Origin of the sequence: Nocardioides panzhihuensis, from assembly GCF_013408335.1 — a bacterium.
In the GTDB taxonomy this organism is placed as follows: domain Bacteria; phylum Actinomycetota; class Actinomycetes; order Propionibacteriales; family Nocardioidaceae; genus Nocardioides; species Nocardioides panzhihuensis.
This window is the reverse complement of record NZ_JACBZR010000001.1, coordinates 4351556-4407482: the sequence shown is the minus strand read 5'-3', so window position 1 is coordinate 4407482 and position 55927 is coordinate 4351556. Positions and strand designations below refer to the sequence as shown.

Annotated in this window: 56 protein-coding genes and 1 tRNA gene (2 of these 57 cut by a window edge); 24 read left to right on the top strand and 33 right to left on the bottom strand. The window is 68.8% G+C overall.

All coding sequences use genetic code 11. The features are described from left to right. Window positions 1-162 carry the final stretch of a helix-turn-helix domain-containing protein gene (locus BJ988_RS20925; RefSeq protein WP_179659839.1) on the top strand. It extends 276 nt beyond the left edge of the window, so 162 of the gene's 438 nt are visible here — the last part of the coding sequence; the start codon falls outside the window, past its left edge; the stop codon is at window positions 160-162. Continuing rightward, window positions 140-658, top strand: coding sequence for a hypothetical protein (locus BJ988_RS20920; RefSeq protein WP_179659838.1), 519 nt, complete (start codon window positions 140-142; stop codon window positions 656-658). Before BJ988_RS20925 ends, BJ988_RS20920 begins: the two co-directional genes overlap by 23 nt. 67 nt (window positions 659-725) lie before the next feature. Here BJ988_RS20920 and galE read toward each other — a convergent pair whose 3' ends face one another. After that, window positions 726-1703, bottom strand: a complete 978-nt coding sequence (gene galE / locus BJ988_RS20915) for a UDP-glucose 4-epimerase GalE (protein ID WP_179659837.1) — start codon at window positions 1701-1703, stop codon at window positions 726-728. A 60-nt stretch (window positions 1704-1763) separates the two neighbouring features. Between galE and BJ988_RS20910 the strand changes: the two genes are divergently transcribed. The 8 genes from BJ988_RS20910 to BJ988_RS20875 all read left to right on the top strand — a co-directional run bounded on the left by BJ988_RS20910 (window position 1764) and on the right by BJ988_RS20875 (window position 9813). Then, complete coding sequence (locus BJ988_RS20910) at window positions 1764-2432, top strand: dihydrofolate reductase family protein (protein WP_179659836.1); 669 nt, start codon at window positions 1764-1766, stop codon at window positions 2430-2432. Window positions 2433-2560: 128 nt separating this feature from the next. Beyond that, window positions 2561-3475, top strand: a complete 915-nt coding sequence (locus BJ988_RS20905) for a carbohydrate ABC transporter permease (RefSeq protein WP_179659835.1) — start codon at window positions 2561-2563, stop codon at window positions 3473-3475. Next, window positions 3472-4326, top strand: a complete 855-nt coding sequence (locus BJ988_RS20900) for a carbohydrate ABC transporter permease (protein ID WP_179659834.1) — start codon at window positions 3472-3474, stop codon at window positions 4324-4326. The genes BJ988_RS20905 and BJ988_RS20900 overlap by 4 nt, the downstream gene beginning before the upstream one ends. A gap of 29 nt (window positions 4327-4355) precedes the next feature. Then, window positions 4356-5732: an ABC transporter substrate-binding protein gene (locus BJ988_RS20895; RefSeq protein WP_179659833.1), complete on the top strand. Its 1377-nt coding sequence runs from the start codon at window positions 4356-4358 to the stop codon at window positions 5730-5732. 48 nt (window positions 5733-5780) lie between these two features. After that, the gene (locus tag BJ988_RS20890; RefSeq protein ID WP_179659832.1) at window positions 5781-6539 is read left to right on the top strand and encodes an enoyl-CoA hydratase-related protein; all 759 of its coding nucleotides are present in this window, start codon (window positions 5781-5783) and stop codon (window positions 6537-6539) included. A 59-nt stretch (window positions 6540-6598) separates the two neighbouring features. Further along, complete coding sequence (locus BJ988_RS20885) at window positions 6599-7357, top strand: DinB family protein (protein WP_179659831.1); 759 nt, start codon at window positions 6599-6601, stop codon at window positions 7355-7357. A gap of 75 nt (window positions 7358-7432) precedes the next feature. Further along, complete coding sequence (locus BJ988_RS20880; protein ID WP_179659830.1) at window positions 7433-8815, top strand: cytochrome ubiquinol oxidase subunit I; 1383 nt, start codon at window positions 7433-7435, stop codon at window positions 8813-8815. Continuing rightward, window positions 8815-9813: a cytochrome d ubiquinol oxidase subunit II gene (locus BJ988_RS20875; protein WP_179659829.1), complete on the top strand. Its 999-nt coding sequence runs from the start codon at window positions 8815-8817 to the stop codon at window positions 9811-9813. The genes BJ988_RS20880 and BJ988_RS20875 overlap by 1 nt, the downstream gene beginning before the upstream one ends. On the opposite strand, the gene BJ988_RS20870 is transcribed toward BJ988_RS20875, so the two are convergent. From BJ988_RS20870 to typA, 16 genes are all read right to left on the bottom strand, one after another. Further along, a complete protein-coding gene (locus tag BJ988_RS20870) occupies window positions 9789-10541 on the bottom strand; it encodes a helical backbone metal receptor (protein WP_179659828.1) in 753 nt (250 codons plus the stop codon). The two genes, BJ988_RS20875 and BJ988_RS20870, sit on opposite strands and share 25 nt — an antisense overlap. Before the next feature lie 189 nt (window positions 10542-10730). Continuing rightward, complete coding sequence (gene icmF / locus BJ988_RS20865; RefSeq protein WP_179659827.1) at window positions 10731-13847, bottom strand: fused isobutyryl-CoA mutase/GTPase IcmF; 3117 nt, start codon at window positions 13845-13847, stop codon at window positions 10731-10733. Between the two features lie 102 nt (window positions 13848-13949). Continuing rightward, entirely contained in the window at window positions 13950-14444 is a 495-nt protein-coding gene (locus BJ988_RS20860; RefSeq protein ID WP_246321541.1) for a MarR family winged helix-turn-helix transcriptional regulator, read from the bottom strand. A gap of 23 nt (window positions 14445-14467) precedes the next feature. Further along, window positions 14468-14977, bottom strand: a complete 510-nt coding sequence (locus BJ988_RS20855) for a hypothetical protein (protein ID WP_179659826.1) — start codon at window positions 14975-14977, stop codon at window positions 14468-14470. 79 nt (window positions 14978-15056) lie between these two features. Continuing rightward, entirely contained in the window at window positions 15057-15383 is a 327-nt protein-coding gene (locus tag BJ988_RS20850; RefSeq protein ID WP_179659825.1) for a DUF4333 domain-containing protein, read from the bottom strand. A gap of 112 nt (window positions 15384-15495) precedes the next feature. After that, complete coding sequence (thpD, locus tag BJ988_RS20845; protein WP_179659824.1) at window positions 15496-16395, bottom strand: ectoine hydroxylase; 900 nt, start codon at window positions 16393-16395, stop codon at window positions 15496-15498. Next, a complete protein-coding gene (locus BJ988_RS20840; RefSeq protein WP_179659823.1) occupies window positions 16392-16844 on the bottom strand; it encodes an ectoine synthase in 453 nt (150 codons plus the stop codon). The genes thpD and BJ988_RS20840 overlap by 4 nt, the downstream gene beginning before the upstream one ends. A gap of 26 nt (window positions 16845-16870) precedes the next feature. Next, entirely contained in the window at window positions 16871-18184 is a 1314-nt protein-coding gene (gene ectB, locus BJ988_RS20835; RefSeq protein WP_179659822.1) for a diaminobutyrate--2-oxoglutarate transaminase, read from the bottom strand. Window positions 18185-18281: 97 nt separating this feature from the next. Then, window positions 18282-18782: a diaminobutyrate acetyltransferase gene (gene ectA / locus BJ988_RS20830; RefSeq protein WP_218861008.1), complete on the bottom strand. Its 501-nt coding sequence runs from the start codon at window positions 18780-18782 to the stop codon at window positions 18282-18284. Between the two features lie 116 nt (window positions 18783-18898). Beyond that, window positions 18899-19897, bottom strand: coding sequence for a LacI family DNA-binding transcriptional regulator (locus tag BJ988_RS20825; protein WP_179661613.1), 999 nt, complete (start codon window positions 19895-19897; stop codon window positions 18899-18901). Between the two features lie 2 nt (window positions 19898-19899). Continuing rightward, window positions 19900-21357 (bottom strand): glycoside hydrolase family 1 protein, encoded by a 1458-nt coding sequence (locus tag BJ988_RS20820; RefSeq protein WP_179659820.1) that lies wholly within the window; start codon window positions 21355-21357, stop codon window positions 19900-19902. Next, the gene (locus BJ988_RS20815; protein WP_179659819.1) at window positions 21354-22184 is read right to left on the bottom strand and encodes a carbohydrate ABC transporter permease; all 831 of its coding nucleotides are present in this window, start codon (window positions 22182-22184) and stop codon (window positions 21354-21356) included. Before BJ988_RS20815 ends, BJ988_RS20820 begins: the two co-directional genes overlap by 4 nt. Further along, window positions 22181-23173, bottom strand: a complete 993-nt coding sequence (locus BJ988_RS20810) for a carbohydrate ABC transporter permease (RefSeq protein WP_179659818.1) — start codon at window positions 23171-23173, stop codon at window positions 22181-22183. The genes BJ988_RS20815 and BJ988_RS20810 overlap by 4 nt, the downstream gene beginning before the upstream one ends. Before the next feature lie 3 nt (window positions 23174-23176). Next, window positions 23177-24469 carry an extracellular solute-binding protein gene (locus BJ988_RS20805; RefSeq protein ID WP_179659817.1) on the bottom strand — a complete coding sequence of 431 codons (1293 nt, stop codon included), beginning with the start codon at window positions 24467-24469 and terminating at the stop codon, window positions 23177-23179. Between the two features lie 159 nt (window positions 24470-24628). Beyond that, entirely contained in the window at window positions 24629-25486 is an 858-nt protein-coding gene (locus BJ988_RS20800; protein WP_179659816.1) for a class II fructose-bisphosphate aldolase, read from the bottom strand. Between the two features lie 78 nt (window positions 25487-25564). Continuing rightward, window positions 25565-27457 carry a translational GTPase TypA gene (typA, locus tag BJ988_RS20795; protein WP_179659815.1) on the bottom strand — a complete coding sequence of 631 codons (1893 nt, stop codon included), beginning with the start codon at window positions 27455-27457 and terminating at the stop codon, window positions 25565-25567. 99 nt (window positions 27458-27556) lie between these two features. On the opposite strand from typA, the gene BJ988_RS20790 reads away from it, so the two are divergent. Beyond that, on the top strand, window positions 27557-28864 hold the full coding sequence (locus tag BJ988_RS20790) for a M4 family metallopeptidase (protein WP_179659814.1): 1308 nt from the start codon (window positions 27557-27559) through the stop codon (window positions 28862-28864). A 199-nt stretch (window positions 28865-29063) separates the two neighbouring features. On the opposite strand, the gene BJ988_RS20785 is transcribed toward BJ988_RS20790, so the two are convergent. Together BJ988_RS20785 and BJ988_RS20780 are read right to left on the bottom strand one after the other, a co-directional pair. Further along, entirely contained in the window at window positions 29064-29756 is a 693-nt protein-coding gene (locus tag BJ988_RS20785) for an amino acid racemase (protein ID WP_179659813.1), read from the bottom strand. A 70-nt stretch (window positions 29757-29826) separates the two neighbouring features. Further along, window positions 29827-30570 carry an SDR family NAD(P)-dependent oxidoreductase gene (locus tag BJ988_RS20780; RefSeq protein ID WP_179659812.1) on the bottom strand — a complete coding sequence of 248 codons (744 nt, stop codon included), beginning with the start codon at window positions 30568-30570 and terminating at the stop codon, window positions 29827-29829. Window positions 30571-30718: 148 nt separating this feature from the next. On the opposite strand from BJ988_RS20780, the gene mshA reads away from it, so the two are divergent. Next, the gene (gene mshA, locus BJ988_RS20775) at window positions 30719-31975 is read left to right on the top strand and encodes a D-inositol-3-phosphate glycosyltransferase (RefSeq protein ID WP_179659811.1); all 1257 of its coding nucleotides are present in this window, start codon (window positions 30719-30721) and stop codon (window positions 31973-31975) included. Further along, entirely contained in the window at window positions 31972-32487 is a 516-nt protein-coding gene (locus tag BJ988_RS20770) for a type III secretion system chaperone family protein (protein WP_179659810.1), read from the top strand. Before mshA ends, BJ988_RS20770 begins: the two co-directional genes overlap by 4 nt. A 38-nt stretch (window positions 32488-32525) precedes the next feature. On the opposite strand, the gene BJ988_RS20765 is transcribed toward BJ988_RS20770, so the two are convergent. Beyond that, complete coding sequence (locus tag BJ988_RS20765; protein WP_179659809.1) at window positions 32526-33440, bottom strand: EamA family transporter; 915 nt, start codon at window positions 33438-33440, stop codon at window positions 32526-32528. 203 nt (window positions 33441-33643) lie between these two features. After that, complete coding sequence (locus tag BJ988_RS20760) at window positions 33644-34627, bottom strand: GlxA family transcriptional regulator (protein WP_179659808.1); 984 nt, start codon at window positions 34625-34627, stop codon at window positions 33644-33646. Window positions 34628-34698: 71 nt separating this feature from the next. Between BJ988_RS20760 and BJ988_RS20755 the strand changes: the two genes are divergently transcribed. Then, window positions 34699-36003 (top strand): MFS transporter, encoded by a 1305-nt coding sequence (locus tag BJ988_RS20755; RefSeq protein WP_179659807.1) that lies wholly within the window; start codon window positions 34699-34701, stop codon window positions 36001-36003. Window positions 36004-36021: 18 nt separating this feature from the next. On the opposite strand, the gene BJ988_RS20750 is transcribed toward BJ988_RS20755, so the two are convergent. The 3 genes from BJ988_RS20750 to BJ988_RS20740 all read right to left on the bottom strand — a co-directional run bounded on the left by BJ988_RS20750 (window position 36022) and on the right by BJ988_RS20740 (window position 39845). Continuing rightward, window positions 36022-37581, bottom strand: coding sequence for a hypothetical protein (locus BJ988_RS20750; protein WP_179659806.1), 1560 nt, complete (start codon window positions 37579-37581; stop codon window positions 36022-36024). A 432-nt stretch (window positions 37582-38013) separates the two neighbouring features. Beyond that, on the bottom strand, window positions 38014-38691 hold the full coding sequence (locus tag BJ988_RS20745; RefSeq protein WP_008360778.1) for a response regulator transcription factor: 678 nt from the start codon (window positions 38689-38691) through the stop codon (window positions 38014-38016). After that, window positions 38688-39845, bottom strand: coding sequence for an ATP-binding protein (locus tag BJ988_RS20740; protein WP_179659805.1), 1158 nt, complete (start codon window positions 39843-39845; stop codon window positions 38688-38690). The genes BJ988_RS20745 and BJ988_RS20740 overlap by 4 nt, the downstream gene beginning before the upstream one ends. 120 nt (window positions 39846-39965) lie before the next feature. Between BJ988_RS20740 and phoU the strand changes: the two genes are divergently transcribed. Further along, window positions 39966-40616, top strand: a complete 651-nt coding sequence (gene phoU / locus BJ988_RS20735) for a phosphate signaling complex protein PhoU (protein ID WP_179659804.1) — start codon at window positions 39966-39968, stop codon at window positions 40614-40616. A 73-nt stretch (window positions 40617-40689) separates the two neighbouring features. On the opposite strand, the gene BJ988_RS20730 is transcribed toward phoU, so the two are convergent. From BJ988_RS20730 to BJ988_RS20720, 3 genes are all read right to left on the bottom strand, one after another. Then, complete coding sequence (locus BJ988_RS20730; protein ID WP_179659803.1) at window positions 40690-41430, bottom strand: phosphoglyceromutase; 741 nt, start codon at window positions 41428-41430, stop codon at window positions 40690-40692. Next, window positions 41430-42230, bottom strand: a complete 801-nt coding sequence (locus tag BJ988_RS20725) for a hypothetical protein (RefSeq protein WP_179659802.1) — start codon at window positions 42228-42230, stop codon at window positions 41430-41432. Before BJ988_RS20725 ends, BJ988_RS20730 begins: the two co-directional genes overlap by 1 nt. 67 nt (window positions 42231-42297) lie before the next feature. Next, a complete protein-coding gene (locus tag BJ988_RS20720; RefSeq protein WP_179659801.1) occupies window positions 42298-43221 on the bottom strand; it encodes a UbiA family prenyltransferase in 924 nt (307 codons plus the stop codon). Window positions 43222-43456: 235 nt separating this feature from the next. On the opposite strand from BJ988_RS20720, the gene BJ988_RS20715 reads away from it, so the two are divergent. Together BJ988_RS20715 and BJ988_RS20710 are read left to right on the top strand one after the other, a co-directional pair. Further along, window positions 43457-43942, top strand: a complete 486-nt coding sequence (locus tag BJ988_RS20715) for a CarD family transcriptional regulator (RefSeq protein ID WP_179659800.1) — start codon at window positions 43457-43459, stop codon at window positions 43940-43942. A gap of 105 nt (window positions 43943-44047) precedes the next feature. Further along, a complete protein-coding gene (locus BJ988_RS20710; RefSeq protein WP_218861006.1) occupies window positions 44048-44647 on the top strand; it encodes a glycosyltransferase family protein in 600 nt (199 codons plus the stop codon). Here BJ988_RS20710 and BJ988_RS20705 read toward each other — a convergent pair. After that, on the bottom strand, window positions 44640-45332 hold the full coding sequence (locus BJ988_RS20705) for a 2-C-methyl-D-erythritol 4-phosphate cytidylyltransferase (RefSeq protein ID WP_179659798.1): 693 nt from the start codon (window positions 45330-45332) through the stop codon (window positions 44640-44642). The two genes, BJ988_RS20710 and BJ988_RS20705, sit on opposite strands and share 8 nt — an antisense overlap. A 205-nt stretch (window positions 45333-45537) precedes the next feature. Here BJ988_RS20705 and nirD point away from each other — a divergent pair, with 205 nt between their 5' ends. From nirD to BJ988_RS20680, 5 genes are all read left to right on the top strand, one after another. Then, window positions 45538-45900 carry a nitrite reductase small subunit NirD gene (nirD, locus tag BJ988_RS20700; protein ID WP_179659797.1) on the top strand — a complete coding sequence of 121 codons (363 nt, stop codon included), beginning with the start codon at window positions 45538-45540 and terminating at the stop codon, window positions 45898-45900. A 39-nt stretch (window positions 45901-45939) separates the two neighbouring features. Then, window positions 45940-46419 carry a 2-C-methyl-D-erythritol 2,4-cyclodiphosphate synthase gene (gene ispF / locus BJ988_RS20695; protein WP_179659796.1) on the top strand — a complete coding sequence of 160 codons (480 nt, stop codon included), beginning with the start codon at window positions 45940-45942 and terminating at the stop codon, window positions 46417-46419. 116 nt (window positions 46420-46535) lie between these two features. Further along, the gene (cysS, locus tag BJ988_RS20690; protein ID WP_179659795.1) at window positions 46536-47960 is read left to right on the top strand and encodes a cysteine--tRNA ligase; all 1425 of its coding nucleotides are present in this window, start codon (window positions 46536-46538) and stop codon (window positions 47958-47960) included. After that, window positions 47960-48913, top strand: coding sequence for a 23S rRNA (guanosine(2251)-2'-O)-methyltransferase RlmB (gene rlmB / locus BJ988_RS20685; RefSeq protein WP_179659794.1), 954 nt, complete (start codon window positions 47960-47962; stop codon window positions 48911-48913). The genes cysS and rlmB overlap by 1 nt, the downstream gene beginning before the upstream one ends. Window positions 48914-48975: 62 nt before the next feature. After that, window positions 48976-50490, top strand: a complete 1515-nt coding sequence (locus tag BJ988_RS20680; RefSeq protein WP_343051844.1) for a metallophosphoesterase — start codon at window positions 48976-48978, stop codon at window positions 50488-50490. Window positions 50491-50492: 2 nt separating this feature from the next. Here the strand turns inward: BJ988_RS20680 and BJ988_RS20675 are convergent, their stop codons facing one another. Beyond that, complete coding sequence (locus BJ988_RS20675; protein WP_179659792.1) at window positions 50493-52022, bottom strand: alanine/glycine:cation symporter family protein; 1530 nt, start codon at window positions 52020-52022, stop codon at window positions 50493-50495. Between the two features lie 177 nt (window positions 52023-52199). Here BJ988_RS20675 and BJ988_RS20670 point away from each other — a divergent pair. Beyond that, window positions 52200-52272, top strand: a tRNA-Thr gene (locus tag BJ988_RS20670). Between the two features lie 11 nt (window positions 52273-52283). On the opposite strand, the gene pdxY is transcribed toward BJ988_RS20670, so the two are convergent. The 4 genes from pdxY to BJ988_RS20650 are packed head-to-tail and all read right to left on the bottom strand — an operon-like array spanning window position 52284 to window position 55079. Then, window positions 52284-53132 (bottom strand): pyridoxal kinase PdxY, encoded by an 849-nt coding sequence (pdxY, locus tag BJ988_RS20665; RefSeq protein WP_179659791.1) that lies wholly within the window; start codon window positions 53130-53132, stop codon window positions 52284-52286. 23 nt (window positions 53133-53155) lie between these two features. Further along, window positions 53156-53773, bottom strand: a complete 618-nt coding sequence (locus BJ988_RS20660) for a rhomboid family intramembrane serine protease (protein WP_179659790.1) — start codon at window positions 53771-53773, stop codon at window positions 53156-53158. Between the two features lie 13 nt (window positions 53774-53786). Further along, window positions 53787-54353, bottom strand: a complete 567-nt coding sequence (locus BJ988_RS20655; protein ID WP_179659789.1) for a hypothetical protein — start codon at window positions 54351-54353, stop codon at window positions 53787-53789. A gap of 36 nt (window positions 54354-54389) precedes the next feature. Next, window positions 54390-55079 (bottom strand): uracil-DNA glycosylase, encoded by a 690-nt coding sequence (locus tag BJ988_RS20650; protein WP_179659788.1) that lies wholly within the window; start codon window positions 55077-55079, stop codon window positions 54390-54392. A gap of 77 nt (window positions 55080-55156) precedes the next feature. Here BJ988_RS20650 and BJ988_RS20645 point away from each other — a divergent pair, with 77 nt between their 5' ends. Further along, a protein-coding gene (locus BJ988_RS20645) for an LLM class F420-dependent oxidoreductase (protein ID WP_179659787.1) crosses the window boundary here: on the top strand, window positions 55157-55927 show its 5' portion. It continues 228 nt past the right edge of the window; only the first 771 of its 999 coding nucleotides appear in the window; the start codon lies at window positions 55157-55159; the stop codon falls past the right edge of the window.

The following is a 55927-nucleotide window of genomic DNA, read 5'->3' as shown; positions in this document are numbered from 1 at the left end:
CTCGCCGATCCGACCCTGACCGAGCGGCAGAAGCACTCGCTGCTCGACGTCTATCACTCGTTCCTTGCTCTCAACAGTCGTGTCACCGACGATGCGCCGGCCGCCGATGAAGAAGCACCCCATCCTGAGGAGAACCCAGATGCCCACCCTGCCCAAGATTGAGACCACCAAGCCCCTCAACGCCGTCGCCGGCGTCGCCGACCTCGCCTACGAGACCGTCAAGGGTTACGCGACCGACATCCAGAAGCGGGTCGACGGCTACCGCTCCGAGGCGACCACCAAGCTGACCGACGCCCGCACCAAGGCGACCGAGAAGGCCACCGCCGCCAAGACCACCGTGACCGGCTTCAACCCGAAGACGCTCCCGGCCCTGGCCAAGGAGCAGTACGCCGTCCTTCCCGAGAAGGTGAAGGTGACCGTCAAGTCGAAGCTCGACGAGACCACCGACAGCGCCACCGGCACCTACGACAAGCTCGCCACCCGCGGTGAGACCTTCGTTGCGAAGCTCAAGAAGACCGAGATCGTCGCCGAGAGCCCCGCGGCCCCGGCCCCGGCCGCCGCGAGCCCCGAGGCGCCCGCCAAGCAGGCCCCCGCCAAGAAGGCCCCGGCGAAGAAGGCTCCCGCCAAGAAGGCCGGCACCACGAACGCCAAGGCCTGATCCAGGTCGAACAGCGAAGGCGGCCCGCTCGAAAGAGCGGGCCGCCTTTCATTTCGCCGGGAGCGGGTCAGCCGGGGTAGTCGTCGCCTGCGGCCTGGCGGGCCTCCCAGGCGGTGGCGACCATGGAGCGCAGGTCGTGGCGCATCTCCCACCCCAGGTCGCGGCGGGCGAGCTCGCCGGTGGCGACGATGCGGGCCGGGTCTCCGGGGCGACGCGGGTTGATGATGGGCTCGAACTCGATGCCGGTCACCTCACGGATCGTGTCCATGATCTGCCGGACCGAGGAACCGTCACCCGAGCCCAGGTTGTAGACCGGCTCGAGGTCCTTGCCCTCCGCGAGCCGCTTGGCGGCGACCACGTGGGCGCGGGCGAGGTCGGAGACGTGCACGTAGTCGCGTACGCAGGTGCCGTCGGGGGTCGGGTAGTCGTCGCCGTTGATCTGCGGCGTCTTGCCCTTGGCCAGGGCGTCGAAGACCAGCGGGAAGAGGTTGTGGGGGCTGGTGTCGTAGAGGTTCTTGCTCCCGGAGCCGACCACGTTGAAGTAGCGCAGGCTCGTGTGCGTGAGCCCCTCGGCGCGCGCCACGTCGGCGATCAGCCACTCGCCGATCAGCTTCGACTCGCCGTAGGGGCTCTCCGGGGTGGTCGGCGTGGTCTCGGTGACCAGGTCGACGTCGGGGGTCCCGAAGGTCGCGGCCGAGGAGGAGAAGACGATCTGGTCGACACCGGTGGCCGCCATCGCCTCGAGGAGGTTGGCGGTGCCGGTGACGTTCTGGGCGTAGGTGTGCAGCGGACGCTGCACCGACACCCCGGCGTACTTGAAGCCGGCGAGGTGGATGACGCCCTCGACGCCGTGGTTGCTGATCGCCTGCTCGACCGCGGACCTGTCGAGCAGCGACGCCTCGACGAGGGTGACGTGGTCGGGCACGAACTTCGCGAACCCCGAGGAGAGATCGTCGAGGACCACCGGCTCCAGGCCTGCGTCGAGCAGCGCCTGTACGACGTGCGATCCGATGTAGCCCGCGCCTCCGGTAACCAACCAACTCATGCGAAGAAGATAGCGTGGGTCTCGACAGGCTCGACCACCGGCGGCTCTAACGTGGGCAGGGTGATCCTCCTGCACGGTGACGGTGACCCGACCACTCCCGAGGGCCTGCGCGCGATCTACGCGCCGCCCCGACTGCCCTGGTTGCGCGTCAACATGGTCAGCTCCCTGGACGGCGCCGCGACCGGCCCCGACGGCCGGTCCGGCACGGTCAACAACACCGTCGACGTCGAGGTCTTCCATGCCCTGCGCGACCTCGCGGACGTGGTCCTGGTCGGAGCGGGGACCGCCGCCGCCGAGACGTACGAAGCCAAGGGAACCCCGATCGTCATCGTCTCCCGCCGCGGCCGGATCCCCGACGATCTCCGCGGCAGCGAGCCTGGCTCCGTCCGGCTCGCGACGGTGGCCGAAGCGCCGGGCCTGGCGGCGGCCCGCGACGAGCTCGGCGAGGAGAACGTCTACGTCACCGGCGCGGTCGAGGTCGACCTCTCCGCGCTTCTCACCCGCCTGCACGAGGAGGGTCTGCGGCACGTGCTCTGCGAGGGCGGGCCGTCGCTGCTCGGCACGCTGCTCGAGGCCGGCCTGGTCGACGAGCTCTGCCACACGATCACCCCGAAGCTCCTCGCGGGCAGCAGCCCACGCATCGTGACCGCACCGCCCATCGAGGTGCCGGTGTCCCTGGGATCCCTCATCGAGCACGACGGCACCTTGCTCGGCCGCTGGCTCCTCTGAAGGCCTCGACGTTCACCTGGTAATTCTGTGACGTTCATGATCAGTTTCCGGTAACGAAATCTTGAGATCAAGAGTTTTGCTCTTGACGGGGTCCCACCCAGCGGCTTGACTCACCGATCGTGCCAAGTATGACGGCAGTCACAGCGAAACGACCGCGTCAGGCACTCTCGGGAAGACGCGTACGGGAGTGGTTGACCTTTCTGGCGTTCGTGCTGCCCAACGTCGCGCTGATCGCGGTCTTCATCTATCGGCCGCTCTTCCAGAACATCTACTACTCCACCCTCAACTGGACGTTGGGCTCGAAGTTCGCCACGCCGGTCGGCCTTGGCAACTACCGCGACTTCTTCGCCTCCGGTGAGGCGAGCAAGGTGCTGACCACGACGGCGATCTTCACCGTCGCGACCGTCGGGCTCACCCTCGTGCTCGGCCTCGGCGTCGCGCTGGCGCTCAACCGCAGGCTCCCGGGTGCGGGTTTCGCACAGGCGACGGTCTTCGCGCCGTACATCCTCTCCGGCTATGGAGTCGGGCTCGCCTGGCTCTACATCTTCGACCCCAACATCGGCGCGCTCTCCGCGGTCCTGCGCGATGTCGGCCTGAACAGCCCGGAGTGGATCAACTCGCCTCCGTGGACGCTGACGATGGTGATCATCGTCTATGTCTGGAAGAACCTCGGCTACGCCGCGGTCGTCTACCTCGCCGGGCTGCAGGCCGTTCCGGGTGAGCTGCTGGAGGCGGCCGATCTCGACGGCGCCGGGCCGGTGAGGCGGTTCTTCACGGTGACCCTTCCGCTGCTGTCGCCGACCACGTTCTTCCTGATGGTCACCACGATCCTCAGCAGCCTGCAGGCCTTCGACCTCCTGATCGCGATGGACAAGCTCGGCCGTGGCGCCCGCACCCTGATCTTCGACGCCTATCTCACGGGCTTCAAGGAGCAGAGCCAGGCGGGCTACTCCGCGATGCTCTCGACGGTGCTCTTCGCGATCCTCGTCGTGCTCACGCTCGTCCAGCTGATCGTCGTCGAGAGGCGGGTGCACTACCGATGAGCGCGACTGCTCCTTCGCGCAGGGTGCGGCTGACGCCGCTGACCGTACGCGACTACCTGATCCTGCTGCTCGCAGTCCTCGTCGTCGTGCTGCCGCTCGGCTACATGTTCTTGGCGTCCTTCAAGGGTCCCGGCGATCTGGCGACGACAGACCTGGTCGTCTTCCCCGAGGTCTGGAAGCCGGAGAACTACTCCGAGGCCGCGCAGAAGGTCTCCTTCGGGCGACTCTTCCTCAACTCCAGCATCGTCACGGTCGTCGGCGCCGGGCTGAAGGTGCTGCTGGCGATCCTGACGGCGTACGGCTTGGTCTTCTGCGAGTTCCCCGGCAAGAAGTACGTCTTCTGGGGCGTGCTCGCCACGATGATGGTGCCGCCGCAGGTCACCGCCCTCCCCAACTTCGTCTTCATCAGCAGCCTCGGCGGCGAGAACACCTACTGGGGCCTCATCCTGCCTGGCCTCGGCACCGGCTTCGGTACGTTCCTGCTGCGCCAGTCATTCATGCAGCTGCCCTACGAGGTGATCGAGGCGGCTCACCTCGACGGCGCCGGCCACTGGCGGCGCTTGTGGCACTGCGTGGTGCCGATGTCGCTGCCGTCGATCGCGACCGTCGCTCTGGTCGCCGTGGTCTACGAGTGGAACGACTATCTGTGGCCGCTGATCATCATCACCGATCCGGAGATGATGACGCTGCCCCGCGGTCTGACGCTGCTGCAGAACAGCGAGTCCGCGGCCAGCTCGTTCGGGGTGCTGATGGCCGGCACCGTGATGGTGCTGCTGCCGATCCTCGCCGTCTTCGCGATCCTGCAGCGCCACATCGTCAACGGCTTCACCCAAGGCGGCGTCAAAGGCTGACGTCCGCCATGACAGGGAAGGGATGCTCCATGAACAACTCGTCCAACCTGCATCGCTCGGGTCTGATCCTGGATCGGCGACGGTTCCTCGGCCTCAGCGCCCTGGGCATCTCCGCGGCGGCACTCTCCGCCTGCGGCGGCGGTCCGTCGACCAGCGGCGGCGGCAACAGCGGCAGCACCGTCGAGCAGATCGACTTCAGTGGTGTGAAGCCGGCCAAGGAGATCACCTTCTGGACCTCCAACCCAGGTGACTCGATCAAGGTCAGCACCGAGATCGTCGACGCCTTCAACTCCTCGCAGTCCGACATCACGGTCAAGCTGGTCACGGCCGGCGCCGACTACGAGGAGATCGCGCAGAAGTTCCAGACGGCGCAGACCGGCGGCAACCTGCCCGACATCATCAACCTGTCGGACGTGTGGTGGTTCCGCTACAAGATGAACGACCAGATCATCCCGCTCGACTCCCTCTTCGAGGCGCTCGAGTTCGACACCGACGACTACGTCGACTCGCTGCTGAGCGACTACCTCTACGACGACGCCCACTGGGCGGTGCCGTGGGCTCGCTCGACACCGCTCTTCTACTACAACCTGGACCACTGGAAGAAGGCCGGGCTCTCCGACCAGGGACCGCAGAGCTGGGAGGAGTTCGGCGAGTGGACGACCAAGCTCGCCGAGAGCAGCGGCGCGAAGTTCGCCTTCCAGCTCCCGGCCCTGGCGGGCTACGCCGGCTGGACCCTGCAGAACAACCTGTGGGGCTGGGATAGCGGCTGGTCGAAGGAGGAGTCCTTCGACATCACCTGCAGCTCGGCCGAGTCGGTCGAGGCGCTCTCCTTCCTCAAGGACTGGGTCTACAAGGACAAGGTCGCCGGCGTGGCCGGGGTCGACCAGATCCAGGACTTCGCGGCGGGCGTCGCCAGCGCCACCGTGGGCTCGACCGGGGACCTCATCAACGCGATCACCTCGGCGAAGTTCGACGTCGGCGTCGCCCCGCTGCCCGCCGGGCCGGTGGAGAGCGAGCGGATCTGCCCGACCGGTGGCTCGGGCGTCGGCATCCCGAAGGACATCAGCCCGGAGCGGCAGCTCGCGGCGGGAACGTTCATCAAGTTCCTCACCGAGCCCGAGCAGGCGATCAAGTTCTCCGAGGCGACCGGTTACGTGCCGATCCGCAAGTCCGCCGACCCGGCCGCGATCGTGAAGAAGACCCCGCAGGCGCAGGTCGCGATCGACCAGCTCGCCAACACCCGCTCGCAGGACTACGCCCGCGTCTTCCTGCCCGGTGGCGACCTGGAGATGGCCAACCACATGGCCGCGATCCTCACCGAGAACAAGGACGTCCAGGCCGAGATGGACAGCCTCAAGACGGCGCTGGAGAAGATCTACACCGACCAGGTGAAGCCGCACATCTGATGAACACGGGCGTAGGGCATCCCGCGGGGTGCCCTACGCTCGGTTCCCGTGAGCGAGGACTTGATAGTGGAGCGGCGCCCCGGCGTCGTACAGGTGACCTTCAACCGGCCGCAGAAGCACAACGCCTTCACGTACGAGATGTACGGCGAGCTGCACGCTCTGTGCGACGAGCTCGCGTCGGACGAGTCGGTGAAGGTGCTGGTCCTGACCGGCACCGGCGGACGGGCGTTCGCCGCCGGCAACGAGATCTCCGACTTCCTCTCCCGCGATGCGGTGGACTACGAGGACTGGATCCGCGCGCTGCTCGAGAAGCTGTTCGCCCTTCCGCAGGTCACCATCGCCGCGGTCGACGGGGTCTGCGTCGGCGGCGGTCTCGCGGTCGCGACCCACTGCGACCTGCGGGTCGCGACGCCGCACTCGCGCTTCGGCTACCCGATCGCGAAGACCCTCGGCAACGCGCTCGCGGCCTCCATCGTCTACCGTGCCGCCGCCGTCTTCGGCGAGCCGGTCGTGCGCGAGATGCTCCTCGCCGCGCGGCTGGTCGGCGCCGACCGCGCCTATGCGACCGGCGCGCTGACCGCGGTCACCGACTCGCTGGCCGACGAGGTCGACGCCCTGGTCGAGGGGATCCTGCCGCTGTCCGGCGTCACGGTCCGGGCCACCAAGAGCCAGCTCGCCGACTTCGCCGCCCGCACCGAGGCCTCGCCGAAGGGTGACGAGGACCTGCTGCGCGAGGTCTACACGGGCGAGGACTTCAAGGAGGGCGTTCGCGCGTTCCTGGCCAAGGAGAAGCCCGTCTTCCGCTGACCGTTACCCGTTGGCCTTTACTCCGTTGACGGGTGCGCCGGGCGGGCAGACGATGGCGTATGACTTCCGAGCAGAAGACGTACGTCGACAGCGACCGGTTCCGGGACGCGCTGATCCGGCAGAGCGATCTCAGCGGTCTGGAGATCCGGGACTGCTGGTTCGAGGAGCGGCTGAAGATCGTCGACTGCTTCGGCCGCGACGTCTATCTCGCCGGCGACTTCGGGCGGATCGTGGTCAACGACGTCGACGTGACGGCGTACGTCGCGGCCGAGCTCGATCGCGCGGCGCCCGACCGGGTGCTGGCCCGCGAGGCCCGGACCGCGGACGAGATCCGCGCGGCCTGGGCGGCCATCGAGTCGACATGGTCGGCGACGACGGAGCGTATCCGCGCGCTGCCGGAGGAGCTGCTCCATGAGCGGGTCGACGATGAGTGGTCGTTCATCGAGACCTTGCGCCATCTGCTCTACGCCAGCGACAAGTGGCTCGGCAACCCGGTCCTCGAGGAGGACGATCCCTACCACCCGCTCGGCTACGGGCCCGCGGGCGCGGATGAGGCGGGCTCGGGGCTCACCGTCGACGCCGACCCCTCGCTCGACGAGATCCTGGCGCCCCGCCTCGCCCGGATGGACACGATGCGCGCGTTCGTCGCGGGAGTCACCGATGCGGACCTCGACCGGCTCTGCGCCCGCAAGCCGGTCGGCAACGACCCCGAGGCCGACTACGACGTACGCCGCTGTCTCAAGGTCGTGCTCGCCGAGGAGGCCGAGCACCACCGCTATGCCGTGCGCGACCTGGCCGTTCTGACCTCGCGCGACTGAGTCTTCGCCTGTCATCAGGCCCGGCTGCCGCGTTTCAGGTGGCAAGGTGGCCCGCGGTGTGCGTAGTCTCGAACCGTGATCGCCGAAGCGCTTGCGCTCGCCACCGAGGAGCCTGCGGGGCTCCTGCCGGCGCGCCAGCAGATGGCCTTCTCGCTCGGCTGGCACATCATCCTGGCCTGCTTCGGCGTCGCCTTCCCGACCATGATCTTCGTCGTCCACCTCCTCGGTCTTCGCGGCAACGAGGTCGCACTCGTCCTGGCGAAGCGGTGGGCGAAGGTCTCGGCGGTGCTCTTCGCGATCGGCGCGGTCTCCGGCACGGTGCTCAGCTTCGAGATGGGGCTGCTCTGGCCGGGACTGATGGGCAAGTTCGGCGACGTCCTCGGACTGCCGTTCGCGTTCGAGGGCCTCTCGTTCTTCACCGAGGCGATCTTCCTCGGCCTCTACCTGTACGGCTGGGGACGGATGTCGCCGCGCCTGCACCTCCTCTGCCTGGTGCCGATGGCGGCGGCCGGGATCTTCGGCACCTTCTGCGTGATCTCGGTCAACGCCTGGATGAACATGCCCACCGGCTTCCGCATCACGGCCTCCGGAGACGTGGTCGACGTCGAGCCCTGGAAGGCGATGTTCAACGAGGGCGCGCTGCTGCAGTTCCTGCACATGTGGCTGGCGGCTTTCATGGTGGCGGGCTTCGTGATCGCCGCGGTGTACGCCGCCGGCATCCTCAGAGGGCGGCGCGACCGCCATCATCGGCTCGGCTTCACCGTGCCGTTCGTCTTCGGTTCGGTCGCGGCGGTGCTCCAGCCGGTCGTCGGACACATCCTCGGCATCCGCCTGGGCGAGACCCAGCCGGCGAAGCTGGCCGCCTTCGAGCTCGCCGACACCACCGAGCAGCCGGCGCCGCTGCGCCTGGGTGGACTGATGATCGACGGCGAGCCGCGCTACTTCATCGAGATCCCCAACTGGGGCTCCTTCATCGCCCGCGGAAGCTTCGACCTGCCCGTACGCGGTCTGGACACGTTCCCGGCCTCCGACCTCCCGCCGGTCAACATCACCCACATCGCGTTCCAGACCATGGTCGGCATCGGATCACTGCTGATGCTGGCCGTCATCGTCTACTGGCTGCTGCGCTGGCGCGGCCGCGACCTGCTCGACACCCGTTGGTTCTGCTGGTTCGCGGTCGCCGCGGGGCCGCTGGCCGTGATCGCGCTCGAGTCCGGTTGGGTCGCCACCGAGGTCGGCCGCCAGCCGTGGGTCGTCTACGACGTCATGCGCACCGTCGACGCGGCCGGGGACAACCCCGGTCTGTGGTGGGTCTTCGGCACGACGCTGGTGGTCTACACGCTGCTGACGATCGGCGCCGTCCTGGTGCTGCGCTCGATGGCGCGGCGGTGGCGCGAGGACGGTGAGGAGCTCCCCAGCCCGTACGGCCCGGCCGCGCTCGCCGAGGACGGCCGCTGATGAGTCTGGAGGTGGCGGTCGCCGCTGCGTTGTTCGTCGGGGTCCTGGCGTACGCGCTCTTCGGCGGAGCCGACTTCGGGTCGGGCTTCTTCGACCTCACTGCCGGTGGAGCGCGGCGGGGTGCAGAGGTTCGCACGCTGGTCGATCACAGCATCGGCCCGGTGTGGGAGGTGAACCATGTCTGGCTGATCTACTGCCTGGTCGTGTGGTGGACCGCGTTCCCGGAGTCGTTCGCCGCCGTGATGACGACGTTGATCGTGCCGTTGCTGCTGGCGCTGCTCGGCATCGTGCTGCGCGGAGCGTCGTTCGCCTTCCGGAAGTACTCCGCGACGCTGTCGCAGGCTCGTACGTTCGGGGTCGTCTTCGCGGTCTCCTCGATCATCACGCCGTTCTTCCTGGGGACCGTCGCCGGCGCGATCGCCTCGGGCCGAGTGCCTGCCGAGGGATACGGCGATCGCTGGTCGTCGTGGGTGAACCCCACCTCGGTCTTCGGAGGGATCATCGCCGTCGGCACCTGTGCCTTCCTGGCCGGCGTGTTCCTCTGTGCCGATGCCGTACGTGCCGGGAAGCCCGATCTGGCCTCGACCCTGCGGACCCGGACCCTCGGCGTCGGGCTCGCCACCGGACTGGTCGTCTTCATCGCGTTGATCCCGATCCAGATCGACGCCCCGACGTTGGCCGACGGGTTGGAGCGACAGGCAGCGCCGCTGATCATCTGCTCGTTCCTGGCCGGCGTCGCCACCTTGTGGCTGGTCTGGACGGACCGTTTTGCGCTCGCCCGGCTTCCGGCCCTGATCGCGGTGGCCACCGTGATCTCCGGCTGGGGAGTCGGCCAGTATCCGTGGCTCCTGGTCGACGAGGTCCTTCTCGCCGATGCGGGCGGCGCCGACGCGACCCTGAGGGCGCTGCTGGTGGCCGTCGCGATCGCGGGGGTCGTGGTCGGACCTCCGCTGGTCCTGCTGTTCCGGCTCACTCAGACCGAGCGATGGAGCAGGTGAGCCTCGACGAGGCTCGGGCCGTACCAGGTGATCAGCCGGCCGCTGACCAGCTCGGTCGGGGTGTGGGTGAAGGCCTCCGGGCCGTCCTCGGCCGTGAAGACGTACGGCTCGTCGGGCAGCAGCACGACGTCCGCTCCGGCTCCGTCGATCTCGGTCAGCTCGACGTGCGGATAGCGGTCCTCGGACGGGTTGAGCGCGGTGGTGTCGAAGACGTTCTCCCAGCCCAGGCGCCGCAGCAGGTCGCCGGTGAAGGTCCGTGAGCCGACCACCATCCACGGGTCGCGCCAGATCGGCACCGCGACCCGCCGGGTGACCCGGGGGAGCGGCCCGCACCAGAGCCGGCGGGCCTCCACGAGCCAGTCCGGGCGGTCCCAGCCGAGCCCGTCGAGGAGCCGCTCCATCGCGCCGATGGCGTCCGGGACCGTCTCGATGTCCGTGACCCAGACCCGTACGCCCCGCTCTCGCAGCCGGCGCACGTCGAGCTCCCGGTTCTCCTCCTTGTTGGCCACCACGACGTCCGGCGCCAGCGTCGCGATCGCGGCCAGATCGGGGTTCTTGGTCCCGCGTACGCGAGGAACGTCGAGGTCCGCCGGATGCGTGCACCAGTCCGTGGCGCCGACGACCCGGTCCGCCGCGACCGAGACGAGGGCTTCCGTCAGCGACGGGACGAGCGAGACCACCCGCGTCGCGGGGCGCGGGCCGTCGTACGGAGTGCCTAGGTCGTCCATGTCTCTCCTCCGCTGGTCGAGCCGCTGGCTCCTCCGCTGGTCGAGCCGCCGGAGCCGCTAGGCGGAGGCGTGTCGAGACCAACACGGTCCCCTCGTCGCGCGAGAAGGGCTGTGTTGGTCTCGACACGGATTCGTTCGTACCTCACGAATCCGGCTCGACCAGCGCGGCGGCTCGATCAGCGGGGTTGGTCATACGTTCCTGCGGTACTGCCCGCCGACCTCGAAGAACGCCTCGGTGACCTGCCCGAGCGAGCAGACCCGAGCAGCGTCCATGAGCGCGGCGAAGACGTTCTCCTCGGAGGTGGCGGCCTGCTTGAGGCGGGCGATGGCTGCCTCGGCCTCGTTGGCGTGGGCAGCCTGGAAGGCGTGGACGCGGTCGAGCTGCGACTTCTTCTCCGACTCGGTCGCCCGGGCGAGCTCGACGGGGCCGGCCGGCTCGCCGTTCGTGTCCCGGACGAACGTGTTCACCCCGACGATCGGCAGCGTGCCGTCGTGCTTGCGGTGCTCGTAGAGCATCGACTCGTCCTGGATCTTGCCGCGCTGGTAGCCGGTCTCCATCGCGCCGAGCACGCCGCCACGCTCCGAGATCCGGTCGAACTCCTTGAGCACGGCCTCCTCGACGAGGTCGGTGAGCTGGTCGATGATGTAGGAGCCCTGGAGCGGGTTCTCGTTGAACGCCATGCCCCACTCGCGGTTGATGATCAGCTGGATCGCGAGCGCGCGCCGCACCGACTCCTCGGACGGGGTCGTGACGGCCTCGTCGAAGGCGTTGGTGTGCAGCGACTGGGCGTTGTCGTAGATCGCGATCAGCGCCTGCAGGGTGGTGCGGATGTCGTTGAAGTCCATCTCCTGCGCGTGCAGGGACCGGCCCGAGGTCTGGATGTGGTACTTCAGCTTCTGCGAGCGCTCCGAGGCGCCGTAGCGGTCCCGCATCGCGACCGCCCAGATGCGCCGGGCGACTCGCCCGATGACCGAGTACTCCGGGTCCATCCCGTTGGAGAAGAAGAAGGACAGGTTGGGCGCGAAGTCGTCGATGTCCATCCCGCGGGCCAGGTAGGACTCGACGTAGGTGAAGCCGTTGGCCAGCGTGAAGGCGAGCTGGGAGATGGGGTTCGCCCCGGCCTCGGCGATGTGATAGCCGGAGATCGAGACGGAGTAGAAGTTGCGTACGCCGTTCTCGATGAACCACTCCTGGATGTCGGCCATGCAGCGCAGCGAGAACTCCGTGGAGAACAGGCAGGTGTTCTGGCCCTGGTCCTCCTTGAGGATGTCGGCCTGCACCGTGCCGCGTACCGTCTGCAGCGCCTTCGCCGGGTCCACGCCACGCTCGCGTGCCTGGTCGATCACGGTGTTGAGGAAGAACGCCAGGATCGTCGGAGCGGGGCCGTTGATCGTCATCGACACCGAGGTCGTCGGGGCCAGCAGGTCGAAGCCGTCGTAGAGCGCCTTCATGTCGTCGAGCGTGGCCACCGAGACACCGGAGGTGCCGACCTTGCCGTAGATGTCGGGGCGTACGTCGGGGTCGCGGCCGTAGAGCGTCACCGAGTCGAACGCGGTGCTCAGCCGGGTCGCCGGCTGGCCCTCGGAGAGCAGCTTGAAGCGGCGGTTGGTGCGGAACGGGTCACCCTCGCCGGCGAACATCCGTGCCGGGTCCTCGTTGGCCCGCTTGTAGGGGAAGACGCCCGCGGTGAACGGGAAGACCCCGGGGAGATTCTCGTTGCGCAGGAACCGGGTCAGCTCGCCGCGGTCGGTGTAGCGGGGGGTCGCCACCCGCGGGATGTAGTTGCCCGACAGCGACGTCCGGCCACCCTCGTCGGCGGCGTACGTCTCCTTGGTCTGCTCCCACGACGAGAGCTGCTCGCGCAGGTCGTCGGGGAGGTCGGAGGCGGGAGCCTCGAGCTCGGGGTGGTCCTCGGCCACGATCTCGTAGGCCTGCTCCTTCCGCGCCGCGGCCACGAGCTCCACGGTGCGGGCGTGGTAGTCGCGTACGTCGCCGGCGATGTCGGCCAGGTAGCGCACCCGCTTCTCGGGGATGATCGGGTGGAGGCCGGTCGAGTGCCGGGTCGAGACGCGGGGGAGGACGCCCTCGCCGACCGCGAGCCCCGCGTCGGAGAGCAGCCCGCGCAGGTGCTGGTAGAGCGCGGTGACGCCGTCGTCGTCGAAGGCGGCGGCCGAGGTGCCGAAGACCGGCATGTCGTCGGGGGAGGAGGTGAACGCCTCCCGGTTGCGGACGAGCTGCCGGGAGACGTCACGCAGCGCATCCTTGGCTCCACGCCGCTCGAACTTGTTGATCGCCACGACGTCGGCGAAGTCGAGCATGTCGATCTTCTCCAGCTGCGAGGCGGCGCCGAACTCGGGCGTCATCACGTAGAGCGAGACGTCGACGAAGTCGCTGATCCCGGTGTCGCCCTGGCCGATGCCCGGCGTCTCGACGATGACGAGGTCCACGGCCGCCTTCATCACGGCGAGCACGTCGGTGAAGTGCTCGGGCACCTCGTGGCTGCCGCGGGTAGCCAGGGACCGGTAGTACGTCGTCGAGCCGCCGTCGCTGATGGCGGCGAGCGAGTTCATCCGGATTCGGTCGCCCAGCAGCGCGCCGCCACCGCGCCTGCGGGTCGGGTCGATGGCGAGCACGCCGATGCGGATCTTGTCCTCCTGGTCGATGCGCAGGCGTCGGACCAGCTCGTCGGTGAGAGAGGACTTTCCGGAGCCGCCGGTGCCGGTGACGCCGAGCACGACCGCCTGGTCTGCCGCCCGCAGGCGCGCCAGGAAGTCTTCGGGCAACCGACCCTGCTCGGCGCCGGTGATCATGCGGCCGATGGCGAGCCCGTAGCCCGCGATCACGCCGTCGGGGGTGACGTTGAAGGTGGGCCACAGGTCGCGGTCGATGTCGCGCACGACCGTGTTGATCATCCCCGGGAGCCCCAAGCGCTGGCCGTCCTCGGGGGAGAAGATCTTGACGCCGGAGTTGGCGAGCCGCTCGATCTCGTAGGGCACGATGACGCCGCCGCCACCGCCCACGACCTTGATGTGACCGGCGCCCCGGTCCTTGAGCGCGGTGACCAGATACTCGAAGAACTCCACGTGGCCGCCCTGGTAGGAGGAGACCGCGACACAGTGGGCGTCCTCCTGGACGGCCGCGTCGGCGATCTCGGTCACCGAGCGGTTGTGGCCGAGGTGGATCACCTCGCACCCCTGGGCCTGGAGGATCCGGCGCATGATGTTGATCGCCGCGTCGTGACCGTCGAAGAGGCTGCTCGCGGTCACGATCCGAACGTGGTTCTGGGGGATGTGGAGGTCGGACATGGGCGGTGCTCCCAGGGAATAGTTGGACGTCCAAGTATTTCCAGGATAGGTCGTCCGCCACATACGCGCCAGTACGCGACGTCTACCCCGCAGCGCGGGAGCTCAGCCGACCGAGTCGCCGGCGGCCGCCCGCAGCTCGGTGAGCAGCCCGGTCAGGCCGGGTACGTCCTCGATCCCCGGCTTCTCGAAGACCTCGGAGTTGAGCGAGACCGTGGCCGCCTCGACCGCCTCGCGGCCGGCGTCGGAGATGGCGGCGAGGACGACTCGACCGTCGTCGGCGGTGCGGCTGCGGCGTACGAAGCCCTGCTTCTCCAGCCGGGCGACGGCGCTGGTCACGGAGGCGGGGTGGACCTGGAGGCGGGAGCCGAGCTTGGCCATCGGGAGCTGGCCGTCTCGGGTGAAGGAGAGGAGGCGGAGCACCTCGTAGCGGGCGAAGGAGAGGTCATGGGGGCGCAGTGCGGAGTCGATGCGCTCCATGACGAGCTGGTGGACGCGGACGAGCGACGTCACCAGCGCCATCCCGTCGGCGGCATCTGCCCAGCCGTGCGCGATCCACTGTCGTTGCGCCTCACGGATGGGGTCCATGGCGGTCAGCATCACACAAAGTGTGTGCGATGTGGTTACGACGGCGTGCCGAAGGTGCCGAGCAGGTTGAGGATCACCGCGACTCCGATGACGGTCGCGATCACCGACAGCGTGACGACCAGACCGACCGCGAGGGAGAACGCCGTCCCCTCGTGTCGGGCGCCGCGCTGCTGGAGCGCGTAGAGCCGGGCGACGCTGGTGATCAGCGTGCGCCCCTCCTCGGCGTCGAAGCGGTACTGGTCCAGGTCGGGGACCGCCTCGGGGTCGTGCACGGTCCACACGCCCTGGTCGGTCTGCTCGTCATCGGCCTCGATGCGGCGTACGCCGGTCTTCTGGGTGTGCGGCTCATCGGCGAACCAGACGACGCTGCTGGTGTCCTCGATGATCGCGTAGGACTTCCGCGTCGGCATCGTCACGTGGTAGGTGAAGACCCAGCTCAGCTTGGCTTCCTGGAACTTGGAGTGCCAGCGGTTGTTGGTCAGGTCGAGCGCCATGTCGAACCCACGCGCGGTCTCGGTCGCCTTGTAGGGCGTTCCGTCGCACACGCGCGCGACATGGTCGAAGAAAGGCCTCGTATGAGGGGACACGACTCAACAGGTTATCTGCTCAGGGGGCTCTGTGGGATCACTCCGCGGCGTTGGGCGGCACGTCGATCTTGAAGCGGACCCGCTCACCGTCGACGTTGTCGACGGTGATGATCGCGTCGTACTTCTCGCCGTCGGAGGTGAGGACGCAGGTCATCTCGGTGCCGACCTTGCCCTCGAGGTCGCCGGGGCAGTCGAGGTCCTCGGGGGTGACACCGATGGCGTTGGTGAGCTGCTCGGTCGCGATCCGCTCGACCGTCTTCTCCTGGACGTAGTCCTTGCTCGAGCCGCAGGCCGTCAGGGAGAGCGACAGGGCGAGCAGTGCCGCGCCGGTCATGGCGCCCGAGAAGGCGCGGGTGCGTGTCATGGGGTCAGAGTATGCCGACCCGGACCACCCAGACGTACGCAGCACCAGATCCGCCGTGAGGATGCGCCTGGCCGCCGGCCCCGAGGGGGCCGGCGGCCGGGCGGCGGTGCGGTCAGCCCACCGGAGTGAAGTCGCGCGCCCCGATGAACGTTGGCCGCGGCCTCGGGGCCGAGAACGGCTCGACCGCGGTGTTCTCCACGCTGTTGAACACCAGGAAGACGTTCGAGCGGGGGTACGGCGTGATGTTGCCGTTGGACCCGTGCATGCAGTTGCAGTCGAACATGATCGCACTGCCGGCAGCGCCGGCTAGCACGTCGATCCCGTGGGTATCGGCCATCTTCGTGAGTGTCTCCTGGTCCGGAGTCCCGGCGCCCTGCATCACCAGCGAGGACTTGTAGTTGTCCTCGGGAGTGGCGCCCCCGCACGAGACGTACGTCTTGTGCGTGCCGGGCATGATCATCAGCGGCCCGTTGTAGGAGTGGTTGTCCGTCAGCGAGATGGAGATGCTGACGGTCCGCATCCGTGGCAGGCCGTCCTCGGCGTGCCAGGTCTCGAAGTCGGAGTGCCAGTAGAAGTCACCGCCGCCGAAGCCGGGCTTGGCGTTGATCCGGCTCTGGTGGATGTAGACCTCCGAGCCGAGGATCTGCCGGGCCCGGCCGACCACGCGCGGGTCGGCCGCCAGCCGGGCGACGACGTCGCTGGTCCTGTGCACCTCGAAGATCGAGCGCACCTCCTGCGAGGCGGGTTCGATGATGGTGCGCTCGTCGGCCCGGGTCTCCGGGTCGTCGCTGAGCCGGCGCAGCTCGGCGCGCAGCTCCTCGACCTCCTCAGGCGTGATGAGGTCGGGGACGCTCAGATAGCCGCGCTCGTCGAAGGAGTCGAGCGTCTGCTGGTCCATCGGCCCGTCGGCCGTCGTGCCCCAGACGACCGGGTCCAGGCGTGGGAGCGAGCTGAAGCCCTCCTCGAGGCGGGTGGGATACACGTCCTCGACGTGTTCGGTCGCAGCGGTCATGCAGTTGCCTCCTCTGTCGTGTTGCCGGTCGTGTTGCCGGTCGTGGCGTCGGGCTCGGTGAGGAGCGGGTAGACGCCGTTCTCGTCGTGCACCTCGCGGCCGGTGACCGGCGGGTTGAAGGTGCAGATCAGACGCAGGTCTGTCTTGGCGGTGACGGTGTGCCTGTCGTGCTTGTCGAGCAGGTAGCACATCCCGTCGCGGATCTCGTACGTCTCTCCCGTCTCGCGGTCGAGGAGCTCGCCCTCTCCGCCGACGCAGTAGACGCACTCGATGTGGTTGGCGTACCAGAACTCGTTCGTCGTCCCGGCGGGGATGTTGGTCTCGTGGAAGGAGAAGCCGACCCCCTCGCGGGCCAGGACGATCCGGCGGCTGCGCCAGTTGCCGTTCTCGGACTCGACGCGTACGTCGCGGTCGGTGTCGGCGAGATCTTCCAGGTAGGTGACGCGCATGTTCCCTCGTTTCGGTATCTGGGTGGTCAGGCCGGGTTGCCGTCACCGAGGACGGCTGCGGTGGCCTCCTCGAGGATGGCGAGACCGCGGGCGAGCTCCTCGGAGGTGATGGTCAGCGGCGGCATCGTCTTGAGAACCTCGTCCTCGGGGCCGGAGGTCTCGACCAGCAGACCCTGCTCGTACGCCGCGGTCGCGATCTTCCCGGCCGCGCTGGTGTCGGGGAAGGCGATGCCGGTCAGCAGGCCGCGACCGCGGACGGCCGCACCCTCGTACCGCTCGGCGATCTTCGTCAGTCCCTCGCGCAGCTCGACGGCCTTCGCCTGGACCTCCTTCTGGAAGGAGTCGTCGGCCCAGTACCTCTCCAACGCTGCCCGGCCGGTGACGAAGGCGAGGTTGTGCCCGCGGAAGGTGCCGTTGTGCTCGCCGGGCTCGAACTGGTCGAGCTCGGGCCGGATCAGGGTCAGCGCCATCGGCAGGCCGAAGCCGGAGATCGACTTCGACAGGCAGACGATATCGGGGGAGAACCCGGCCTCCTCGAAGCTGAAGAAGGTGCCGGTACGCCCGCAGCCGGCCTGCACGTCGTCGACGATCAAGATGATGTCGTACTCACGGCACAGGTCCGAGAGCGCCTTGAGCCACTCCAGGCGGGCGGCGTTGAGACCGCCCTCGCCCTGGACGGACTCCACGATGATCGCGGCCGGCTTGTCGACGCCGGAGCCGCTGTCCTGGAGCACCCGCTCCAGCCACATGAAGTCGTCGACGACACCGTTGAAGTAGTCGTCGTAGGGGATCTTCGAGCTGTTGGTCAGCGGGATGCCCGCGCCCTTGCGCTTCATCGAGTTGCCGGTCACCGCCAGCGAACCCAGCGTCATCCCGTGGAACGCGTTGGTGAAGGACAGCACGTGCTGGCGTCCGGTCACCTTGCGGGCCAGCTTGAGAGCGGCCTCGACGGAGTTGGTCCCGGTGGGCCCGGGGAACATCACCTTGTAGTCGAGGTTGCGCGGCTCGAGGATCAGGTCCGAGAACGCCTGCAGGAAGTCCCGCTTCGCGCCGGTGTGCATGTCCAGCGAGTGCAGGATGCGGCCCTCGCGCAGGTAGTCGAGCAGCGGCTCCAGCAGCACGGGGTTGTTGTGGCCGTAGTTGAGCGCGCCGGCGCCGGCGAAGAAGTCCAGGAACTCGCGCCCGTCCTCGCTGGTGAGGGTGGAGCCTTGGGAGTGGGTCATCACGGCAGGCCAGCTGCGGCAGTAGCTGCGGACCTGCGACTCCAGGGAGTCGAAGATCGCGGTGCCGCCGCCGGTCTGAGGCGTGTCGGTATTCGTGGGTTCGGTGGTCGTCGTCATGGATGACACCTCCGTGTGTCGTCGATCCCGAGAACGCGGGCACAATGCCCGGCGGACCAGGATGCGGTCGGTCGGATCGTGCGGTCGGATCGTGCGGTCAGAACGGACCGATGCGGAACAACAGCTCCGCGTCGTGCCCGTCCGGGAACATCGCGGCCTCGAAGAGCGGCGTGCGCTCGATCGGGGCGCTGCGTGCGTTCGCGAACGAGGTGAACAGCGCGATGGAGGCGCTGTTGTCCGCGGTGATGGTCGTCTCCAGGTGGCGTACGCCCTGGTCACCGGAGAGGCGGTCGACGAGCTCGTCGAGCATGCGGCGGGCCAGGCCCTGGCCGCGGTGTCGCTCGTCGACGGCGACCTGCCAGATCATCAAACTCTCCGGCTCGTCCGGGCGCCGGTAGCCGGTGACGAATCCTCCTGGGTCGTCATCGACGGTCGCGACGAGCGATGTCGCCGCGAAGTCGCGTGCCCACAGCAGGTAGGCGTACGAGGTGTTGACATCGAGTACCCGAGATTCCCGTGCCATCCGCCACATGTGCCGACCGTCCTCGAGGTCCGGTGAGCGGAAGTCGACTCGGGTAGCCGACTCCTGGCGGGGCACGCTGCCAGTCGAATTGCGATGTGGCATCGCGTCAGGACGTTAACAGTCCGGACCCAGGCATGCCCGGGAGGAGTCCGTACTCCGATATGCGGCCGGCGAGTGGCGCCTCGGTCAGGTCACGCAGACGTACGCCGCACCAGCTCGGGAGCGAAGACGACCCGCCGCGGGTGGGTGGTGGTGCCGTCGAGCTGGGCGAGGAGGAGCCGGACGGCCTCTCTCGCCATGTCTCCTATCGGGTTCTTGACCGTGGTGAGCGGGGGAGTGGTGCGCTCCGCGATGCCGAGGTCGTCGTAGCCGACGACCGCGATGTCGTCGGGGACGCGTCGGCCGGCCCGGCCGAGCGCGCGGAGCGCGCCCGCGGCCATCAGGTCGGAGGCGACCATCAGACCGTCGATGTCCGGATGGTCACGCAGCAGGATCTCGCAGGCGGCTTCGCCGCCGTCCTCGGTGAAGTCGCCCTCGATGAGTACGTCGGTGGCGAGCCCGGCAGCGTCGAGAGCGGCCCGCCAGCCGACGGCCCGGTCGATGCCGGCGCTCATGTCGGCGGGCCCGGTGATGGTGCCGACGCGGCGGCAGCCGCGTTCGATCAGGATGTTGGTGACCTCGCGAGCGCCGGCGACGTTGTCGGGGTCGGTGTAGAAGACCTTCTCCGCGCCGGCCAACGGCCGGCCGATGAACGAGGCCGGCAGCCCGATGACCGCGAGGTGGTCGGCGAGCGCATCGTTGCGGTGGTGGGAGACGACGATGGCGCCGTCGACGTGCCCGCCACGCAGATAGCGCAGCGTCCGCTGCATCTCCTGACCCGGCTGGGCGATCAACAGCACGACCTGCAGGTCGCGCTGGGCGAGTGCTTGGGTCACCACGTGCAGGGTGCGGGCGAAGAACGGGTCGGCGAAGACGCGTTCGTCCGATTCAGGCACGACCATCGCGACCGTCTCGGTCCGCCGGGTCACCAGGGAGCGGGCAGCCGGGTTGGGGACGTAGCCCAGCGTCTGCACGGCCTCGGCGACCGCCTCGGCGGCCTTCGCGGAGACGCGCGAGCCACCGTTGATCGCGCGCGACGCGGTCGCCCGGCTGACACCAGCCAGCCGGGCGACCTCGTCGAGCGTGGGCATGTTCACGCGCGCGCCGGAACCCGGTTGTTGGCGGCGACGTCGGCGAACCAGAGACCGCTGTCCTTCGGCGTACGCACCTGGGTCTCGAAGTCCACGTGCACGATCCCGAACCGGTGCCTGTAGCCGTAGCTCCACTCGAAGTTGTCGAGCAGCGACCAGGCGAAGTAGCCCCGCACGTCCGCGCCCTGTTCCATCGCGTCGAGGGTCGCGCGCAGGTGCGTGTCGATGTAGTCGAGTCGGGCGGTGTCGTGCACGGCGCCATCCTCCACCACATCATCGTAGTAAGCGCCGTTCTCGGTGATGTAGACGGGCGGGGCGCCGTACTCGTCGCTGAGCCGGGTCAGCAGCCGGGTCAGCCAGACCGGGTCGATCTCCCAGTCGCGGTCGGTGGTGGGGCGGCCGGTGCGCGGGGTGACGAACTCGGCGCCGGGGTAGGGGTTGCCCCGCGGCAGGTCGGAGTGCACGAGCCTGCTGCCCAGCACCTGGTCGGGGTCGATCTCGAACGGCTTCGCCGCGATGGCGTTGCCGAAGTAGAAGTTGATCCCGAGCACGTCGATCGGCGCGGAGATGACCTCGAGGTCACCCTCCAGCACCCAGTCCTGCCACGGCCGGCCCTGGAAGGTGAGCCCCTCGGTGTCCGCGGCCAGGTCGTCGGCGTACTTGCCTCGGAACAGCGGCTCGAAGAACACCCGGTTGTGCAGACCGTCGATCCGCCGGGTCATGTCGACGTCCTCGGGACGGTCGGCGTCGTAGGGGTCGACGACCGTCGGGTTGAGGGTGATGCCGAGGTGCTTGCCGTTCTCCGGCGTCGCGCCGCGGCTGCGCAGCTCGTTGATCACGAGGCCGTGCCCGAGCATGAGGTGATGAGCCGCGACGATGCCGGCCACACCCTCCTGGCGACCCGGCGCGTGCTGGCCACCGGAGTAGCCGAGGAACGCCGAGCACCACGGCTCGTTCAGCGTCGTCCAGTTGTCGACGCGGTCGGAGAGCTCGTCGTAGACGGTGGTGGCGTACTCCACGAACCGGTAGGCGGTGTCGCGGCTGGTCCAGCCGCCCTGGTCCTCCAGCGCCTGCGGCAGGTCCCAGTGGTAGAGCGTGATCCACGGCGCGATCTCGGCCTCGAGGAGCTCGTCCACCAGGCGGCTGTAGAAGTCGAGCCCAGCCTGGTTGACCTTCCCGCCGTCAGGCCGGATCCGCGGCCACGCCGTCGAGAACCGGTACGAGGCCAGGTTGAGGCGCTTCATCAGCGCGACGTCCTCGGGGACCCGGTGGTAGTGGTCGCAGGCCACCTCGCCGGTGTCGCCGCCCAGGACAGCCCCGGGAACCTTGGCGAAGGTGTCCCAGTTGCTGGGCGTGCGCCCGTCCTCGTCGACGGCTCCCTCGATCTGGTAGGACGCGGTGGCAGCACCCCAGAGGAAGTTCTCGGGGAAAGTGCGGCCCTGATGGGTCGAGGTGGTCATCCTTTGACGGCTCCTTGCATGATGCCGGACACCAGGTGGCGTCCGGTCGCGATGAACAACAGAAGTAGGGGCACGGTCGCGAGGATCGTTCCGGCCTGGACCAGGGCCATGTCGGCATGTCCCTGACCGGGTGCGACCTTGAGTGCGTCGAGCGCGGTCTGGAGGGTCTGCACGTCCGAGCCCTGCAGCACGATCAGCGGCCACATGAAGTCGGTCCACACCTGCATGAAGGTGAACAGAGCCAGGATCGCCATGGCCGGTCTCGCCGCTGGGATGGCGACGGTCCAGAACGTACGGATCATGGACGCGCCGTCGACGCGGGCCGCGTCGATGAGCTCGTCGGGGATCGCGTCGACGAGGTACTGCCTCATGAAGAAGACACCGAACGCGGTCACCATCCACGGCAGGATCACGGCGGGCAGGGTGCCGGTGAGGCCGAGGTTGGAGAACTGTTTGAGCATCGGCACCAGGGCCAGCTGGGTCGGCACCGCCATGGTGGCGACGACGAAGATCATGCCCACCTGGGAACCGCGGAAGCGGAGCTTGGCGAAGGAGTAGCCGGCCAGGGTCGAGAAGAGCACGACCGAGACCGCCGAGATCCCGGAGACGATGATCGAGTTGAGCAGCGCCGACCAGAAGTCGATCCGGTCGAGGACTCGGGCGGCGTTGTCGAAGAAGTGCCCTCCCGGGATCAGCGGCGGTGGTGCTTGGATCGCCCGCTGCCGGGTCACCGAGCCGATGACGAAGGACCAGTACAGCGGGAACGCCGAGCCCAGCAGGAACGCCACGAGCAGGCCATAAACGAGGAATCCAGGTCGTCGTGTCATCGAAGGCTCCTACGTTGGACGGCCCGGGTGACCAGGAAGTTGATCAGCGCGATCCCCACGATGATGAGGAAGAGCACCCAGGCGGCGGCGGCCGCACGTGGATACGGGTTGGTCGTGGTCTGGGCGGTGTTGAAGACGTACATCGTCAAGGTCGTGTACTGGAAGTCGGAGCCGCCCTGGAAGCGCAGGTTGGTGTCGAAGATCCGGGGCTCGGTGAAGATCTGCAGGCCACCGATGGTCGAGGTGACGATGACGAAGATCATCGTCGGTCGGATCGAGGGCAGGGTGACGTGGAAGAACTGCTTCACCTTGGAGGCGCCGTCGATGTCGGCCGCCTCGTAGAGGTCCCGCGGGATCGCCTGCATGGCGGCGAGGATGATCAGCGCGTTGTAGCCGGTCCAGCGCCAGTTGACCATGGTCGCGATCGCGGTCCAGCTCGCGAACCGGTCGGCGTGCCACGGCACCTTCGAGAGGCCGAAGCCGTCGAGCGTCTGGTTGATGAGGCCGGTGCCGTCGGCGAAGATCGCGCCGAAGATCATCGCGGACGCAGCAGGTGCGACCACGAAGGGAAGCAGGATGCTCATCCGCCACAGCGTGCGGCCCCGGAGCCGGGTGTCGAGCAGGGCGGCGAGGATCGTCGCCACGATGATCTGCGGCACCGAGGAGAGCAGGAAGATCCCCATGGTGTTCCAGAAGGCCTTGCGGAAGACCGAGTCACCGAGGACGTGGGCGTAGTTGTCCCAGCCGACCCACGGACCGACCTCGGACCCGTAGGCGGGCCAGGAGAAGAAGGACAGGTAGCCGGTGTAGAGCATCGGGTAGAGCCCGATGATGGCGAAGACCAGGAAGAACGGCGCGATGTAGAGGTACGGCGAGAGCTTCAGGTCCCACCTGGAGAGCCGGTCACGCCAGGTCTGGCGGCGGGGGGACGCCCCGGCCGAGGTCGCCGTGGTGGCGTTCTCGACCGGGGCGGATGTGGTGGTCGGCATCGATCAGGACATTCCTTCGACGCCCTCGACGAAGGTCGCCCACGACTTGTCGGGGTCGGTGCCCTCGTCGACACGTCGGATCGCCTGCTGGAAGAGACCGAGGATGTCGGAGTACTTGTCACCCTTGAACGGGACACCCGCAGGCACCGCTTCCGCGCGGCTGGCGAGGATCTGCGAGGTGGGGGCGTCGTTGAAGTACGGGTCCGTGGCGTTCTCCTCGGCCAGGACCGTCTGGGCCTCCAGGTTGGCCGGGAAGTTGCCGGCCACCTTCGACGCGGCCACCTGGGACTCGGCGGTGGTCAGGTAGTTGGCGAACTCCTTGGCCTCGTCCGGGTGCTCCGACTGCGTCGGGACGGCGAGGTAGGAGCCACCCCAGTTGCCGCCGCCGCCCGGGAAGGCGTCGACGATGTCCCAGCCCTTCACGTCAGGCGCGGAGTCCTTGATGTTGGCGAACATCCAGCCGGGGCAGGGGATGGTGGCGAACCCGTCGTTGGTGAAGTTGGCCATCCAGTCCTCGCCCCACTGCTCGACCTTCGTCGAGAGGGTGGGGGCGTGCTGCGAGACCGTGTCGTAGACCTCCCGGAGGTCCGGGTTGTCGACGTCGACCTTCTGGTCCTTGGTCTGGAAGGGGTACTCCACCTGGTTGAGCATCGCCTGGGCGACCGCGCCGCTGGAGTCGTACCAGGCCGTCTTGGGCATCTTCTTCTTGAACTGCTCGCCGGTGGCGTAGTAGGTGTCCCAGTCCTTGAAGAGCTCCTTCACGGCCTCGCGGTCGCTCGGGAGGCCGGCCTTCTCGAAGAGGTCGGCGCGGTAGCAGAACGCCTCCGGGCCGGCGTCGGTCGGGTAGCCGATCTGCTTGCCGTCGGCGGTCTTGCCCTCGAGGTACTTCGACTCCATCCAGCGGCTGTCGAGCTCGGAGTCGGACAGATCGACGAACTGCTCCGAGGCGCCCTCGGCGAGCAGCGCGGGCATCATGTCGCCCTCGATGCCGACGATGTCGGTGAGGCCCTCGCCGGACTGCAGGCCGGTGGTCAGGCTCTGCTTCCAGGTGTCCCACTCGGCGACGACGGTCTGCTTGACCTTGAAGGGGCGTTCAGGGTCGGCGTTCCACTTCTCGATGAGGTCGCCGTAGCCGAATTCGCTGAACGTCGTGATGGTCAGGGTGTCGTCCTTGCCGAGCTTGGTCGACTCGCTGGGGTCGTCGCCGCCGCCGCAGGCGGCGACGAGGCCGACGACGAGAGTGGCGACCGCGCCAGCGGCTAGACCGCGGCGCCAGGACTTGGAGATCTTGGACACGGGGTGCTCCTGCACGTCTGTGTGGGGAGTGAGAGCGCTTCCACTCTCGGGACTAGGGAGAGTGTGATCGCGCTCACAAGGCCCTGTCAAGTGGCGGGCACTTAACGATTCCGTGTCTGTGGGAGCGCTTCCACAAAAATGGGGAAGCGGTGGCGTCGATCAGTCCGAGATGACGGTGAGCAGCCGAGCGGCCTCGGCGGTCATGGCGTCACGGCCGGCCCCGAGGTAGCGGCGCTGGTCGACCAGGTCGCGGTCCGCGTCGAGCCGTTCCCGGACCGCTGCGGTGAAGGCCTTGTTGAGCTGGGTGGCGACGTTGATCTTGGTCATCCCGGCGGCGATCGCGGCCCGAAGGCCGTCGTCGCTCACCCCGGAGGAGCCGTGCAGGACCAGGGGGACGTCGACGGCGCTTCGGAGCTCTGCGATCAGCGCCTCGTCCAGAGTCGCGTCGCGGGTGGTCATCTTGTGGCTCGAGCCGACCGCGACGGCGAGGGCGTCGACGCCCGTGCTGGCGACGAACGCGGCCGCCTCGACCGGGTCGGTGCGTACGCCCGGTGCGTGGACGCCATGATCTCGACAAGCTCGATCCATCGCCTTGCCGCCGACCTCGCCGAGCTCGGCCTCGACGTGGGCACCGCGGTCGTGGCAGCGGCGGGCGACAGCAGCGGTACGGGTGAGGTTCTCCTCGTAGTCGAGCTGGGAGGCGTCGTACATCACCGACGAGAAGCCGAGGTCGACCGCGATCCCGACCAGGCGCTCGTCGGTCGCATGATCCAGGTGCAGCGAGATCGGCATCGTCGAGCCGGACGCGACCGCGATCGCGGCGTGGGCCAGCGGCGCCAGGCCGCCGTGATATCGCACGGCGTTCTCGCTGATCTGCACGACGACCGGCCGGTTCGCGGCCTCGGCTCCGGCGGCGATGGCCTCGACGGTCTCCAGGTTGATCGCGTTGAAGGCGCCGACACCGCGGCCTTCCGCGTAGGCGGCGCTGACGAGCGCGGCGGTGGTCGTGAGGGTCATGAGGGGAAGTGTCGCAGCCAGATCACAGCGAAACGGCCGCCGACCCCGGTGGGGTCGACGGCCGTCACGAGGAGTCGGTCAGGACTTGTTGGCCTTGCGCGCCCGGCTCGCGATCTTCCCGCGGTCGTTGGCGTCGAGGACGACCTTGCGGATGCGGACCATGTCGGGGGTGACCTCGACGCACTCGTCCTCGCGGCAGAACTCCAGGCACTGCTCGAGGGAGAGCTTCTTCGGCGGGATGAGCTTCTCGAAGTTGTCGGAGGTGGCGGAGCGGACGTTGGTCTGCTGCTTCTCCTTGGTGATGTTCACGTCCATGTCGTCGGCGCGGGAGTTCTCGCCGACGATCATGCCCTCGTAGACCTCGGTGGCCGGCTCGACGAACATGACGCCGCGCTCCTGCAGCGAGGTCATGGCGTACGCCGTGGCAGCACCGGTACGGTCGGCGACGAGCGAGCCGTTGTTGCGCGAGCGGATCTCGCCGGCCCAGCGGTCGTAGCCCTCGGAGATGTGGTGGGCGATACCGGTGCCGCGGGTCTCGGTGAGGAACTCGGTGCGGAAGCCGATCAGGCCACGCGCCGGCACGATGAACTCCATGCGCACCCAGCCGGTGCCGTGGTTGGTCATGCCCTCCATGCGGCCCTTGCGGGTGGCGAGCAGCTCGGTGATGGAGCCGAGGTACTCCTCCGGGGCGTCGATGGTCAGGCGCTCGTACGGCTCGTGGACCTTGCCGTCGACCTCCTTGGTGACCACCTGCGGCTTGCCGACGGTCAGCTCGTAGCCCTCGCGGCGCATCTGCTCGACCAGGATCGCCAGCGCCAGCTCGCCGCGGCCCTGGACCTCCCAGGCGTCCGGACGCTCGGTGTTGAGGATCTTCAGCGACACGTTGCCGATGAGCTCCTGGTCAAGGCGGTCCTTGACCAGACGCGCGGTGACCTTCGAGCCCTTGACCTTGCCGACCAGCGGCGAGGTGTTGGTGCCGATGGTCATCGAGATGGCCGGCTCGTCGACGTGGATGAGCGGCAGCGCGACCGGGTTCTCCGGGTCGGCGAGCGTCTCGCCGATGGTGATCTCCGGGATGCCGGCGATGGCGACGATGTCACCGGGGCCGGCGACCTCGCCCGGCTTGCGCTCGAGGCCCTCGGTGATGAGCAGCTCGGTGATGCGTACGTTCTTGACGTCGCCGTCACGCCGCATCCAGGCGACGTTCTGGCCCTTCTTCAGGGTGCCCTGGTGGACGCGGACCAGCGCGAGGCGGCCGAGGAACGGGCTCGCGTCGAGGTTGGTGACGTGGGCCTGGAGCGGCGCGCCCTCGACGTAGGTCGGAGCCGGGATCGTGTCCATGATCGTCTGGAACAGCGGCTCGAGGTCCTTGGAGTCGGGCAGCTCACCGTTGCCGGGCTGCTCGAGCGCGGCGACGCCGGCCTTGCCGGAGGCGTAGACCACCGGGAAGTCGAGCGCGTCCTGGCTGTGCGAGTCGTCGAGCAGGTCCATGAAGAGCTCGTAGGTCTCGTCGACGACCTCCTCGATGCGGGCGTCGGGACGGTCGACCTTGTTGACCACCAGCACCACCGGCATGTCGGCGTTGAGCGCCTTGCGCAGCACGAAGCGGGTCTGGGGGAGGGGGCCCTCGGAGGCGTCGACCAGCAGCACGATCCCGTCGACCATCGACAGACCGCGCTCGACCTCACCACCGAAGTCGGCGTGGCCGGGGGTGTCGATGATGTTGATCGTCATCCCCTCGGGAGCGCTCGGCCCGTTGTAGTGGATCGCGGTGTTCTTCGCGAGGATGGTGATGCCCTTCTCGCGCTCGAGCTCGCCGGAGTCCATGACCCGGTCGGCGACCGACTCGGCCTCGTGCTCGGTGAAGGTGCCTGCCTGACGCAGCATGGCGTCGACCAGCGTGGTCTTACCGTGGTCGACGTGCGCAACGATGGCGACGTTGCGGAGATTTGCCTTGAGGATCTCGGACATGTGCGAAGCGGCTCGATTTCTGGCGCGGGACGGGACGACTGATCTTATCCGCCAGGACCTCCTTGACCCGCATCCGGAGATGGCGGTTGGGTGAGACCCATGACTTCTCGGAAACACGTCTGCCACATCGTGCCTCCCTACCTCATGCAGCGGCTCGACCCCGCCCGCCTCGACCAGGACAACGGTTTCCGAGCGGCCCGCGCGGAGCACCTGACCAGGGTTCTCGCCCAGCGCCCGGCTCCCGAGGCGGGCAGCACCGCCGCGGAGGCGGGGGACTGGACCGTCTACACCGCGGCCAACGGCACCGACCTCCCCGGCGAGAAGGTGCGTGCCGCAGGCGAGCCGGATTCCGGTGACGAGAGCGTCGACGAGGCCGCGACCGGCATCACCGGCTCGCTGGCCCTCTTCGAGGAGGTCTACGGCCGCGACTCCTACGACGGGCAGGGCATCGAGGTCGTGATGACCGTCCACTACGACCGGGACTACGCCAACGCGTTCTGGGACGGCACCCAGCTGGTCTTCGGCGACGGCGACGGCAAGATCTTCCAGCGCTTCACCAAGGCCGTCGACGTGATCGGCCACGAGCTCTCCCATGCGGTCACCGAGCACACCGCCGGGCTCGTCTACCAGGGCCAGCCCGGAGCGCTCAACGAGCACATCTCCGATGTCTACGGCTCCTGCGTCAAGCAGCGTCTCCTCGGGCAGAGCGCGGAGGAGGCCGACTGGATCATCGGCGAGGGCCTCTTCACCGAGTCCGTCCAGGGCGTCGGGCTGCGTCACATGCTCGAGCCGGGGACGGCGTACGACGACCCCGAGCTGGGCAAGGACCCGCAGCCGGCCCACATGGACGACATCTACGACGGCCCCGACGACAACGGCGGCGTCCACATCAACTCCGGCATCCCCAACCGCGCGTTCGCCCTGGCCGCCAAGGCGATCGGGGGCAGCTCGTGGGACGGCGCCGGCAAGATCTGGTGGGCCGCGCTGACCAACGGCGCCGTCACCACCGACACCGACTTCGCCGGGTTCGCCGCGGCGACCGTCGCGGAGGCCGGCGACCAGGCCGAGGCCGTCACCACCGCCTGGTCCGAGGTCGGGGTCACCCCGGCTTCCGGGACTCCCGCGCCCGGTGGCGAGGCGCCGACCACGACCGTGAGGGTTCGTCGCAGCGGCGGTTTCATGGGGCGTACGACCGAGGGGACCGCCAAGCTCGCGCCGTCGGCAGCCCAGGTGGCCACCGTGCGCAACCTGGTCGCGGGTGGCGGTGCTCCGTCCAAGCCGAAGGGTGCCGACCGCTACGTCTACGAGTTCGAGATCGACGGTCAGACCGCCGTCGTGCACGAAGGCGACCTGAGCCCCGAGCTGCACGCGCTCGCCAACGATCTGCTCGAGAAGTACGACAGCTAGCCGAGACGACCGGAGCGAGGCCGAGCGGCGAGCTTGCTCGTCCGCTCGTGCCGAGCGAGGGAGTAACCGCGCGCAGCGAGGAGGCGTCAGCTACGTCGGCCGAGTTGGCACTGCGCTGACATCTCGGCCGACCGGAGTGACGCCTCGACCGACCGGAGTGACGCCTCGACCGACCGGAGTGACGCCTCGGCCGGCAGGGCTACGCGGGGAGGGCGTGGTTGAGCGCGGCCTCGACGTGGACGGAGATGGCGTCGAGGATCGGTACGTCGACGTCGTTGGGCCGGACCAAGAGGCTGAGCTCGGAGGCGCCGAGGATCACGCCGTCGGCGCCGGCGTCCCACAGCTCGTGGACGACCTCGAGGACCCGCTTGCGGGAGCCCGACACGACGGTCCGGTGGACGAGCTCCTCGTAGATGATCGAGTCGAGCATCTCCACGTGGAGGGGGTCGGGCAGGTTGACGTCGACGCCGTGGTCGGAGATGCGCTGCGCGAAGAAGTCGTTCTCCACGGTGTAGCGGGTGGCGAGGAACCCGACCTTGGTGATGCCGAGCTCCTTCGACTTCGTGGCGAGCACGTCGGCCAGATGCAGCACGGGTACGTCGACGGCCGCCGCCACCTGGTCATAGACCTTGTGGAAGGTGGTGGTGCACAACAGGATCAGGTCGGCGCCGCCGGCCACCACGCTGCGGGCCGCGGCGACCAGGATCTCGGCGACCTGGTCCCAGGACTCCTTCTCCTGAAGGTCCGTCAGCTCGGCCAGGTCGACAGAGGCCAGCACGATCTTGGCGGAGTGAAGACCGCCGAGCCGCTCCTGAACACCCTTGTTGAGTCCCTCGTAGTACGCGGCGGTGCTTTCCCAGCTCATGCCGCCGATGAGTCCGATCGTCTGCACCCGTCGAGTGTGACACCGCCGGAGGCTGCGTACGGAATCCTCGGTGGCCTGACCAGGGCCGATGTCGGCGTCAGCCCTCGCGGTGCACCTTGTGCGGGGCGGCCTGGGCGCGGGGCTTGATGACCAGCTCGTCGATGTTGACGTGAGCCGGACGGGTGGCCATCCAGACGATCGCGTCGGCGACGTCCTCGGCCACCAGCGGGTCCGCGACCCCCTGGTAGACGGCCTCGGCGGCTTCCTGGTCGCCCCCGAGGCGGACGAGCGAGAACTCCTCGGTCTGGACCATGCCCGGGGCGATCTCCATGATCCGCACCGGCTTGTCGACGATCTCCAGGCGCAGCGCCTCGGTGACCGCACGGGTGCCGAACTTCGCAGCGTTGTAGCCCGCGCCGCCCTCGTAGGCGCGCCGGCCGGCGATCGAGCCGAGGTTGATGATCGCGCCCGCGCCGGAGGCGATCAGTGCCGGGAGCAGCGCCTTGGTCACCCGGGTCAGGCCGACCACGTTGACCTCGAACATCGCCTGCCACTTGGCCAGGTCGGCCTCGGCCACCCGGTCCACGCCGAAGGCGCCGCCGGCGTTGTTGACCAGCAGGTCGAGCCGGTCGCCGACCGCCTCGACGAGCGCGGCGACGGAGTCGTCGGAGGTGACGTCGGTCACGATCGCGGTGCCGCCGATCTCCTCGGCCAGCGCCTCGATCCGGTCAGCGCGGCGAGCGGCGAGGAAGACGTGGTAGCCCTCGTTGGCGAGCTGACGGGCGGTGGCGGCGCCGATCCCGCTCGAGGCGCCGGTGACGACAGCGTTCTTGGAGGGCATGGCGCCATTCTCTCGTTGCTCGCTCGGCCTCGCCCCACCGGTCCCACGATCGAAGATGGTTCGAGCACGTTCGCGAGGCCGGGAATGATGAGCGACATCGGAGTGTTGAGAGACGGGACCAGAGGCATACACACACAAAGGGGCAGGCATGATCCACCGCGTAGCGATGGTCAGTCTGCACACCTCTCCGCTCGACCAGCCGGGCACCGGCGACGCAGGCGGCATGAACGTCTACGTCCTCGAGCTCTCCCGGCGGCTGGCCACCCAGGGCATCGCGGTCGACATCTTCACGCGCGCGACCTCGTCGCGGCTCCCGCAGGTCGTCGAGGCGTTCGACGGGGTCGCGGTCCACCACGTCCACGCCGGTCCCTTCGAGGGGCTGGCCAAGGGCGACCTACCCGGACAGCTGTGCACCTTCGCACGCGAGGTGCTGCGCGCCGAGGCGTCCAACCCGCCCGGATACTTCGATGCCGTGCACTCCCACTACTGGCTCTCGGGCCAGGTCGGGGCGCTCTCCCGCGACCGCTGGGGCGTGCCGCTGGTCCACTCGATGCACACCATGGCGAAGGTGAAGAACGACGCGCTCGCCGAGGGTGACAGCCCCGAGCCGGAGGCTCGGGTGATCGGGGAGGAGCAGGTCGTCGCCGCCGCCGACATGCTGATCGCCAACACCGATCTCGAGGCCAAGCAGCTGATCAACATGTACGACGCGGAGCCGGGTCGCGTCGCGGTCGTGCATCCCGGTGTCGATCTTCGGGTCTTCCGTCCGCGCGGCCGTGCCGAGGCCCGGGCGGCGCTCGGGCTCCCGGCCCGGGCTCACGTGCTCCTCTTCGCCGGCCGCATCCAGCCGCTCAAGGCTCCCGACGTACTCCTGCGGGCGGCTGCAGTCATGCTCGCGCGCGACCCCTCGCTGCGCCGCGACCTCGTCGTCCCGATCGTCGGGGGGCCCTCCGGCTCCGGTCTCGAGCACCCGACCGGCCTCGCCGACCTGGCTGCCGAGCTGGGCATCTCCGACGTGGTCCGGTTCGTCCCGCCGGTGCGCCAGGACGAGCTCGCGCTGTGGTACTCCGCCGCCTCCGTCGTCGCCGTCCCCTCCTACAACGAGTCGTTCGGCCTGGTCGCCGTGGAGGCCCAGGCCTGCGGCACCCCCGTGGTCGCCGCCGCAGTCGGCGGCCTGACCACCGCGGTGCGCCACGACCGCAGCGGTCTCCTGGTCGACGGACACGACCCGGCGCAGTGGGCCGACGCGCTCACCGACGCCGTCTCGTCCCACCCGCGCTGGTCGGTGCTGGCCGACGGTGCCCGCGAACACGCCCAGGACTTCTCCTGGGATCTCACCGCACGCAATACGCTCGAGGTCTATGAAGAGGCCAAGATGCTGATGCGTGAGGAGCTGACGGCATGACGGATGTTTCCCGACGCGATCTGGAAGAGGTCGTACGCGGCTGGCTGAAGTCCAACGACCTGGACTGGGACGAGAAGTCGCAGCCCGGTGGCGAGCTGGTCTTCTCGTTCGCGCTGCCCGGTGAACGCAAGCTGCAGACGCCGGTCCGGCTCGACCTCGGGCAGCACGCATTGGGCGTGCACGCCTTCGTCTGCCGCCGCCCTGACGAGAACTTCGAGACCGTCTACCGCTGGCTGCTCGAGCGCAACCTGCGGCTCTACGGGGTCGCCTTCGGGATCGACCGGCTCGGCGACATCTATCTCGACGGCCGGCTGCCGCTGGCGATGGTCGCTCCCGACGAGCTCGACCGTCTGCTCGGCTCGGTCCTGACCTACGCCGACGAGTCCTTCAACACCATCCTCGAGCTCGGCTTCGCGACGTCGATCCGCAAGGAATGGGAGTGGCGCAAGCTTCGCGGCGAGTCGACGGCGAACCTGGAAGCCTTCCGAGGCTGGCTGGAATCCGCCGAGTAGTCAGTTTCTGACGCCGAGCGGTCAGTTTCTGAGGGCATTCAGCGCGGGTCAGCGCGCGGCCGGCGGCGGGTGATCAGCACACCCACGATGCACATCGCGCCACCCACGAAGGCAAGTGCCGGCGGCACCTCGTCGAGCACCAGCCAGGCCATGAGCGCGGTGATGAACGGCACCAGGAACGTCGACTGCGCGAACTTGCCGGCATCGGAGTGGGAGAGCGCATAGGCCCAGGTCACGAAGGCAAGAGCACTCGGGAAGAGGCCGAGGTAGACGATCCAGCCGATGTTGCCGACGCTGATGTCGGGGATCGTGGTGACCAGCTCGCCCGACCACGGCAGGCAGATGACGAGGCCGGCGATGGCGTACCAGAACGTCAGCAGCAGCGCGCTCATGGAAGGCAGCAGCTTCTTCTGTGTGAGGACACCGATCGCGAAGGTGAGCGCTGCGACGACAGAGAGAGCGACGCCGATCCAGTCGCCGGTGTCGCCGTTGGCGGAGGCGCGGCCGATGACGACGACACCAGCGAACCCGACGCCGGTGCCGATGAGGATCCACCGGTGGATCTGCTCCTTGAGCACGAGGCCTGCCAGGAGCGCCACCACGATCGGGCCGACCTGGACGATCAGTGCTGCCGTGGCCGCGTCGATCCGGCGCTCGGACTCGTTGAGCGCCAGGTTGTAGATCCCCAGCCAGGAGGCGCCGCCCAGGGCGATCAGCGGCCACTCCTTCCGGGTAGGCAGCCGGAACCCGCCCTTCAGCGCGAGGTAGGCGCCGAGCGCCGCGACCATCACCAGCAGCCGGCCCAGCGACAGGCTTCCCGGCGGGACGGTGTCACCCAGGTGCCGGATCCCGACGAACGCCGATGCCCACAGCACCAGCGTGATCCCGCACGCGACCAATGGCTTCCAGAGCGGCGTGGTCGCGGCCGGTGCGGGGCTAATCGTCGTCGTCACGATAAAAGGCTACGGACCCGTACGCCGGTACGCGAGCGGATAACGGTCATCGATGTTCGACATCCCGCCATGTCGACCCCCGCCGAGACGTCACTGGCGTCGGCCGAGACGTCACTGGCGTCGGCCGAGACGTCAGGGCGATGCCCTTTCGGCCGTCCGACGTGACGCTTCGGCCGACGGGGGTGACGCTTCGGCGGGGGTGGTCAGCCGCGGAAGGTCCGCCGGTACGCGGTGGGGGTGATACCGAGGGCGGCGTGGAAGTGGAGGCGGAGGGACTGGGCGGTGTTGAGGCCACATCGGGCGGCGACCTGCTCGACGCTGAGGTCGGTGGTCTCCAGCAGGTTGCGGGCGAGCTCGATGCGCTGGCGCTGCAACCAGCGGCCGGGGGAGTCGCCGGTCTCGTCGCGGAAGCGCCGGGTGAAGGTACGCACCGACATCGAGACCTGGGCCGCCATCGTCTCCAGGGTGAGGGGCTGGTCGAGGTGGGCGAGCGCCCAGGCGGTCGCCGCCGAGATGCCCGCGTCGCCCGACACAGGCGCGTGATGCCGGATGAACTGCGCCTGGCCGCCGTCGCGGTGGGGCGGGACGACCGTCACCCGAGCGACGCGGTTGGCGACCGCGGCGCCGTGGTCGCGGCGTACGACATGCAGGCAGAGGTCGACGCCGGCGGCCACCCCGGCGGAGGTGAGGATCTCGCCGTCGTCGACGAAGAGCACGTCGGGGTCCAGCCTGACCTGCGGAAACAGCTCCCGGAACTGGTCGGTGTAGAACCAGTGGGTCGTCGCCGGGCGGCCGTCCAGGAGGCCCGCGGCGCCCAGCGCGAAGGCGCCGGTGCAGATCGACATGACCCGGGTGCCCGGGCGGATCATGTCGAGCGCCTCCTTCAGCGGCGCCGACAGCACTCCGTCGGTGACCATCGGCGAGGCTTCGTCGAACTTCGGGATCACCACTGTGTCGGCTCCCGCCAGCGCCTCGGGGCCGTGCGGCGCGAGCACGACCATGTCCGAGTCCGACTGAACCGGTCCGGGGCCGCCTGTCGTGCAGGTGAGAACCTCGTAGAGCAGTCGGTCCTGGCTGTCGCGAGCCTTCCCGAAGATCCGGTGCGGGATACCGATCTCGAACGGGATGAACCCATCCTGGATCAGCACCGCGACCCGGTGCGGAGAAGGAACCCGTACGTCGTCCATGGCTGGATCTTATCGATAGATGTCAATCAGGCCACTGTCTGGAGCGGCGCGCTCCCGGAAGGATCTTCCCCATGACCCAGACGACGAGCCCGCCGCCTGCCGGCCGAACATCCGCGCGCCGCCCCCGCATCCACCCGGCCTGGTGGGTGGCTGCCGTCGCCTTCGTGACCATCGTCGGAGCTGCTGCCTTCACCGCGGCGCCGGGCCTCCTCGTCGGTCCGCTGCACGATGAGTTCGGCTGGTCGCGCGGCACGATCGGGGTCGGGATCACGCTCCAGCTCGCGCTCTACGGTCTGACCGCACCCTTCGCCGCCGCGCTGATGGACCGCTTCGGGATCCGGCCGGTGGTGGCCGTCGCGCTCACCATGATCACCCTCGGCTCGCTCGGCACCGTCTGGATGAGCCAGTCGTGGCAGTTCGTGCTCGGCTGGGGCGTCCTCGTCGGCGGCGGCAGCGGCTGCATGGCGCTCGCCTTCGGTGCCACGATCACCACCCGCTGGTTCGACAAGCGACAGGGCCTCGTCAGCGGTCTGCTGACTGCCGGCGGCGCCTCGGGACAGCTGATCTTCCTGCCGGTGCTGGCGATCCTGATCGGCGAGTACGGCTGGCGGGCGGCCTCGGTCACGATCGCGCTGGTCGCAGCCGCGGTGATCCCGTTCGTGCTCCTGCTGCTCCGCGACTACCCGGCCGACCTGGGTCTGACGCCCTACGGTGCCTCGCAGATCGTGCCGCGACCTGCGCCGGCGACCGGCGCCGCGCTACGGACCGTTCGCGTTCTCGGGATGGTGATGCGTACGAAGGCCTTCTGGCTCCTTGCCGGCGCCTTCGCAATCTGCGGAATCACCACGAACGGGCTGATCAGGACCCACTTCATACCTGCCGCACATGACCACGGCATGGCCCCGGTCGCGGCCGCCTCGCTGCTCGCCGTGATCGGCATCTTCGACGTCGTCGGGACGATCTTCTCCGGCTGGCTCACCGACCGCTTCAACCCGGTCGTGCTGCTCGGCTTCTACTACTCGCTGCGCGGGATCTCGCTGATCTTCCTGCCGATGCTGCTGTCGTCCGAGGTGCACCTGCCGATGGTGTTCTTCATCGTCTTCTACGGCCTCGACTGGGTCGCCACCGTGCCACCCACGCTCGCGCTGTGCCGCGAGATCTGGCCCGAGGACGCCCCGATCGTCTTCGGCTGGGTCCTCGCCTCCCACCAGGTCGGAGCAGGCCTGGTCGCGTGGATGGGTGGCGTCGTACGCGATGTCACCGGGTCCTACGACCTGGTCTGGTACGCCGCCGGCGCGCTCTGCGCTGCAGCCGCGCTGATGTCGCTGGTGATGCCGCGGAGCCCGGTGACGGAGAAGCAGATGACGCCGGCCTGACCCCGGCGCCGCCGAGGCCTACGACGCGGGAGAGGCCATCATGTCGTTGGAGGTGTAGAGCCGACCGAGGTACGCATCGAGCCGCCTGACGGCTCCACTGCTGCTACTCGGTAGATGCACGACACCCTGGAAGGTCGCGCTGGTCTCTCCCGCGGGGATGATCACGCCGCTGGGTACCTGGAACGAGCTCGAGCTCGAGATGAGGCGAACCGGCGTATCCACGGTGGCGACTCCCGTCAGTGTGACCGTGCCGGTGAAGGGTTCGTCGCTGGTGGCACTGTCCGGCAGCGTGATGGCCGCCAGCCCGGGCTGCAGCGTGATCGGGACGTCGTAGGTGTGTGTTCCTGCGGTCACGTGGAGCGTGATCGGTGTGCTCTCGGTGACCTCGGCGACGTCGAAGTAGAGGCTGGCGACGGTGTGGCCGGGTCGGAACGCGGTCGGCTCGAATGTGAGCAGCGACGAGTCGGAGGACACGGTGACCGGTACGCCGTCGGGACCGGCGGGGCGTCCGATGTCGATCGAGGCACCTGCCCGCCCGCCGCCGTAGAAGGTCTGCCTGCTCAGCGAGACCGGGTCTCCGGGCCGGAAGCTCCGCTGGACGAGGACGGTGTCGGTTCGCTGCTGGCTGCCGAAGGTCGCGGTGATGCGTACCTCGGTGTCCTCCTCAGGTGCGGTGATCGTCCGATCGATGTCCGCGCGAGTTGTGCCCTTGGCGACGGTCATGCTCGGAGGGAGCGGGATCAGGGGATCGCTCGACTCGACCCGGACCACGGTGTCCGTGATCGCCGGGAATCCCAGGTCGACGTGGGAACGCACGGTGCGCGCCCCGTTGTCATCGGCCCATGCATTCAGATCGGCCGATTCGAGCCCCGGGTGCGCCTCAAGATCGAAGTGGTGCGCCCAGCCTCCTGGGTGGGACCCGACGCTGAGCTGTGAGCGGATGAGATCTGAGTCGGCGACGGTGCCGTCGGGGACGGTGACGGGAACCCCGACGCTCGTGCTGCCGGCGGGGACGAGAACCCGCCCCGGCACCTTGACGATCGAGTTGTTGGTCGCCAGGTAGACGTAGCGCGAGATATCAAGTGCGCACGGCTGCTTGAGGGTGACTGTCGTCGGCCTCGTACCTGCATAGATCACGTTGGCTGTCGCCCGTGAGGAGGGCATGCACATCTCAGGGTTCGCGGTTGCGATAAAGGTGTCCGACACCCAGCGGCTCGAACCCGCCTTGCGCACCTTGACCGCCACGTTGAGCCGGTTGGTGCGAGCTCGCGCGGTCACCTGGAAGGTGACGCTCGGTCGGTCCCTGGCGATCCAGATGTCCCCCGAGTTGTGCGCGGTCGCGCCCGAGGTCGTCGATACGACCAGACGGGTCCACTTGGTCGTGCGGCAGGCGAGCCGGGCGACAGCTTTGGCGGAATTCCCGCTGACGATCGTCGTGGGACTGATCGTCAGGCTGCTCAGTGGAGGGTTGGCGCAGTACGCGTACCTGCGGGTGAGAGCGGTGGACACGGTGCGTCGGTTGTACGTCGCGCTGATCGAACCGCGGGTCGTGATCGCCGTGAGCCTGGTCCTCACCATGAAGGACCGCGTGCGATGCCCGCTCCTGACATAGACCGAGGACGGAACCACGATCCCAGCGGTCGCTCTGACCGCCACTCGCTTTCGTGTGCGGGGCGCGCACGAGAGTGTCACCGTCGCGGTGGTGGACTGACCCGCCGTGACATTGCTTCGTTTCAGAGTGATCTTCGAGAGCTTCGGGCTGCTGCAGGCTGCTTCCGCGGGTGAGGCGGTGGTGCCCACCGGGAGGAGGACAGCGATCACAAGGGCGATCAGGAGAGGCAGGCGACGCAACACGACGTACTTTCCATTCGGCGCCGCGGGCTGCGGGCAGGCAGGGGAATCGTAAGCAGTGGATGCGCCCCGGGACATGGCCCGTCCGGGCTATGCGAAAGCCGACGTGGGAGTTCTGAGGTCACTCAGCGACCTCAGAACTCCCACGTCTCTTAGGCCTTACAGGTCGAGCTTGTAGCCCAGGCCTCTCACCGTGACCAGGAACTTCGGCTCGGACGGGTCCGGCTCGAGCTTGGCGCGCAGGCGCTTGACGTGGACGTCGAGCGTCTTGGTGTCGCCGACGTAGTCGGAGCCCCAGACGCGGTCGATGAGCTGGCCGCGGGTCAGCACCCGGCCGGGGTTGCGCAGGAACATCTCCAGGAGCTCGAACTCCTTGAGTGGGAGGCGCTGCTCGTTGCCGTCCACGGTCACGACGTGGCGCTCCACGTCCATCCGGACCGGACCGGCCTCGAGGGTCGCCGGGGCAGCGTCGGGCTCGGTGCCTCGCCGGAGCACGGCGCGGATCCGGGCGACGAGCTCGCGCGGGGAGTAGGGCTTGGTGACGTAGTCGTCAGCGCCGAGCTCGAGGCCGACGACCTTGTCGACCTCGTCGTCCTTGGCGGTCACCATGATGACCGGGACCGAAGAGGTGGCCCGGATCTGCCGGCACACCTCGGTGCCCGAGAGACCGGGAAGCATCAGGTCGAGCAGCACGATGTCTGCCCCGTTGCGGTCGAACTCCTTCAGAGCGTCGGTGCCGTCCTCGGCGACGGCGACCTCGAAGCCCTCCTTGCGGAGCATGTAGGACAGTGCTTCGCTGTAGCTGGCTTCATCTTCGACGACGAGTACCCGGGTCACGGGCGTTCCTCCTTGCTTGTGCCGGACTGCCCGGCAGTTGGTAGGTGCTGGGGCAGAGTGAGGGTGAAGGTTGAACCTTGACCCTCCTGCGACCAGACCTTGACCTCGCCACCGTGTGTGGCGGCGACGTGCTTGACGATCGACAGGCCGAGCCCGGTGCCGCCGGTGGAGCGGTGGCGGGCGGGGTCGACGCGATAGAAGCGCTCGAAGATCCGGTCGATCTCCGTGGACGGGATGCCGATGCCCTGGTCGACCACGGAGATCTCGACGGAGCCGTCGGTCGCGCGGGTCGAGACGGTCACGGTCGAGCCGGGGTCGGAGTAGGCGACCGCGTTGGAGACCAGGTTGGTGACGGCGGTCGAGACCTGCTCGTCGTTGCCGAAGACGTGCAGCCCGGCGGTGCCGGCGCTGACCACGTTGATCCCCTTCGCGCTGGCGTCGACGATCGAGCTGTCGACGGCGGCCACGATGACCTTGTCGACGTCGACAGCGACCGGCGCCTCCAACGGCTCGTCGCCCTGCAGCCTGGAGAGCTCGATGATCTGCTGGACGAGCGCGGTCAGGCGCTCGGACTCGGTGATCATCCGGTTGGAGAAGCGGCGTACGGCCTCGGGGTCGTCGGAGGCCTCGGTGACCGCATCGGCGAGCACTCTTATCGCGCCGACCGGCGTCTTGAGCTCGTGGCTGACGTTGGCGACGAAGTCGCGGCGTACGGCCTCCACACGGCGCTCGCGGGTGCGGTCCTCGACCAGGGCGAGGGCGAGGCGTGTGCCCAGCGGAGCGACGCGAGCGGTGACGTGCCGCGACGCCCCGTTGGCGCGCGAGATCACCAGCTCGGTCTCCCGGATCTGACCGTCACGACGCACGGCGTGGACGAGCTCGGACAGCTCGGGCGAGACCAGCGAGGTGCCGCGAACCAGCCCGAGGGCGTACGCAGGGGCGCTGGCCTTGAGCACCGTGTCGTGCTCGTCGACGACGACCGCGCTGCTGCGCAGGACCGAGAGGACCGCGGCGACCTCGGAGGGAACCTTCGGGGGCTCGACCTCGGGGACCCGGCGGCGGGAACGCTCGCTCATCGCCCACGCAAGCACCGCCGCTCCGGCGACGACCGCGCCGAGGAGCGCAGCAAGAAAGGCCTGCGTCGTCGAGTCCACACGATCAGGGTAATCCCATCAAACACCTGTTCTTCACCACTGGACGCCTGCGCGCCGAACGTTCACCATCGGTTCACTCGCGATGAAGATCCGTACATGTCGAGTGTCTAGGATCGGGACATGCGCGCTGCTTTCCATGACGACCTCGATGCCATCTTCAACGACCTCACCAATGTCTGTGAGCTGGTGTCTGTGGCCGTACGCGACGCGACCACCGCTCTTCTGGACGCCCGCAACGACCTCGCCGAGCAGGTGATCGACAAGGACATCGAGATCGACGACGCCCGCGAGCGGATCGAGGAGAACGCCCTCGAGCTGCTCGGGCTGCAGTCTCCGGTGGCCGGCGACCTCCGCGTCGTCGTAGCCGCGCTGCGGATGATCTCCGACCTCGAGCGGATGGGTGACCTCTCCGTCCACGTCGCCAAGATCGCCAGGCTGCGTACGCCGAACAAGGCCGTCCCCGAGCTGGCCCAGCCGACCATCGCCAAGATGGCCGAGATCGCCCAGCAGATGGTCGAGCGCACCTGCCAGATCCTGCGCACCCGCGACGTCTCCGCAGCGCAGGACCTGGTCGCCGACGACGACGAGATGGACCGGCTGCGCCGCCAGTCCTTCGCCGAGCTGCTGGGTCAGGACTGGACCCACGGCGTCGAGCCCGCCGTCGACGTAGCCCTCCTGGGCCGCTACTACGAGCGCATCGCCGACCACGCCGTCACGGTGGCCAACCGGGTCGTCTTCGTGGTGACCGGCGAGACTCCCGCCGACTCCTGACCGTCGACAGGTCACAAAAGCCGGTCGAGACGTCACCTGAGTGACGTCTCGACCGGCTTTTGTGACGCTTCGGCTACTGCTTGCCCTGGTTGGCGACGGCCTCAGCCGCGGCAGCCGCGGCCTCGGGGTCGAGGTAGGTGCCGCCGGCGACGACGGGCTTCAGCGACTCGTCGAGCTCGTAGACCAGCGGCTGACCCGTGGGGATGTTGAGCTTGGCGATCGCGGCCTCGGAGACGTTGTCGAGGTGCTTGACCAGCGCGCGCAGGCTGTTGCCGTGGGCGGTGACCAGGACCGTCTTGCCGGTCTTCAGGTCGGGCACGATCGCGGAGTCCCAGTAAGGCAGCATCCGGGCAACGACGTCCTTGAGGCACTCGGTGGCGGGCACCTCGATGTCGGCGTAGCGCGGGTCATCGGCCTGGGAGAACTCGGAGTCGAGCTCGATCGGCGGCGGCGGGACGTCGTAGGAGCGGCGCCAGAGCTGGAACTGCTCCTCGCCGAACTTCTTCAGCGTCTCGGACTTGTTCTTTCCCTGGAGCGCGCCGTAGTGGCGCTCGTTGAGGCGCCAGTCGCGGCGCACCGGGATCCAGTGACGGTCGGCGGTGTCCAGAGCGATGTTGGCGGTGGTGATCGCACGGCGCAGCAGGCTCGTGTGGACCAGGTCGGGGAGGATCCCGGCCTCGGCGAGCAGCCTGCCGCCGTTGACGGCCTCATCCCGGCCCTTGTCGGTGAGGTCGACATCGACCCAGCCGGTGGAGAGGTTGAGCGCGTTCCACTCGCTCTGGCCGTGGCGCAGGAGGACGAGCTTGTAGGTCATCAGTGGGCTTCCTCGGCGCCGGGGAGGGCAGCCGGGGGGAACTCACAGGAGTAGGGGTCCTCGGCGATCGAGCCGTGCGCACCCTCGGTGGCGTGCTCACCCTCAGCGGCGTGCTCGCCCTCGGTGGCGTGCTCGCCCTCGGCGGAGGCGTCGGCCGGCAGGGTCGAAGCCTCCTCGGAGCCTTCGGTGCCGGTCTCGCCGGAAGCTTCCTCGCCGGCAGCACCCTCGGACTCCTGAGCCTGCGCGTTCTTGCCCTTCTTCGCGGGCTTCTCGGTCTCGCCGGCGGCGGCGACGACCTCGGCGTACGGACCGCACTGGGTGACCACCGGGACCGCGATGGTCTTCTCCTCGCCCTCGGAGAAGGTGAAGGTCATCGGGATGCTGTCGCCCGGCTTGAAGTCGCCGGTGACCGGGATCCCCCCGGTGGCCGGGTCGGCCAGGTTGATGATGCCGCGGGTGGGCAGCTCGATCGGCGTGAACGACTCAGGCGTGACCGTCTCGGTCGCCTCGGGCGCCGTCGCGATCGAGGTGACCGACGGCAGCGGCTTGCCGGCGACCGCCGGGTTGATCGCCGGGTCGAGCGAGAAGGTGCCGACCAGGACGCCGGAGCCTTCCTGCGCGGTCACGATGCGGGCCGCGTTGATCCGGACGGCACCGTCGAGCGTCGAGCCGCCGTGGATGATCTCGTTGGGCCGGTCGGTCGCGTAGTCGAAGCTGCTGCAGGCGGTGAGCGCCGGAAGGGCGAGAGCCACGAGGGCGCCCGTCACTGCGAGCCGCTTCTGCATAACCTTGGTCGTCACGCGCGACACTCTATCCGCCCGATCCGGCGATACCGGAAAAGGGTCAGGCTCGCAGGTCAGACACCGCTCATGCGCGCAGTCCGACGACGCTCGCGACGTACAGCATCCCGCCGACCACGATGGCGACATAGAGCAGCGTGACGAGGAGGAGCTTCCCGGCTCCCAGCTTCAGGCCGGCCTTGAGGGGCAGGTACGTCCAGCCGTCCGCGTTGTCGGCCACCAGGCCCCACAGTGCGGTCAGGAAATGTACGCCGACACCCAGCCCCGCGGCGAGCGCGACCATCGCCCAGTGGGGCGGCCCGCCCGCGGCCTCGCCGGCCCAGCCCGCGTACGACAGGTATCCGGGGTAGCAGGCGAAGGCCGCGGTCCAGGGGACCCAGGACAGCAGGCCCCTGCGCAGCAGTACGTTGGCGAGCATCCCGAGCACCAGCGAGCCCAGGTAGAACAGCCCCGCGACGGTGCCCGAGGTGACCGAGAGCGGAATCACGAGCAGTACGCCGCAGCACAGCGCGAACCAGACGCCGCCCGGCTCGAGGCGGCCGTCGGAGATCGGTTTGCCCTCACGCTCGTGACGACGGTCGACGGCCTGGTCGACGAGGTCGTTGTGCCAGCCGAGGACGGCCTGGCCGACGAGGACGGTGACCGCGATCAGCGCGACCTCGCGAGTCGTCAGCCCCGCGATGACGGCAGCCCCGGAGAGGCCGATGGCGGTCAGCACCGCCTGGCGCGGGTGGGCGGAACGGATGAGGAGGAAGGGGGCCCAGTTGCCGACCTTGGCCATGATGCCTTCTCTGCCCGCCGAGGCATCGGGAACGGCGGACGCGCTGGCCTGCGTCCGTTGCTCGCTCCGCTCGCTCACTCCCTCGCTCGGCGCGGACGGACGAGCAAGCTCGCCGCCCGACCTCGCTTCGGTCGTCTCCGGGTCCTGATCCTGGGCGTGCGGCGACGCGGTGAAGATGGTCTTGGGGGCGCTCTGCGGTGCATTCGCCATGGCGGCAGTATCGGGCACTGCGCCAAGCCGCGCAGGACAACAGGCTGGCGACGATGAGATTTCGGCCCTGTTTCGAACTCAACCATGCTGCCACGCTTAACCGTCCAGCGCGCGCGGAACCACACAAGTTGTCGATCTGTCAACCCCTGAATAATGCCCTGACCTGCACAAACACGGAATCCGAATTCTAAGATCCGTGGTAGACTTAGGTTCCTAGGAAGGGGTACCTAAAAATATGACTTTCACCGTCGGCGAGACCGTCGTATACCCGAACCATGGCGCGGCCGTCATCGAAGACATCGAGATGCGCACCATCAAGGGCGAGGAGCGGCAGTATCTGGTCCTCCGCATCATCGCTCAGCAGGACCTCGTGGTGCGTGTTCCGTCCAACAACCTCGAGCTCGTCGGAGTTCGAGACGTTGTAGACAAGGATGGGCTTGATCGGGTCTTCGAGGTGCTCCGTGCGGAGCACGTCGAAGAGCCGACCAACTGGTCGCGTCGTTACAAGGCAAATCTGGAGAAGCTGCACAGCGGCGATGTCATGAAGGTCGCCGAGGTCGTGCGTGACCTGTGGCGTCGTGAGCGTGACCGTGGCCTCTCCGCCGGGGAGAAGCGCATGCTCGCCAAGGCACGCCAGATCCTCGTATCGGAGCTCGCGCTATGTGAGCACACCAACGAAGACAAGGCTGAAGTCCTCCTCGACGAGGTGCTGGCCAGCTGACGCTGGTCTCGGTCTGCGCGACAGGCTCCGGGTCATCCCGGGGCCTGTTTCGCGTTTTCACGGGCTGGTCGCCGGGTCACCCGGCCAGCCGCTAGCGTGGCTCACATGGACGACCCCTACGCCGAGTACGACGAGATCGATGAGACCGCCGAGCTCCCGTCCGCCCTCGGGACGGTTGCCGAGGACGGCCGCGGATCGCTGCCGTTCGCGCTGATCCAGGGTGAGGCGCTGGTCGCCGCGGCGACCTGGTCCCTCGGGGAGTCCGGCGTGACCCCCGTCGACTTCACCGCATCCTGGGAAGGGATCGTGGCCGCCGAGGAGCCGTTGGTGCTCCACGACTCACTGTGCCCGATGACCCCGCCGGCCTTCATCGCCCACTGCGTCTCGACCGCGCTCGAGCGTGATGCGGTCGTGATCGGCGTACGCCCGGTCACGGACACGGTGAAGAAGCTCGCTGTCGAGGAAGGGGTGCCGGTGCTCGGCGAGACCGTGGACCGTGACGCGATGGTCTCGGTCACCTCGCCGATCGTGCTGCCGCCCGCCGTCGTCGCCTCGCTGGACGACTGGCCGACCGGCGACTTCGCCGAGATCGCGGCCGAGCTGGCCGGCCGGTTCCCGGTCGTCTCGATCGAGGCTCCGCCGATCGGTCGCCGGGTGACCTCCGAGGAGGACATCCGCCTTCTGGAGGGCCTGGCGCTCAGCTGAGCAGCGCCGCGGCCGCGCGCAGATCGTCGGCGAAGGTCACCTTGAGGTTCAGCTGGGTGCTGGGGACCGCGACGATGCGTACGCCGGGGGAGTAGCGCTCCAGGGTGGCGCCGGTGTCGGTGCCGTCGAAGCCGTCGGCCGCGGCCTGCGCGTAGGCGGCCAGGAGGTCGGCGGCCCGGAAGGCCTGCGGCGTCTGTACGCCGACGAGAGCACCGGCCACAGGCTGAAGGTCACGCGTCGAGAGGTGGGTGAGCGGGGCGGCCGGGATGGCGCCGCCGTGCTCACGGGCGACGCCGATGACCGTGGTGTAGAGGTCCGGTGTGGCCAGCGGCCGGGCGGTGTCGTGGATCGCCACCACGTCGATCTCGCCGGCCTCGATGTCGGCCCGGAGCACCCCGAGCGCAGCCTGCTCGGAGGCGTGGCGGGTCTCGCCGCCGGTGACCATCGCGACCTCGCGCTCGCCGAGCAGGGGCTGAGCGACGGCCGCGACCGCCTCCTCGTCGCCGCTGCGTACGACCAGGACGACACGGTGCACGTCCGGCACCTCGAGAGCTGTCCGGAGCGAGAGGCCGAGGGCTGAGGAGGCCGGATCGCCGGACCCGTCGAGCGGGAGCAGCACCTTGTTGGCGGCGGCCCCGACGCGGGTGCCGGAGCCGGCGGCCAGGAGTACGAGAGCGGCAGGCACCCCAGGAGATTATCCGTTCGGCGCCGGAGCCGGCCGACGGGCCGGATCGACGGACTGGCCGACGGACTGGACCGATGGCCTGGGCGCTGGTGTTTACGCACCCGTTACAAACCGAAACAGGAGGCGGCTGCCACGCGCCCTACGGTCGATTCCACCGAAGGGAGGACCGACGTATGTCGACGAAGCGGCTCGGGCCTGCGACGGCATGAGCGAGCGGATACCGCTGTATGAGGACGGAGACTGGCAGCACGTCTGCCAGGTCGACGAGCTCGAGGTGGAGCGCGGCGCCACGGCGCTGGTCCACGGCCAGGCCGTCGCCATCTTCCGGATGTCCGACGACGTCGTCTACGCGCTGGGCAACCACGATCCGTTCGCCAAGGCGTCGGTGATCGCCAGGGGCATCGTCGGGGTCCGTGACGGGGTGCCGTTCGTGGCCTCGCCCGTCCACCGGCACGGGTTCGACCTGCGTACGGGACAGTGCCTGGACGACCCGCACGTGACCATTCCTGCCTACGAGGTCCGGGTCCTCGACGGCGTCGTCCAGGTCGGGCACCGGAAGACGACCTGACTGCGTCCGATAGGCCGGGGATCTGGGAGACTTCGGAGCGTGCAGCTTCCTCTGGTCGGCATCGGGACCGACGTACACAGCCTTGCCGACGGTGTCCCGATGCACGTGGCCGGCCTGGCCTTTCCCGACGAGCTGCAGGGGCTGGCCGGGCACTCCGACGGCGACGTCGCCGCCCACGCCTGCTGCGACGCGCTCTTCTCCGCGGCCGGCCTCGGCGACCTGGGGTCGAACTTCGGCACCTCCGAGCCCGAGTGGGCCGGAGCAGCCGGGGTCGCCCTGCTGGCGGAGGCCGCGCGCCGGGTCCGCGAGGCCGGCTTCGAGATCGGCAACATCGCGGTCCAGGTGATCGGCAACCGGCCCAAGATCGGTCCTCGGCGCGATGAGGCCAACCAAGCGCTCTCCACGGCGGCCGGCGCGTCAGTCACCGTGACGGCGACGACCACCGACGGTCTCGGGCTCACCGGACGCGGCGAGGGCGTCGCCGCGATCGCAACCGCGCTCATCGCGCCACGCCGGTAGCGCAAGCGCGAGGATACCGACAGGGTCCGATGAAACACCCGTTGTTCGCCCGCTGGCGCTCGCTCATCGTGCGTCGCGATGGGTAGGGAACACCCGTACTTCCCTAGACTTGGAGCATGGCACTCAGGCTCTATGACTCGGCGACCCGTGAAGTACGTGACTTCACGCCCTTGCAGCCCGGCAAGGCGTCGCTCTATGTCTGTGGCCTGACCGTCCAGAGCGAGCCGCATGTCGGACATGTGCGGAGCGGGGTGAACTTCGACGTGCTGCAGCGCTGGCTGCGGGCGTCGGGCTACGAGACCACGTTCATCCGCAACGTCACCGACATCGACGACAAGATCCTGGCGAAGTCGGCCGACCAGGGCCGGCCCTGGTACAACCTCGGCTACGAGATGCACCGTGAGCTCGACGCCGCCTATGCCTCGCTCAACGTCGCCCGGCCGACCTACGAGCCGCTGGCGACCGGCCACATCCCCGAGATCGTCGCGCTGATCGAGGAGCTGATCGCGAAGGGCCACGCCTACGCCGCCGAAGACGGTTCGGCAGATGTCTACTTCGACGTGCGCTCCTGGCCGACCTACGGCGAGCTCTCCGGGCAGAAGGTCGACGACATGGAGGCCGCCGCCGACGCCGACCCGCGGGGCAAGCACGACCCGCGCGACTTCGCGCTGTGGAAGGGCCGCAAGGTCTCCGAGCCGGAGACCGCCTCGTGGCCCTCGCCCTGGGGTCTGGGACGGCCCGGCTGGCACATCGAGTGCTCGGCGATGGCCGGGAAGTACCTCGGTCCGGCCTTCGACTTCCACGGTGGCGGCCTGGACCTGCGCTTCCCGCACCACGAGAACGAGCAGGCGCAGTCACGCGCCGCCGGCCGACCGTTCGCGAGCTACTGGCTGCACAACGCCTGGATCACCACCTCCGGTGAGAAGATGTCGAAGTCGCTGGGCAACTCGCTGGTCATCCCGGAGGTCCTGAAGCAGGTACGCGGCATCGAGCTGCGCTACTACCTGGTCGCGGCCCACTACCGCTCCCACGTCGAGTTCTCCTTCGAGGCCCTCCATGAGGCGGCCGTCGGGTTCCAGCGGATCGAAGGCTTCCTGGAGCGGGCGGCGTCGGTGATGGGGGCCAGCTCGATGGAGGTCGCCCCGGCCGACGGCGTCCCGTGCGCCGACTTCGTCAACGCCATGGACGACGACCTCGGCACTCCCGCCGCTGTCGCCGCCCTGCACGAGGTCGTCCGCGAGGGCAACAAGCTGCTCGCAGACGGCGACAGCCCGGCGCTGCGCGGGGTCGCCGCGAGCGTCCGCGCGATGCTGGACATCCTCGGCCTCGACCCCGCCGACCCCGCGTGGGGCCAGGCGAGCGGCGAGGACGAGAAGCTGACCGGTGCGCTGGACGTACTGGTCCGCGGGGTCCTGGACGAGCGTGCCCAGGCGCGCGCCGCCAAGGACTGGGCCCGCGCTGATGCAATGCGAGACCGGCTCAAGGAAGCCGGGATCGAGATCGAGGACACCCCTGAGGGTCCGAAATGGAGCGTTAACTGATGGCAGGCAACTCCCAACGTCGCGGCTCGATCGCGAAGGGCCGTAAGAAGGGTGCCCAGGCCGGCACCGGCGGCAACCGGCGCAAGGGCTTGGAGGGCAAGGGCCCGACCCCGAAGGCGAAGGACCGGCCCTACCACAAGGCCCACAAGGCGGCTCAGGCCTCCGAGCAGCGCAACAAGGGCCCGCGCAAGCGGTCCGCCGGCGACGCCGAGTGGATCATCGGGCGCAACTCCGTGGTCGAGGCGCTGCGTGAGGACGTACCGGTCAACGGTCTCTATGTCGCCGAGGGCGCCGAGCGCGACGGGCGGCTGCGCGAGGCGTTCCTGCTCGCCTCCGAGAAGGGCATCTCGCTGCTCGAGGTGACCAAGGTCGAGCTCGACCGGATGACCGGGTTCAACGGCCACCAGGGGCTGGCCGCGCGGATCCCCGCCTACGAGTACGCCCATGCCGACGACCTGCTCGACCGCGCTGCCGAGATCGGGGAGAAGCCGCTGATCGTGGTGCTCGACCAGATCACCGACCCCCGCAACCTGGGCGCCATCGTGCGTTCGGCTGCGGGCTTCGGCGCCCACGGCGTCGTGATCCCGGAGCGGCGTGCCGCCGGGATCACCGCCGCCGCCTGGAAGACGAGCGCCGGCGCCGCGTCCCGGATCCCGGTCGCGCAGACGGTCAACCTGACCCGTCAGCTCAAGGCCTACCAGGAGGCCGGCTGCATGGTCGTCGGGCTCGACATGGAGGGCGACATCACGCTGCCCGAGCTGGGCGCCCCCGACGGTCTCGCCGACGGCCCGCTGGTGATCGTCGTCGGCGCCGAGGGCGGCGGTCTCTCGCGCCTGGTCCAGGAAACCTGCGACCAGATAGTGTCGATCCCGATGGCCAACTCAGTCGAGTCCCTCAACGCCGGCGTCGCTGCGTCGGTCGTGCTCTACGCCGTCGCAGAGGCGCGTCGCTGATCTCTCGCCGAGCCCTGCTCCGTGGCCTCGCCGTCTGGGCGGGGCTAGGTGCGTTGTGGCTCGTGCTCGCCGCGGTGGTGAGCACGTGGCTCTTCCTGTCCAGCGAGCGTCAGGTGGTCCTGGCCGGTCACGACTCGGTCCTGCGCCCGACGCTGTCGGGCAAGGCGATCATCCACACCGGACCGGTGCTGCCCGACGTACGCCTGGACGTCGGTGGCCCGGTCGGTGTCGACGTCACTCTCGGGAAGACCGAGCTGAGATCGATGGACGAGCTCTTCGAGCGCTACGCGGTGCTCGGCTCGGCGCCCGACGGCCAGCGCGCCGTCGTGGTGGAGATGGTCGAGTCGATGCTCGTGGCGGCGGTGCTCCGTGGCGCCGCGATCTCCTTGACGATCGTCGCCGGCGTGGTGCTGATCTGGCGGCTGCCCGGCTCCTCACGCCGCGCTGACCTGCGCAGACAGCTGTCCGCCGCGACCCGGACGAGACACGGACTCACCGCTGCCGGCGTCGGGGCGGTCACGGTGTCGCTGCTCGCGGTCGCGGTCTGGCAGCCCTGGGGCGAGTCCATAGCGCCCGCATCAGACAAGGAGGCCGGCCCGGTCTCCGGTGACTGGACCCTGCTGGCCGACTTCCTCGGTCCGGAGATCCCGGTGCCCGACGAGCTGGCCGGGGTGGAGGTCCGTGGTGACGCCTACGCCAACCAGACCCGCCGGCTGGTGGCCAGTGCCGTCGACACCTACAACTCCAGCCGGACCTTCTACGAGAAGGTGGTCGAGAAGGTCCCGGACCTCGCGCTGCGGGAGCCGGCCGAGGACGAGACCGTGGTGGCCCTGGTCTCCGACCGACACGACAACGTCGGCATGGACTCGGTGATGCGTGCGATCGCCGACGAGGGCGGTGCGACCGGCATCCTCGGCGGCGGTGACGACACCTCGACCGGGTCCGACTGGGAGACCTTCTCCCTCGACTCCCTGACCGACGCGAGCGACGGCCTGGACAAGTGGGCGGTCACCGGCAACCACGACCACGGTCCGACGGTCGGCGACTACCTGGCCGACAGGGGCTGGACCATGCTCGAGGGCGAGGTCGTCGACGGTCCGGGCGGCTCGACGCTCCTCGGCGCCCCCGACCCCCGCACCAGCGGCCTCGGCAACTGGATCGACGAGAAGGGTGTCAGCCTCGAGGACGCCGGCTCGAAGCTGGCCGACATCGCCTGCGCCTCGAAGGAAGAGGGTACGCCGGTCGCGACGCTCCTCGTCCACGACCCGGCGCTGGGGCGCGAGACCCTGCGCCGGGGCTGCGCGACCCTCGTCGTCGGCGGCCACCGCCACGTGCACCAGGGGCCGACCGAGGTGACCGGCGAGAACGGCGAGACCGGTTGGACCTACACCAACGGCACCACCGGTGGCGCTGCGTACGCCTTCGCGATGGGGAAGATCCGCCGCACCGCCGAGGTCACCCTGATCACCTACGCCGACGGGCTCCCCGTCGGCCTCCAGTCGATCGAGCTGGAGACCAACGGGGCCCTCACCGCCCACGAGTACGTCCCGCTGGAACGCCCCGCCGAGAGCGAGTGAGGCTAGACCCGCTCGGACTTCCGCTCGTAGGTCTCCCAGTAGGTGGCTCCGGTGATGTTCAGTGCGTGCGGGTCGAACACCGGGTCGAGTCCCTGCTTCTTCTGCTTCTCGTAGTCACGGAGTGCCTTGAACGCGGGCTGCTGGAGGACGAGGATGCCGAGGATGTTGAGCCACGCCATCAGGCCGACACCGATGTCGCCGAGCGTCCAGGCGTCGCTGGCCGTCGACACGCAGCCGTACGCGGACGCGGCCAGGATGACGGCCTGCAGGGCAAGCGTGGTCACCCGTCCGATCGTGACCCCGCGCTCCCCGCCCAGCCGAACGGTTGCGAACCGGCCGACGATGAAGCGCAGGTTCGTCTCGGCCATGTAGTAGTAGGCGACCATCGTCGTGAAGCAGAAGAACGCCAGCGAGATGGCGATGAAGGAGGCGCCGACCCCGGGGAACACCGTGTCGAAGGCCGACTGCGTGTAGGCCGGGCCGACCTCCGCGCCTGCGGCGAGGATGCCACCGTCGACGAGCACACCGCCGGTCTCGCTGCCGTCCTCGAAGACCCGGTAGGCACCGGTGGACAGGATCAGGAAGCCCGTCGCCGAGCAGACGAACAGGGTGTCGACGTACACGGCGAACGCCTGGACCAGACCCTGCTTCGCCGGGTGGGAGACCTCGGCGGCCGCCGCCGCGTGCGGCCCCGTCCCCTGCCCCGCCTCGTTGGAGTAGACGCCGCGCTTGACGCCCCACATCACGGCCAGACCGAGCACGGCGCCGAACGTGGAGTGGAGGCCGAAGGCGCTCGAGAAGATGTCGCTGAGGACCGCCGGGATCTTGTCGGCGTTGACGAACACGACGATCATGGCGACGAAGACGTACGCGACCGCCATGAACGGCACCACGAGCGTCGCGAACGACGCGATGCGCTTGACGCCGCCGACCACGACGAACGCGAACACGATGACCGTCGCGATCGCAACGCCCCAGGTCGGGACGCCCCAGGCGTTGGTCATGCTGGCGGTCATCGAGTTCGCCTGGACGCCGGGAAGGAGTACGCCGCAGGCCAGCACGGTCACGGCCGCGAAGATGAACCCGTAGACGGTGAAGTAGCGGCGGGCGCGGGTGTGCGCGAAGGCTCGGCTGAAGTAGTAGGCCGGCCCGCCGCGGTACTCGCCGGTCAGCGGGTCACGGGTCTTGTAGATCTGGCCCAGCGTGCTCTCCACGAAGGAGGTCGAGGCGCCGAGGAAAGCGACCGCCCACATCCAGAACATCGCGCCGGGGCCACCGAACGCGATCGCGGTGGCGACCCCGGCGATGTTGCCCGTCCCCACGCGTCCGGCCAGCGACATCGCGAGCGCCTGGAACGAGGAGACCCCGGAGGCCGACTTCTCCCCGCGTGCGAGAAGCCGGATCATCTCCGGGAAGTGCCTCACCTGGAGTAGCCGTGACCGCACGGAGAAGTACACCCCCGCGGCGAGACACAGATACACGAGCCAGTTGCTCCAGATGACACCGTTGATGGCGCCCAAGATGTCCGTCATCCGTCTTCCCTTCGTCTACAAGTCGCTCGGATGAAGGGAAACACTCTCAGACGCCCGCCACGGGAGTGTTCCCGAGGGTTGCTTCTGGGCGAGTCTGGGGTTTGCTCGACACGCCGGATACGCACTCGGGGCCCTGACTGGCTACGATTGTCCCGCCGTCGCGGAGACGCACGGCATGCCGGTGTAGCTCAGTTGGTAGAGCGCCTCACTTGTAATGAGGATGTCGCGGGTTCGACTCCTGTCACCGGCTCCGTTCACTGCTCAGCGGAGCTGAGTGACCTCGTACGTCGTCGGCGGGTTGGCGATGTCGTCCTGCGAGGCGATGAGCTCGAGCTCGCGGCGGCCGGACCTGAGGGTGCGGTCGAGGATGGCGAAAAGGGTGTTCGCGGTGCGTCCCAGAGCGGTCGGGGTCGAACCGGTCGAGAGCAGGTGGGAGAGGTAGACCGCCGCGGTGACGTCGCCACCACCGTTGGGGGAGATCGGGAGCAGGGGAGTGGTGACCGACCAGGCCCCCTCGTCGGAGACCGCGATCAGGTCGAGGTGGGTCGGGTCCTCGGTGATCACCGAGGTCACGAGCACGTTCGAGGGACCCGACTCGCGGACGACGTCGACGGCGGCGAGCACCTCCTCCAGGGTCTCGGTCGACTCCACGCCGGCGAGGAAGTTGAGCTCGAAGTGGTTGGGCGTGATCACGTCGGCCGCCGGAACGACCTCGTCGCGCATGAACTCCGGGATGCCCTCCCGGACGAACATCCCGCGCCCGACGTCGCCCATCACCGGGTCGCAGCAGTAGAGGGCTCGCGGGTTGAGCGCCTTCACGCGGCGTACGGAGTCCAGGATCACCGCGCCGACCGCCGGGTCGCCCTGGTAGCCGGACAGCACCGCGGAGACGGTGGAGAGACCGTCGCGCTCGGAGATCCCCTCGATGACCCCGGCGACCTGGTCAGCGTCCACGACCGGTCCGCGCCACGCGCCGTAGCCGGTGTGGTTGGAGAAGTTGACGGTGAGCACCGGCCAGACCTCGTGCCCGAGGCGCTGGATCGGGAAGACGGCCGCCGAGTTGCCGACGTAGCCGAAGGCCACGTGCGACTGGATGGAGAGGATCTGCATGGAACCAGTCTCCATCAGCTCGTTCAGGCGGTCTTCTTGTGGGCCTGCTTCGGGGCCTGCTTCTGGGACGGGTCGTGGAGCAGCCAGGCTGCCAGCGCGCCACCGATCGCGCCGAAGAGGTGGCCCTGCCAGGAGACGCCGGTCTGTCCGGGGAGCACCCCGAGCAGCAGGCTGCCGTAGGCCAGGAAGATGAGCACGCCGATGACGATCTGGCTGACGCGGTGGCTGAACAGGCCGCGCATGATCAGGTAGACCAGCCAGCCGAAGATCAGCATCGAGGTCCCGGCGGTGATGCTGCCCGGAGGCGACATCACCCAGACGCCGACGCCGCCGACCACCCAGATGATCAGCGTCGCCACGATCCCTCGACCGACGCCAGAGGCGAGGACCAGGAAACCGAGGACGAGCGCGGGCACGGTGTTGCCGTAGAGGTGGGCCCAGCCGAAGTGGAGCACCGGCGCGAAGACGATGCCGAGCAAGCCGGCGTCGGTGCGCGGCACGATGCCGAGCGTGTCGAGCTGGTGACCGCTGATGTAGTCGGTGGCCTCGAGCACCCACAGCAGGGCGACGAAGCCGAGCGCCCAACCCCCGGCCCGAAGCCAGTTCGTGCGCTGGGGCAGCGTGGGGGAATCCTGGCTCACGCCAGAATTCTACCTACCGCTCCACAGCGGCGAGGCGTTGTTCGAGACTCTCGTAGAGGTAGGGGACGGCGGCCGGGTGTGGTCCGGTCTCGTAGAGCTCGGTGGCGAGGGTCCGGGGCGACTCCCCGGCGTGGTCGGCCGCCCAGGTGGCGCCACCCCCAGTGATCCGCCCGCCGTCGAGAGGGAGCACGGCATCGGCCGCCAGTGCGACCCAGCGCCCGTCGCTGCTGCCGTCCTCGATCCAGGCCACCGGCACGGCGTACACCTCGTCCGCGGTCATCTCGGCCTCGATCGTGATCTGACGACCGATCGGGTGGGATCCCTGCCGGCTCCACAGGACGGTCGTGACCTGCAGCCGGTCTGTGTCGTCGGGGCCGGCGGTGCCCAGGACGACGTGGTCGGCGAAGGTCGCCCAGTCGCGTACGTCGGCCGCGGGGAACTCCGGAGGAGCTGCCCGGTCCAGCAGGGTCCGGGCGCCGAGCGCAGCGGCCCAGACCGCCAGCAGGACGACGACGATGGTGCCGGTGATCTTGAGCCGGCGTGGCACCGACAGCGTCGGTCCGGTCGCGTTCTCGCCCACGTGCCCCCCCGTTCGCCGCCGATGGTCCGATCCTAGTTAGTCAGGCAGGGACCAGTCGATCGGCGAAGCGCCCTGCTCGACCAGGAGGGCGTTGGCGCGCGAGAACGGCCGGGACCCGAAGAACCCACGGCGCGCGGAGAGCGGCGAGGGGTGGACGGACTTGATCGCCGGCACCTTGTCGAGGCGCGGCTCGAAGTTCTGCGCGTGCCTGCCCCACAGGATCGCGACCAGTGGCCCGCCGCGCTTGCCGAGCACGTCGATCGCCCGCCCGGTGACCTCCTCCCAGCCCTTCTTGGAGTGTGAGGCGGGAGCTCCGGGCCGCACCGTCAGAGAGGTGTTGAGCAGCATCACCCCGCGGTCGGCCCAGGCCGAAAGGTCGCCGTGCTCGGGCATCTTCAGGTCGAGGTCGGTGGCCAGCTCGGCGTAGATGTTGCGCAGCGACGCCGGCAGCGGACGTACGTCCTTCTCAACCGCGAAGCTGAGGCCGATCGGGTGGCCGATGGTCGGGTAGGGGTCCTGGCCGACGATCAGGACGCGTACGTCTCGCAGCGGTCGCCGGAAGGCGTTGAAGATCCGGTCGCCGTCGGGGAGGTAGGGCCGTCTCGCCGCCAGCTCGTCGCGCAGGAAGCGGCCCATCTGCTCGATCTGCGGCTCGGCCGGCGCCAGCGCCTCGGCCCAGTCGGATGCCATCAGGCCCTTGTCCACGAGTCCGGCGAGTGCGCTCATAAAAGGTGAGGGTATCGGCTGGCGCCGAGGGTTAAGTTGTCCGTGGCAGCTCAGGTTGGACTCATCAAGGAGTAGACATGAAGTTCGGTTTCTTCGTCCCGCAGGGATGGCGCTTCGACCTCGTCGGGATCGACCCGGCGGACCAGTGGACGACGATGAAGGACCTGGCGACGTACGCAGACTCCGGCTCCTCCTGGGAGAGCATCTGGGTCTACGACCACTTCCACACCACGCCGGTTCCGTCCGAGGAGGCCACGCACGAGGCCTGGTCGCTGATGGCCGGTCTGGGCGCGGTGACGTCGCGGGTGCGGCTCGGCCAGATGTGCTCGTGCATGTCCTACCGCAACCCGGCCTACCTGGCGAAGGTCGCCGCGACCACCGACCACATCAGCGGTGGCCGGATCGAGATGGGGATCGGCGCGGGGTGGTACGAGCACGAGTGGCGCGCTTACGGCTACGGCTTCCCCGAGGCCCGTGACCGGCTCGGGATGCTCCGCGAGGGCGTCCAGATCTTCCAGCAGGCCTGGACCACGGGCGTCTCGTCGCTGGACGGGAAGTACTACCAGGTCGACGGCGCCATCTGCCAGCCGCTGCCGATCCAGAAGGGCCGCTCCGGGATCCCGCTGTGGATCGCGGGTGGTGGCGAGAAGGTGACCCTGAAGATCGCCGCGCAGTACGCCGACTACACCAACTTCCTCGGCGACCCGGAGACGTTCAAGGCCAAGTCGGACATCCTCGCGGCGCACTGCGAGAGCCTCGGGCGTGACTTCTCCGAGATCACCCGCTCCTCCAACTACAACGTGGTGCTGGGCGAGACCGAGGCCGAGGTCGCCGACAAGCTGGCCGCC

Bases quoted from the DNA above. Each gene is read 5' to 3' on its own strand.
- BJ988_RS20920 (WP_179659838.1), top strand. From the start codon at position 140: ATGCCCACCCTGCCCAAGATTGAGACCACCAAGCCCCTCAACGCCGTC.
- galE (WP_179659837.1), bottom strand. From the start codon at position 1,703: ATGAGTTGGTTGGTTACCGGAGGCGCGGGCTACATCGGATCGCACGTC.
- BJ988_RS20905 (WP_179659835.1), top strand. From the start codon at position 2,561: ATGACGGCAGTCACAGCGAAACGACCGCGTCAGGCACTCTCGGGAAGA.
- BJ988_RS20900 (WP_179659834.1), top strand. From the start codon at position 3,472: ATGAGCGCGACTGCTCCTTCGCGCAGGGTGCGGCTGACGCCGCTGACC.
- BJ988_RS20895 (WP_179659833.1), top strand. From the start codon at position 4,356: ATGAACAACTCGTCCAACCTGCATCGCTCGGGTCTGATCCTGGATCGG.
- BJ988_RS20885 (WP_179659831.1), top strand. From the start codon at position 6,599: ATGACTTCCGAGCAGAAGACGTACGTCGACAGCGACCGGTTCCGGGAC.
- BJ988_RS20875 (WP_179659829.1), top strand. From the start codon at position 8,815: ATGAGTCTGGAGGTGGCGGTCGCCGCTGCGTTGTTCGTCGGGGTCCTG.
- BJ988_RS20870 (WP_179659828.1), bottom strand. From the start codon at position 10,541: ATGGACGACCTAGGCACTCCGTACGACGGCCCGCGCCCCGCGACGCGG.
- icmF (WP_179659827.1), bottom strand. From the start codon at position 13,847: ATGTCCGACCTCCACATCCCCCAGAACCACGTTCGGATCGTGACCGCG.
- BJ988_RS20860 (WP_246321541.1), bottom strand. From the start codon at position 14,444: ATGCTGACCGCCATGGACCCCATCCGTGAGGCGCAACGACAGTGGATC.
- BJ988_RS20850 (WP_179659825.1), bottom strand. From the start codon at position 15,383: ATGACACGCACCCGCGCCTTCTCGGGCGCCATGACCGGCGCGGCACTG.
- thpD (WP_179659824.1), bottom strand. From the start codon at position 16,395: ATGACCGCTGCGACCGAACACGTCGAGGACGTGTATCCCACCCGCCTC.
- BJ988_RS20840 (WP_179659823.1), bottom strand. From the start codon at position 16,844: ATGCGCGTCACCTACCTGGAAGATCTCGCCGACACCGACCGCGACGTA.
- ectB (WP_179659822.1), bottom strand. From the start codon at position 18,184: ATGACGACGACCACCGAACCCACGAATACCGACACGCCTCAGACCGGC.
- BJ988_RS20825 (WP_179661613.1), bottom strand. From the start codon at position 19,897: ATGCCCACGCTCGACGAGGTCGCCCGGCTGGCTGGTGTCAGCCGGGCG.
- BJ988_RS20820 (WP_179659820.1), bottom strand. From the start codon at position 21,357: ATGACCACCTCGACCCATCAGGGCCGCACTTTCCCCGAGAACTTCCTC.
- BJ988_RS20815 (WP_179659819.1), bottom strand. From the start codon at position 22,184: ATGACACGACGACCTGGATTCCTCGTTTATGGCCTGCTCGTGGCGTTC.
- BJ988_RS20810 (WP_179659818.1), bottom strand. From the start codon at position 23,173: ATGCCGACCACCACATCCGCCCCGGTCGAGAACGCCACCACGGCGACC.
- BJ988_RS20800 (WP_179659816.1), bottom strand. From the start codon at position 25,486: ATGACCCTCACGACCACCGCCGCGCTCGTCAGCGCCGCCTACGCGGAA.
- typA (WP_179659815.1), bottom strand. From the start codon at position 27,457: ATGTCCGAGATCCTCAAGGCAAATCTCCGCAACGTCGCCATCGTTGCG.
- BJ988_RS20790 (WP_179659814.1), top strand. From the start codon at position 27,557: ATGACTTCTCGGAAACACGTCTGCCACATCGTGCCTCCCTACCTCATG.
- BJ988_RS20780 (WP_179659812.1), bottom strand. From the start codon at position 30,570: ATGCCCTCCAAGAACGCTGTCGTCACCGGCGCCTCGAGCGGGATCGGC.
- mshA (WP_179659811.1), top strand. From the start codon at position 30,719: ATGATCCACCGCGTAGCGATGGTCAGTCTGCACACCTCTCCGCTCGAC.
- BJ988_RS20770 (WP_179659810.1), top strand. From the start codon at position 31,972: ATGACGGATGTTTCCCGACGCGATCTGGAAGAGGTCGTACGCGGCTGG.
- BJ988_RS20760 (WP_179659808.1), bottom strand. From the start codon at position 34,627: ATGGACGACGTACGGGTTCCTTCTCCGCACCGGGTCGCGGTGCTGATC.
- BJ988_RS20755 (WP_179659807.1), top strand. From the start codon at position 34,699: ATGACCCAGACGACGAGCCCGCCGCCTGCCGGCCGAACATCCGCGCGC.
- BJ988_RS20750 (WP_179659806.1), bottom strand. From the start codon at position 37,581: ATGGTGAGGACCAGGCTCACGGCGATCACGACCCGCGGTTCGATCAGC.
- phoU (WP_179659804.1), top strand. From the start codon at position 39,966: ATGCGCGCTGCTTTCCATGACGACCTCGATGCCATCTTCAACGACCTC.
- BJ988_RS20730 (WP_179659803.1), bottom strand. From the start codon at position 41,430: ATGACCTACAAGCTCGTCCTCCTGCGCCACGGCCAGAGCGAGTGGAAC.
- BJ988_RS20720 (WP_179659801.1), bottom strand. From the start codon at position 43,221: ATGGCGAATGCACCGCAGAGCGCCCCCAAGACCATCTTCACCGCGTCG.
- BJ988_RS20715 (WP_179659800.1), top strand. From the start codon at position 43,457: ATGACTTTCACCGTCGGCGAGACCGTCGTATACCCGAACCATGGCGCG.
- BJ988_RS20710 (WP_218861006.1), top strand. From the start codon at position 44,048: ATGGACGACCCCTACGCCGAGTACGACGAGATCGATGAGACCGCCGAG.
- nirD (WP_179659797.1), top strand. From the start codon at position 45,538: ATGAGCGAGCGGATACCGCTGTATGAGGACGGAGACTGGCAGCACGTC.
- cysS (WP_179659795.1), top strand. From the start codon at position 46,536: ATGGCACTCAGGCTCTATGACTCGGCGACCCGTGAAGTACGTGACTTC.
- rlmB (WP_179659794.1), top strand. From the start codon at position 47,960: ATGGCAGGCAACTCCCAACGTCGCGGCTCGATCGCGAAGGGCCGTAAG.
- BJ988_RS20675 (WP_179659792.1), bottom strand. From the start codon at position 52,022: ATGACGGACATCTTGGGCGCCATCAACGGTGTCATCTGGAGCAACTGG.
- pdxY (WP_179659791.1), bottom strand. From the start codon at position 53,132: ATGCAGATCCTCTCCATCCAGTCGCACGTGGCCTTCGGCTACGTCGGC.
- BJ988_RS20650 (WP_179659788.1), bottom strand. From the start codon at position 55,079: ATGAGCGCACTCGCCGGACTCGTGGACAAGGGCCTGATGGCATCCGAC.